Source organism: Pseudoalteromonas luteoviolacea CPMOR-1, from assembly GCF_001625685.1.
Lineage (GTDB): Bacteria > Pseudomonadota > Gammaproteobacteria > Enterobacterales > Alteromonadaceae > Pseudoalteromonas > Pseudoalteromonas luteoviolacea_K.
Genome location: NZ_AUYC01000015.1, coordinates 1 through 57,671 on the forward strand (window position 1 = coordinate 1; position 57,671 = coordinate 57,671).

The window sequence follows — 57,671 nt, forward strand, 5'->3', positions numbered from 1 at the left end:
GAAGCAGAGCCAGAGCTTGAAATAGAAGCTGATCCTGAATCAGGCCTTGAAAACCTCTTACATGATATTGAAAGCGTTGAGCCGCAAAATGTTGATGACATGCTTGAAGCATTGGAAGTTGAAGCTGATTTAGCTTCTCTTGATGAAGAGCTTATGGCTGAAGAGGTTGAAATTGATTTGGGGGATGATCCGCTGGGAGATGAAGTGGATCTTCTCAGTGAGGAGCCACCGTTAGAACAAGATTTTGTCACTCCCAGTGAGCAGTTAGAGAGTTATCCCGAGCTTGAGCTAGAAGAAATTGAAGAGCCTGATATTTCATTAGATGAAGCGCCACTTACCGAAGGGGTGAGTGAAGCCGAGCGTCAACTTGCTGAAAGTCTTGAAAGCCAGAGGGATCTGAACGCAGGTATTGATGGTGATCTAGAAGCTTCCTTTGATGATGAGTTGGACGACCTATTCGATGATCTAGACGATGAGCCTCTTGCCGAAGAGACGGATTTACTTGCCGTGCCGTCTTCGGATTTATCAGTTGAACATGATGAAGAGTTGGCTGTTGTAGAAGATGAATTAGATGATCTGGGTATTGATTTAGATACGCCATTTGATGAAGAAGCAGCCATGGCTGCAATGGATGAAGAGCTGCCTAGTGAGCCTGAACTGCAAGTAGGAAGTGAATCATCTGAACTACAAGATTTAGAAATTGATTTAGACACGCCATTTGACGAGTCTGCTGCGCTTGCTTCAATGGAAGCACAAGCGAGTGGATCTCTGGCAGTTGATGAAACCAGTATTTCTGAAACGGTGGAGTCAGCGCCAAATACAGGTATATCAGAAGCTGAATTAGAGCTAGATGTGAGTGCCGATCCTGATGCATTTTTGGCAGAGTTAGATGAAGTGGCTGAAGCTGAGAGTGAGGTTGAGCCCCCAGTCGATATTGATGAAAACGCCATTGAAGATGCATTCATGGCCGATTTAGAAGGGACTGATTTTGATGCCTTACTTGATGAGTATGCTGAGCCTGAAGACATAGAGAGTGCTAAGGAGCCTGAACTTGAGGTCGATTTTGATGCGTTACTCAGTGAAGATTTAGACGAACAGTTTGAAATCGAAGAAGAAGTGCCTCAAGAAACATCCTCTGCAATGCCGGAAGACTTTTTAGAAATTGAAGACTTAATTGCTGAAAGTGATGATGTATTGACTGTAGAGGAGCCTTATCAAGCACCTAATATGGATGTCGGGCTGGATGACTTTGAAGAGTTACTTGCTGGCGATAACCCCACGGATGTTGATTTAGAAGAAGGCGGGTTTTCAGCTAAGCTGGACTTAGCTCGGGCTTATCTTGAAATTGAAGATTTTGATGCAGCGGTTTCTGCACTTGATGATGTGATGGAGAATGGTCCGGCATCGGTGCAAGCGGAAGCCAGATTGCTAAAAGAACAAATAAAATAACAAAGACGACATAACAAAAGGGGGCGATATCGCCCCCTTCGCTTTAATTCCCTACGCCAATAGCATAAAATGCGCTGCTATAAATTAGTGAAGAGTTTGCAAGTGTATGCGTGTAGTACTAGGTATTGAGTATAACGGCGGCAATTACTCAGGCTGGCAACGTCAAAGTCATGTGAGTAGTGTCCAAGAAGAAATTGAAACAGCGCTTTCGCGGATCTGTAATCATCCGGTCGAAATTGTCTGTGCTGGTCGTACTGATGCTGGAGTGCATGCGACAGGGCAATTGGTTCATTTTGATACTGATGCTGAGCGTGAAATGAGTGCGTTTACACTTGGTATGAACTCTCAATTACCTGATGATATTGCCGTACGTTTTGCACAGCAAGTTGATGATGAGTTTCATGCTCGGTTCAGCGCAACGGCAAGACGATATCGTTATGTGATTTACAACCACACTTATCGCCCTGGGATCTTAAGAAATGGTGTCACCCATTATCATCATCCTCTAGATGAAAAGAGAATGCAGGCTGCATGTCACCACATGTTAGGTGAACAAGATTTTACCTCATTTAGAGCGGTACATTGCCAATCAAATACGCCATTTAGAAATATTCACCATTTACAAGTAGATAGGTTTGGTGATTATGTTGTGATTGATGTGAAGGCCAATGCATTTTTACACCACATGGTGAGAAATATCACAGGGTGTTTATTAGATATTGGTATTGGTGAGCAGTCTCCTGATTGGATGGCTGAATTATTGGCTATAAAAGATAGAACACAGGCGAGTGCGACGGCAAAGCCCAATGGTCTATATTTAGTTGATGTTGATTACCCTGAAAAATGGGGGATCCCAAAAATGTCTGTTGGTCCGCTATTCCTACCGGAAGTGGAGATTAAAAAATAATTATTACTTGGGCGCGGGTGAAACTGCATAAGCTATTTAATTATACGCAGTAACATTCCTTATACTGCGCATTAAAATCTCAGTTCCTCGTGCGTCTATTACTTGTTAAGACTACTAAGACCAGTTTTTTATACCGCTGTTGCCTTAAACATGTTTTAATTGGGAAAATCTGTCTGTGTGCACAGACTAATATACAGAATCAAGACAAGAGAGTTGCCAATGAGTTGGTTAGAAAAAATCTTGCCTAAAGCTGCTAAATCGGCAGGTAAGAAAGAGGTTCCGGAAGGTGTATGGGCGAAATGTACGGCCTGTGATTCCATCTTATACAAAGCTGAATTAGAAAAATCGCTTTATGTATGCCCTAAATGTGATCATCATATGCGAATTTCAGCGCGTGAGCGTCTAGAGCGTTTCCTTGATGACGGTGAGCTTGTGGAATTAGGCACTGAGTTTGAGCCGCAAGATGTGTTGAAGTTTAAAGACTCCAAAAAGTACTCTGAACGTATTACTGCTGCACAAAAAGTCAGTGGTGAAAAAGATGCGCTGATCGCGATGAAAGGTCGCTTGAAAGGCATGCCAGTTGCGGCAGTTGCATTTGAATTCTCATTCATGGGTGGTTCAATGGCATCTGTTGTGGGTGCACGCTTTGTTGCGGCTGTGAATGAGTGTCTTGAACACAATATGCCGTTAATTTGTTTCTCGGCTTCAGGCGGTGCACGAATGCAAGAAGCGTTATTCTCACTAATGCAAATGGCTAAAACCAGTGCTGCACTTGCAAAAATGAGCGAGCAAGGCTTGCCGTTTATTTCTGTATTAACTAACCCAACTATGGGTGGTGTATCAGCTTCATTAGCAATGCTTGGTGATATTAACGTGGGTGAGCCAAAAGCGTTAATTGGTTTTGCTGGTCCTCGTGTAATCGAGCAAACAGTACGTGAAACCCTACCTGAAGGTTTCCAGCGCAGTGAGTTCTTATTAGAGCACGGTGCGATTGATGTGATTATTGACCGTCGTGAAATGCGTGACTCTCTAGCACGTATGATTTCTAAGTTTATGGACTTGCCTTCTACAGAACAAGAGCATAGAGTAGCGTAAATTTTTCGAAATTGAGCTAGCTATGTCACACATCAAACCTAGCCAATCATCGAGCTTAGATGATTGGCTTTGTTATTTAGAGCAACTGCACCCTGCAAATATTGAAATGGGGTTAGAGCGGGTTGCTCAAGTCGCAAATAATATCCAATTACTCGATACGCGCAGTAAAATAATCCTAGTTGGTGGCACTAACGGTAAAGGTACAACCGCTCGCTGTATGGAAGCGATGTTACTTTCTCAAGGCTATTCAGTTGGTACCTACGCTTCCCCACACCTTATCCGCTACAATGAGCGCGTGCGTATTAATGGTCAAGAATTGGTAGACCAAGATCATGTGGACGCGTTTTATCAATTGGAGCAAGGCCGCGGCGAAACTCAACTGACTTATTTTGAATATGGGACGCTCGGCGCGCTGGCTCTATTCAAACGCTATGAAGTGGATTATGTGCTGCTTGAAGTGGGATTAGGTGGTCGTTATGATGCGACAAACATTGTCACGCCATATGCGAGCATTATTACTACCATAGACTTGGATCATAAAGAGTACTTAGGTGATACACGAGAGCTTGTTGGCTATGACAAAGCGGGTATCTTTAGGACTAACACTCCTGCGATCGTGGGCGATCTTAATATCCCTCATACTGTCACGGATTACGGTGATGAAATTAACGCAGATATGATTTTATCAAAGCGGGACTTTATCTTCACACCACTTGATAATGGTTTGCGCTGGCAGTATCAAGAGTATGATATGACGTTAGCACAGCCTGCTATTCCAGCTCAGAATGTGGCAACGGCGTTGACCGCGTTAGCACGGTTGAACCTGCTACCTGAACAGACCAAAATAGTTGAGATACTAGATAATTTAAAGGTTGAAGGTCGCTTTCAAAAACTCAGTGACTCCCCTCTAGTATACACAGATGTGGCTCATAACCCTGAGTCAGCACGTTATTTACGTACAAAGTTACTCGACTTAAAAAATCAGGGCTTTAAAATTAATGTCTTAGTCGCTATGCTTGCTGATAAAGACAAAGTCGCTGTCATTGATGAGTTGCGTGATGTTGTAGATCATTGGACATGTGCAGCGCTCAGTGGACCTCGTGCTGAAAGTGCAGAGAATATGCGTGCAGTGTTAGGGCAGGTACAGCAACATGATGTTGCAGCATATGAGTCTGTACACCAAGCACTTGATGCATTGTTACCGGCACAAGAAGCTAACTCAGCACTTATCATTTTTGGCTCATTCTTCACAGTTGCTGACGCCATACAGTATTGGAAAAAATAGAGAGTAAGATGTGAACTCAGGATTTGTAAATCGCCTCGTAGGTACCAGTATCATAGTGATCGCTGCCATCGTGTTTATTCCAAATATTTTGGATGGCGAAAAAGTGCATTACAAAGAGGGATTTCAACAAATTCCTGAGCGACCTGAATTTACGTCTATTGATTTGCAAGAGACGGTAGATGCACGTGCAGAATTGGCTGTGCAGCCCAAACCTGAAGTGATTGAAGATATTCCAGCTGATGACATGTCTGCGGTTGTAAGTGAGGAAGACCCATCGCCGGCGATAGAAGCCGCGGAGGAGAATCCAACCGAATCGGCTCAGACAGAGTCTACTGAGTCTGAGGCGCAACAAGTGGCAGCAGTACCCAGTGAGCCGCAAACTAAGCCTGAACCTAAGCAGCCTATTGAAGAGCAAATTACAGAGCCTAAGAAAGTGGTGGCCGCAGAGGTCAAAGCACTCAAGCTAGTGCGTCCAGAGAGTTCAAACTTTTCGAAGATGGCGTATGTAATTCAGCTTGGCAGCTTTTCTCACAAAGCCAATGTTGATGCGCTGACTGCTAAGCTTAAGCTCAATGGCTTTAAAACCTTTACCCGCCCCGTTAAAACCCCCAATGGTACGTTGACAAAAGTATTTGTTGGACCAGATTTAAATAAGCAAAAACTTGAAGCTAAGTTACCAGAATTAAAGAAGTTAACTAAGCTTAATGGCCGACTTACCCAATTTAAGGTTGCAAATTGATCTGGCAATTCTAGGGCGTGTCTTATAAAATGCGCCCAAAATTAACGACTTGTTGGTTATTATGATTTGGGTTGATTACGCCATATTTACAGTTGTCGGTATTTCTACCTTTTTTGGCCTAATACGCGGCTTTGTAAAAGAAGCTATGTCCCTTGTAGTTTGGGTTGGCGCATTCTTTATATCCAGTCTATTTTATCAATATCTATCCACTTTCCTTACCTTTGTTTCAGAACCCCTTTTAAGAAACGCAGCAGCAATAGCCATACTATTTGTCGCGACGCTGGTATTAGGTGGATTAGTTAATTTTATATTGGGTGAACTTGTACAGCGTACAGGATTATCTGGCACAGACCGTGTTGTTGGCATCTTGTTTGGTGCGATGCGTGGTGTATTAGTGGTCAGCGCCCTGTTGTTCTTTCTCGATGCTTTCACCAAAGCCCCAGATACAGATTGGTGGAAGGCGTCGGTAGTAATCCCTGAATTTGGATTTGTTATTGAGTGGTTTTTCTCTTATTTGGAGAACAATTCGAGCTTTTTAAATTCAGCAAACCGTTAATCGGCGAGGAATTTTTTAATGTGTGGTATCGTTGGGATAGTCGGAACATCTCCTGTTAATCAGGCTTTGTATGACGGCTTAACTGTTTTGCAACACCGCGGTCAAGATGCAGCGGGCATCATTACCATTGACAACAATACGTTTAGCCTTCGCAAGGCAAACGGCTTGGTAAAAGACGTGTTTCATACACGTCACATGAAACGACTACAGGGCAATATCGGTATTGGCCATGTGCGTTACCCGACAGCAGGCTCTTCAAGTTCAGCTGAAGCGCAGCCTTTCTATGTAAACTCACCATTTGGTATCTCATTAGCGCACAATGGTAATTTGACCAATGCAGCTGAGTTAAAAGAACGTTTGTTTACCAAGGCAAGACGTCATGTAAACACGACGTCAGATTCTGAGATCCTGTTGAATATCCTTGCTTATGAGCTAGGCTGCAGTGATAAAATGAAGCTGGATGCAGATGATATGTTCACTGCAATTGCGGCGGTGAATGCACAGTGTTCAGGTGGTTACGCAAGTATCGCAATGATCATTGGTCACGGCATGCTGGCATTTCGTGACCCGCATGGTATTCGCCCATTGGTATTTGGTAAGCGTGACACAGACAATGGGACTGAGTACATGTTTGCCTCTGAAAGTGTTGCTTTGGCCACTGATGGTTTTGACTTTGTACGTGATGTAGCTCCAGGTGAAGCGATTTATGTAACTGAAGATGGTCAATTCTTCTCGAAGATGTGTGCTGATAAAACCATGTTAGCGCCTTGTATTTTTGAGTTTGTTTACTTTGCTCGTCCAGATTCGACCATCGACAACATGTCAGTTTATGCGTCACGCGTGAATATGGGTACTAAGCTAGGTGAAAAGATCCAACGTGAGTGGGCTGATAAAGACATTGATGTGGTTATTCCAATTCCTGAAACATCATGTGATATCGCCCTCGAAATTGCCTCAGTATTAAACTTGCCATATCGTCAAGGGTTTGTGAAAAACCGTTATATCGGCCGTACGTTCATCATGCCAGGGCAAGAGCAGCGTAAGAAGTCTGTTCGTCGTAAGCTTAATGCCATTGACAGAGAGTTTGTTGGTAAAAATGTATTACTAGTAGATGACTCGATCGTACGTGGTACAACTTCAGCACAAATCGTTGAAATGGCGAGAGAGGCTGGTGCTAAGAATGTTTACTTTGCATCAGCAGCTCCTGAGGTACGCTTCCCGAATGTATATGGTATCGATATGCCGTCGGCAGCTGAGCTAATCGCGCATGGTCGTGAACTTGAGGATATCAATGCGAGCATTGGCTCAGATGGCTTGATTTATCAATCTCTTGAAGACTTAATTGCAGCGGTTCGTATTGAAAACCCTGAGATCAGTCAGTTCGAAACATCGGTATTTGATGGTCAGTACATCACAGGTGATGTAGATCAAGATTACCTAAACCGCATCGATGCACTGAGAAATGACTCAGCAAAATCAACGCGTGAGCAAGCGATGTCAGCGAGCTTAGAGTTACATAATCAAGAAACAGGCGAAGGCGAATAAGCAGCGCTTATACTCGAATATGTAAAAAGGGCGATGGTGAATACCATCGCCCTTTTAGTTTGATTTCGTTTTTAGGATAAAAGCAAGGCAGCGCGAATCACCACGCTACCCTAAGTAAATGTAGGGCTAATTATGCCATTCGTCCATAAAATCGCCGTTGCAGCAAGAATGATCACCAATAAAATAAGTCCACAGGTGACCATTGAGCTGGCGTAAATAAAGCCTCTCTCTTCGGGAATATGCATGAGAATGGGCACACCCGTGTAAAGTAAGTATACAGAGTAGGCGACAGAAGCGATGCCAACACTGACCACAAACCAGAGCTCTGGATAGATTGCGGCAATGGCTGACATAAAGAGCGGCGTTGAAGTATAAGCTGCCAGTTCAAGGGTTTGTGTGAATGTTGGTGCGGCGCCAAATGTCACAGCCATCCAATGTGCTAGATAAGCCAGAGCGAACACGCAGATGATCAGTGCAAAGTACATGGCGATTGCGATAAGCAAGGCACTTTCATGAGTGAGGTATACCGTATCACCCGCGCCAATTTTCCAACCTAGATGAACAGAAGAAACGTATCCCATAATACTTGGGATCAGGGCTATGACTATCATATGGGATAGGCTAAAGCTGGCATTTTCATGATGGTTGTCAATCGTCTGCCACTCCTCAATTGGGTGAGCATAGAGCCCCCACAAGTGGTTTAAAATCATACAAAGCCTCTCTTTGTTGTTGAGTGTTTTTTACACAACGTCAATTAACATATGAAATATTGGTTAAATTTTGTCAAGCTACTCGGGTTAAACGACAGGTGTAATTGATCCTAAACAATCAGCCATGTTATTTCCGCTACGCCAATTTTCGCTACGCCAAGATAGAGTGGCATGGTGAGTGTGTGATAGAATTGCGCCATTAGTTCGAAATACTTTGATGATGATGCTAGATAAATACGCAGATTTGCTCGCACCGATATACGAGTTCTTGGGCACATGTACACCCGACAGTTGGATTGAAGAGGCTAAAAAGCCTGAAAATTTGCAACGACTTCTTGTTGACCATATGCATTGTGAATTAAAAGCGGCGCAAAGCGCTGCGTTTTTAATTCGTAAATATGCAGTGGACAATCAGTCTGCAAAAACGTTGTTGGGCTGGGTAAAGCCTTATGAGGACTTTGTATATCGTAAAATAGGTGACGGCAAGTTTGCAGCGAGCAAAAACGAGTTAATTGGCAGCTTAACTGCAAAACCAGAATATGCCTATAACCAAGATATATTAGACAAAATGGTGCGTCTTATTAAAGAAGAGCTGCATCATTTTGAGCAGGTGCTTGAGATCATTCAGCAAAGAGACTTGCGTGTACAAAGCCTAAATGCTTCTCGCTATGCTGCGGGTATGATCAAGCATGTACGCACGTTTGAGCCAGCTGCGTTAATTGATAAGCTCATTATTGGCGCATTCATCGAGGCGAGATCGTGTGAGCGCTTTGCTAAGCTTGCGCCATTTTTAGATGATGAACTGGGGCGTTTTTATGTGTCACTACTGCGTTCTGAAGCCCGGCACTATCAAGATTATATTGAGCTTGCTGAGCAAGTCGCACAGGCAACAGATCCGAAACGTTTTGATGTGGCAGCGCGTATTGCCGAGTTTAAAGCCATTGAAAATGCGTTAATTGATACACCAGATGAAGATTTTAAATTCCACAGTGGTGTGCCTGTAGCGGCATAAAAACTTAATTAGCGACCCGCGCGTCTGCTCGGAAAGTGCTCTATTTGTCTGTGCTTTCTTGTTGATGCGCGATATGCCTTCTCGCCTTTAAATACAATGCCAAACCACAGCAATGCTGGCCAGTATAAAAACGATAAAATCTCTAAGTTTTCAAAAAAGCTATAACAGATAAACACCGTCATTAAACACAGTGCCGTTTGTGCTGTTTTAGAGTCTTGTGATTTCCATAAAAAGTAAATAAAGGTAAGCGCCATGGGCACGGCAAGGGCGATGGCGCCAACAATACCTTTGACAAAAAGCAGCCCATACCAGCTATGGTGAGATCCAATAGGCATACGCTCAACGAGTTTCGGCCCGCGTTCAACAATACCGTGCCCCCAAATAGGCGCTTCAGCCTCCCAGCGCTGTACAGCGATATTGGCTAACGCTTGCCTTACCCGCGTTGAACCCGGCCGCTGTTGCTTGACGGCTTCGTAAGAGTCCATCACCCATTGATACACAGGCTCACCGAGTAACAGTATCACGGGCACTAAAAAGCCGAGTAAAAATAAAAACCATGGCTCTTTGAATTTATCGCTGAACATCACCATAGGAAAAAGCATAATAAAAATGGCAATGCCCGCACGAGATTGAGAGAGTAGCAGCATGGCCCAGCATCCAGCGATGGCCCAGCGGCGAATGCGCGCGTTTTGCTCTTGCAGGCAAAATACCAGATAGATACAGGCCATAAACCCAGCCGCAGGGGCCCAAGGTGTGAAGAAGCGCCACCTTCCTGCACCGGTTTCTGGATTTATGCCATAAAAACTCACCATGAAAAAGCTTTCCCCAGGCCCGCCGATGACTTTTAATGGAGAGAGGAAAATATCGCCGGGTAAGCGACCTAAGTAAAAAATAAAAGAAACGACAGCAAAGATCAGAGTTTGTATGCCGATGATGCATACCGCGCGGATCACGACTTCTTTGCGAATTTGGATTAAATTCCCTATCAAAGGAAATAGCGCTAAAAGCGCCCATCCTTTCATCCAGCCGATGGATGATTTTATGGTTTTCCCTATGCCTAATGACCAATTAAAATGGGCAATAATGAGCGCCACCAGCATCACCAGCATGGCGATGATCCATAACCACACCATAGGGTTAACGCGGCTGTGTTTTTTATCAACCTCAACATACAGGCGGGTGATCACCATAGCAAATAAGATCCAGCCAATCACTGAACCGAGGACGTATAGTGTGCCGGTTAAAAAGGAAGGGTAGGTCAGCACTAAGCCAGCCCAGACGACGAATTCTTCTGAGCTGACAAACTCTTTTTTCTCTCCTGGCAGTGCTGACAGTAGTAGCATCCATTATCCTTTTGCTTTTGGCTTCTCTACAACGAGTGCAACGATTTCTCTGCGTTTGTTAACCATTAATATAGCAAGTGATGTGAAAATCATCGCAAAAAGCGCCGCAGCAATGGCCAACCCTTTTTTCGGACTCACTGCTTTGAAAGCCATTGAAGGTGGTGTCATAAGTTGCACAATCGGATAGGAAGCGAAGACATCGGCTTTACTTGCTTCTAAGCGCGCTGCTGCTGACGTGAATACGGCTTCTGCTAGGTCAAACTCGCGTTGAAGGCGTTCAAGCTCTGCAGCCTCACGTGCATATATTTTGATTTTTTCGTTTAACAACGTTTGTGCTTGGTTTAGTTCAACTAATTTTGCTTCTTTGCCTTTTTTAACAGCATAAGCGTTAATAAGATCTGCAAAAAGTTGCGCACGTTTTGGGTTGTTTTTTAAATCTAGTGAAGTGAATATGTGCGCTGCGTTTGGTCCCACTAAACCTTGCGAGCGGTTACGAAGTGACTGTTTTGAATATTCAAAGCGGGCAAATTCTGCTTTGACTTTCGGGTGACCTTCTCCCCAACGTGAACGATATTCGCTTAACTGAGATGCACTAGAAGTCAGCTCTGACAGATAGCCGCGAAACTCACTGTCAGATTGAAGTACAAATGCTTGGCCCGCCATAGCCGGAGACACACCCAAGTCTACACTCAACTGGCTGACATAGTCTTCACCTTGGCCGATCTCCGCTTGGATCATCACCATTTTTTCTCTAATTGAAGATAAAGTAGCGGTCTCTCTTTGCAATTGCTCAGCAGAAACAATGAGTGAGCGCTGTTGAAAATCAATAATGTTATTACGCGTTAGGTTTAGACGCTCACGATATTGGTCTAAAACAGCTTTGATGCTTTCATCGCGGCGTTTAACCTCATCAGCGCGTAAATGGTCGAGCTGTGCTTGTAGTGCGTCGTAGATAGCCCATGCTTTGTTTTGTGCAACTTGTGGTGAACTGCCGGTTGTTTCTACATTCAAAATAGAGGTTTGCTCGGTTAAGCGTACTTTTGGATTGCCAAACTCGCGACCTGTTAGATTCAATGTTTTAGCTGCGCTGTCGAGCAGGTTACGGCTCATGATCATCTCTTTGTAGTTCACGCGCGGGTTATACCCTTTGCCAAAAGGTGCACTAGTGGATGAAACCACTTGACCCACCTCGTCGATATTCACTTGGCTGTTTGCACCAGTACCCGGTAGTACAATGTCAAAATCACTTTTGAACGTAGGGGCTTTTTGCAAATAGGCAATCACCAACAAGGTAATAACAACATAACTAATCGCACACGCAGCTAAGTATGGTCTGTGCAGCCAACGATAAATCGTTGCTCTAAAGCGGCTGTATGGCGTTGTTACTTGAAGTGCTGTACCCATGATACACCTCCTAAAACACCTTGAATGGTGCGACTAAGTCTAAAACTGTTTGCGCTACGTCTCTTAAATTTGTGATATCAGAGTCGTAACAGGCGATAGCGTCATTTGGCATTACGTATGGATTGATTTTATCTCTATAAGGCATACGCATAAGCTGCTCGATTGAACGCTCGATCACTTGCGTCTGTTTTGTAATGGGGTGCGTACTAACTAACACCACACGGCGAGGCGCGTTAGTATATGATTTGCCACCCACACAGTTAGCTGAGACTGCAGCTTGTAATAAACGCGTACCATAAGGCAGACTACTTGAAAAACGACCGATGGCTGCGTTTGAATTACTCTCTGCAGAATCTATCAAGTTCGACATAAATACTCGAAAGCCTTTTGGCGTGATCTGCGACGGTCTAACCAAGTGAGGTTGAAAACACCCTGTACTTGGTACTATCACTTGATCACCAGCTATCAATGCATAGTCAGTTACCGGCTCGCCGGTTAAAATACCCGTAAGGTCAACTTCTACTTGCCAACCGGAACGAATTAAAATCACTTGATCTAACTTCGCATCAGGACGAATACCAGAGGCAGTTCTGACCGCTTCAGACAATAAACGCTTCTTACTTTGGTCGCCAGAAGCTGCAAGGCGTTCTTGCTGTACTTGCGAGGGGATCGTTGCATTAATTGTCACGCGACCTGGTTCGAACACCGCGCCTGATACAGGCACTTCTATGGATGCTAAGTTGAGTACTTTGATATTTACATCAAGCGTATGCGCTTTGAATATATTCGCTCTGATCAATGCCAGTTCAATGCGCTCACTTAAATGCTTGGTGGTCAAACCCGCGGCAAAGATAGGTTCAATCACGGGCATTTCCAGCAGGCCAGAGCTATCTAGTATATAGCGGCCATTGAAACCTTCACCAAACTCCATATTAATATCGATCAAGTCACCTGGGCTCAGTGGTAAAGAATTTGCATCTTTTCCACCAAGCACAGGTACGGGAGCTTGATTGTTTGGGTGCGTAACAATTGCTTTGTCAACGCGGTACTGTTTTGAAATGGCAAATTCGTTCGCGCCTGAGCAATCTAAACCAGCTGCGAATACTGTGCCGGGCTCTGCTGGGTTAATCACTGTGCCTTGTGCATCAGGGTGGCCATAAAAACGGTCGTCGTTATCTTCTAACTCTACTGTTCCGTCAATATGTGCACAGCCAGCAGTCAGCGCGATATTGCACACGAGTGCTAATATACTGAGCTTTTTTGTGATGCTGGTGACTGTCATAGTCTATTCCTTAATGAAAGATACTGTCTTAAATAAAGCATTAATTAGGCCAGTTGTCGAAATCATTTAAAAACAGAAGGTTATAAAGTTATTTTGCAGTTTTTATATTGATTTTTTGCAATTTGCATCGAGTGGCGTTTGCAAAATAGAAAAACCAGCCTTTGCTGGTTTTTTTATTTAAGGGTATTGAATGTGATTGGTAAACTTTAATGCGACTTTTGAATGTATGAAACACCGCGCATTGCTGCATTCTCTATGGTGTTATAAATACAGGCGGGTAATGTACTTAGATACGTACATGCCCATGTTGCTAGGGTGCGTTTTGGCTCTTCTTTTAAAATACGCCAGTTAGTTTTAAGTGCTTGATGCATCAGCTTAATTGCCTGAGAGCTGTTTCTTGACTGAATCGCACGGCGGCATAAATAACGCAGCTGATAAGCTTTTGCCAGTGAGGCATATTGATTGAAGAACGCTTCATGGCCGATACGGTTTTGGTCAACTGCATACTGCCAGCTGGTAAATTGCTTATGTAAGTTAGATGATAATCCCGATGCGTTGACGCGATAATAAGTCAGCGGCTGGGCAATGCCTTCAAATTCAAAATCAGTATCTAGTGCCATTCTCAACCACATCTCGATGTCTTCAGACTGACGCAGTTCTTCATCAAAGTATTGTGTCCATGCACGCATACCATCTTGAAATGCCACTGCATCAAATACCGCTTTTCTGATCACAGGCGCAGAGCCATTACCGACAGGGTTGCGGCAAAAGATTTGTTTTGTGGTGATGCCTGTTAAAGCGGGAAATTGACCAATGCCAAGAGGTGCACCGTCTTCATCTACAAATAGGGATGGGCAGTAGCTCACACCTACTTTAGGGCTGCTGTCTAAGTGTGCAACGTGCAACTCTAATTTTTTTGCTGACCAGAAATCGTCGGCGTCCAGTAGGGCAATGTATTTGCCTTTCGCTGCTCGAATTCCAGTGTTTCTGGCACCCGACAGGCCACGATTAAGTTGCTGAATGACTTGAATGCGTGAGTCATCAAACTGTGCGACTTTAGCCAGCGTATCGTCACTGCAACCATCATCAACACATAATATTTCAAAGTCTTGATAAGTTTGCTTCAGTACCGAGCCAATGCTTTGCTCAATATATTTACCTACATTGTACATTGGAATAACGACGCTAACAGTTGGGTTGATTAAAGTAGTCATAGCAAGCTCCTTAGGCGGCTTTGATGGCGCTGAATTTGACAAGAAGCACATTGATGGCAGGGAATACCAGCCACAAGATGCTGCTCAAAAGTAAAACTAGGGCAAATGTGTCTGGCTGCTGTGGTGCGATAGCCAATACACCGATGATGGATACGATAAGGCAGAATGCACATTGTTGTGTTTCTAACTTAAATAGGCCTTTACTGCGTAGCATCGCACTGTAGGTGTCTGACCATACTGTGGTGATTGCAATAAGGCACAATAAACTGGTTGTTGTAAAACTTGCCTGCCAATCGGCTGAGAAAAGAAAGGGTACATAGATTGGCACCAAGGCCGATTGGCATACAAAAATGGCAGATACCGCAGCGGTAACCCACATGATTTTTTGATTTAGGTTGCCCGTTTGTGCATTTTTTTGTTGCTGGCAAACATACGGGTAAAGCGCAGTGATGTAGGCTTGGCTGATTGACATGGCCAGTCCAATGCCCGCACTTTTAGCAAAGCTGTAAAGGCCAAACAATTCAGGTGAAAGTAATCTTGCACCGATGAAGATGTCCATGTTCATACGCAGTGAACGCAGACCTTCAGCAGCAGCGAGTTGTGTAGAAGAGCCAAGTAAATAAAAAAATGTATCGCGCTTGAAGCCTATTTTATGAGGCAGAGTGTCAACCATTGAAAAAGCGCCAAGCCACAATAATGCAAACGCCCATTTTGCGTAAACAATCGATAGTAGGCCCGCATCAAAGTAAAGTGCAATAGCTATCGTGGTATTTTCTAAAATGATGCAGCAGCTACTGATCATGCTAAACAGTGCCATGCGGTTATCGCGCTGTACCAAAAATGCTCGGGTGCTGACGATGGGGAATACCAAGTAGGTAAATGCCATCAAAGCTACTAAGGTTGTGATGTCATGCTCTGGGAACAGCCACTGAGTGGCGTAGGCAGCAATGAGTTGCACGATGCAAAGTGCAATGCACAGTAGCCATTGTATGCACAAGCCATTTGACAGGTAATCAGGTAAATCACCGTCTTTTGCACGGATAATTTGTGCGCCAGTACCTGAGCGTAAAAGTAAACGAATAACTTCATGTATGCTCAGTGCCAGCATAGCTGCGCCATATTCGACAGGTACCAAAAATGCAGCCATCGCCATAATGCTCAGTAAGCGCGTAGCTTTGGCTACAACTTCTGCGCCCACCAGCCAAGAGGTGTTACGCAGTAGTAGCTTCAGTGAGTGTTTACTTGATTGCATTGGCTTTACTCGGTTTTAAGTGATACCTCTATCAATCAATAATTACGCCAACTCTATTTTTGTTTTTAACCGGCTGATTTTTATGGTTATCTTGTTTTTGTTTATAAGTTAACAGTCGTTCTTTATCGCAATTTGCAATGCAGGTGTTTTCTAATTTGCAAAGGTCCAATCCTTGTTAAGGCTCCCATTTTTGTATTTTGCGATACAAAGTTGAGGGACTGACTTCCAATAGACTGGCGGCTTTGACTACATTGTCTTCACAAACAAGTAAGGCTTGCTCAATGGCAATACGTTCTACTTCTGAAAGGGGCACAATGTTGCTGGCATCGGGCGTTGCAGTGCTGATTGGTGCAGCCGAGCCATTAGCCAGCTGTGGGGCAGATGATGGCTTGTCTTTAGGTTTGAACAGCTCTTCATTGGGTTTTAAATGTAATTGTTGCATCAATGTCTCTTCACTTACCATGGGCCCGTCGGACATCACCACGGCACTGTGAATGAGATTTTCTAGCTGTCTGACGTTACCAGGCCAGGCATAATTCAAAATGAGCTGTTCTGCACGCTTTGAAAAACCGACAAAAAGCTTATTTTCCATTTCGCTAAATTTGTTGAGATAGAAGAGTGCAATTTGCAAAGGGTCTTCATCACGATCAGACAAGGCGGGCATATCTATCGCGATGACATTAAGTCGATAAAATAAGTCTTCACGCAGCAGTTGTTGCTCAATGGCTTCAAGTGGGTTGCGGTTAGTCGCACAGACGAATCTCACATCGACTTTTTCGACCTTGCCGCTACCGACGCGTTGAAAAGTTCCCGTCTGAATGAAGCGAAGAATTTTAGCCTGAAGTGCCATATCCATTTCGCCAATTTCATCCAAAAATAGCGTGCCGCCATCTGCCAAGGTTGCTGCGCCATCGCGGTTATTGGTTGCGCCAGAGAACGCACCTTTAATATGGCCAAAGATTTCGGACTCCATCAATTCAGATGGAATCGCCGCGCAGTTAATACAGACAAGCTCATTGTTGTGGCGAGGACTTAAGTTGTGTATGGCCTCGGCAGCCAGCTCTTTACCTGTACCACTGGGGCCGGTGATAAACACATTAGCACGGCTCGGTGCAGCCTTATCGATACATTTATACACAACTTGCATTGCTAAGGAGCCGCCAATAAAGCGTTGAAACTGAGATCTATGTTCTCGTTTATAGCGCTTTAGACTGGCGCGCAGCATGTTGCGCTCAGCAATGAGCATTTTAGTCTGTAGTGCCTGCTCAATGGTGATCCTGAGATTATCGTTATCCCACGGTTTTTGCATATAGCCCCAAACTTTCCCTTGGTTTATCGCGTCAATGAGTGCAGCTTGTTCGGTGAAGGCGGTAAGCATAATGCGAATGGTATCCGGGTATTGTTCGGCGATGATGGCGAGTAGTTCATTACCTGTCATCTCTGGCATATTTTTATCTGTGACAACCACATCGATGGATTCATTCGCCAAAATCTCTAGTGCGGCAGGTCCACCTTCAGCGGTATGAATATGATATTGATCGGAGCGTAATGCTCGGCTGAGTGAGCGCAAAATATGTGGCTCGTCATCAACTAGCAAAATATTAAGTCCTGTTATTTTATCCATTCAAGCGCTCCTTTATTAATTTTTGTTCTCTATTAAGATATAGCAGTGTAACTCTCAGAGTTCCAAAGACTTTTGTTAGAAAGTAGCGGATATGTAATATTTATCACGATGCGATAAATATAACCGCAACAAGCATAGACAAAGATTCTGACTAACGTATAAAGATCTGGTAATTTTGTTGTGATAGAGTGAGGGCGTGTGAAAGAGAGGGAATAAAGTGCGCTCCACATAAGCAGAGCACACTTTGGCTTGGAGAGCTTACTTAAATGTATGGACTATTGTCTCGTCTGAATCGAGCGGAAACAGCACTTGATTTGTCTCTAACATGCTATCCACGCGCACCAGCATCGTTTTTGCTGTTTGTGGCAACGTAAGGGTGTGCTGTAGCTGTCCAGACGGATTAAATCTCAAAGTGGCAACCAGCTCTCTATTACCCATCAACTCGTCTTCAACAGAAGGCACCTCGACATCAAATGAATAAATTTTAATGGTTCTTCCTGCCAAAGACTCACCAAATACATTTTCACCACTGAACTCCATTGTTACTTCATCGCTGGTTCTGAATTTAAAATCAGGCATAACATAGAGATCTGTCGAGTCTGTCGCTGCAGACTCTTTAAGCTCAGCTTGTGGCATGAAGTCTTCCATGGTTGCCGCCGGTTCCTGTGCTGGTGTTTGTGCAGGCTCTGTTTGTTGTGGTTCACTGGTCGCTGCGTTGGATGTTGCAGTCGGTTGCGTCGTTGCCTGTGTCGCTGCTGGGGCTGGCGAACTCGATTCAGAGCCGCCACCTCCTCCGCAACCTGTTATCAGAGTAGCCAGTAGGGTGATGCTGAACATTGCGGTTAAGTTAGTTACTGTTTTCATGGTGCGCTCCTAATTACTCTGATTCTGGCATGTAGTAGTGGGTGTCTCTGTCACTGGTTTTGTACCAATCCTGTGCTTGTGCACCGCTTGATTCAACCCAGGTCTCGTAGTTAGGGTATGCCCATAACACATCAATATATTCACGTGGGTAGTTAAACTCTTCACTCACTGTCAGCGCCCAAGGTAAGTTATCAGCTGTTCTGAAATAACGGTTCAGGCTTGGATCTGATGAGTCATCCACCTTACCAAAACGTGTTTGGTCGAATAAGTCTGTTGGCGGATAATCAGCCATGTGAACTTCTATGGTGCGATCCGATGTTCTGAAGATAAAGAAGTCTAAATCCGCGATGCTGAGCGAAGGCTGAGATGCCTCAAATGTGACGTCGAGTGTAAATGGTACCGGCTCAAAGTAACTACATTCTTTCACTGTGTTAAAGTGCGTACACTTGCCTGATTCACCAGTTTGCGTGAATAGCTGTGTATTGCTCCAAAGTTGTAACACGGCATTTGATTGATATTCCTCTACGTTCTTTTCAAACGTTTGACCGTCTATGGTGACAGTGGCTTTTTCAATGAGACCTGGTGCTGAGTCTAATATGCGAAGCGCATAGCCATTTTCATATGCAGCACCACGCGCCGTGATCCAGCCGTGTAAAATAAACCCGCTGACTTCGTTATTGACATCAAACGTTGTTTGTATGCGTTGTTTTACGACTAAATCATTTAAATCATAGTCGCCGCGTTGTGGCCAATTATCTTCATAAGCGAGTGTTGACACACCGGTTTGTGAAGGGAAATACTGGCTGTGTGATCGTCTGAAATCATTTGGAAATTCATCTTGCTCGTCAGGTATACCATCCGCATCGCTGTCGTTGGCTTCAGGCATGACAACAAGATTACTCGATTGAATAGCGGTGCCGGGACTACTTTGCACACTGAATACGGCATCGTTGAAGTCATTGTCACCCCATGTACGCGGTAAATCTTCGAAACCGATAACCACTTCTTGTTCTTGCTCATCATATAAGAGCACGCAATGCTGTCTTAAGTCTTCAGTCGGTTCAGGATTAAGTGACGAGATTGAGTAGTAATAAGGTATCTGCCAATTTTTCACCCCAGTGTAGTACCAAAAACCATTTGCTGCGACGAAAAAGCCGATACTGGTGCCCGCAGGGTGCGTGCCGATACTCACGCGGTGGCCGTTGGTCAAATGTGGATAGCTCAAGTTTGGAAAGACGATGGTTTCTTGTATTTGGTCCGCTGAGGTAGGCGGGTTTTCAGGATCAAAGGTGAAATAACCAAAAGAGTTTTTATATCCAGCGCCTTCATGAATAAAGGTAATAAAGACTTCCGCTTCTTCTACTAAGTGTATAGTAGAGCCGCTGTCACCAGTTATAAAGGCTTCGTTTATTTTCGCTTCGGGTAATGCATTGCTGATACGTTGGAAAAAATCACGACTATACTCGTCGCGTGCGTAAATTAAGCTGTCTGGTTTACCTGTATTTTGGTTATAACCATCTGGCCAAGCTTGCCCAGATTGAAACTGCCATACGTAGTTGCCATCGACCAGCTGTACAGCAACCGCGCTTGATGCCATGGTGCAAAGTGCAGCAGAAACGCACATCTTTGTGAAATAGCTCATAACGTGTAGACCTTGTTTTCGATTAAGTTGACAAGACAAGAGCAGCAACTGTGCCAGAAAATAAAGTTTATAAATTACAGTTGTTTGTGTTTTTTAAGTGAGTTTTTAAGGGGGCGGTTTTCGCAAATTAATACGCATATTTTTTAGATTTCTTAAAATGAAAAAATATTTCTTGTGCAAACTTATGCTGAGTTTGCTTTATTTAAAAAAGGCACGAAGTCAGATAAGGGAGCGGTAAATGACAAAGAATAAAAATGAGACTCTGGTATTTAGTGTGGCTTTGAATGGGTACCAATGGCGCTATAGCCACTGTATAAAAAGTCAAAAGCGATATGCAAAAAAAATGGGGTATGACTATGTGGTTATCACTCGGCCTCTATTTACCTCTTTAGGTGTGGAATGCTGCTGGCTTAAACTGTTACTTTTAAAAGCAGCGTTACAGGCAGGCTATATTAATGTGTTGTTTGTTGATGCGGATGCATTCATACAAGACGACTGCCCACAGATTGAATCGCTACTAGTCGCTGATAAGTTCATTTATATGGCCCATGGTTTTAGTGGCGAAATCAATTCAGGCGTTATGTTAGTGCACAACACGCTAGCTGCAGTTGCGTGGTTTGAACAAGTACTTGGCGCGATTGAAACCCCGGTTGCCGAGTCGAAAGGGATTGGCTGGGGGGAGAATGGGCATGTCGCGCATTTTGCTAAAAGCACCGATGGATTTCAGTTGATTTCGGATAAATGGAATAACACGCACTCTAAAGGCATGGCGGATTATATTCGTCACTTTAATTATGGCCCTTTGAAAAATAGCTTTTTTGATAAAATGGTCCATAAAATCATTTTTAAAGTGAGTAAGCTATTGCTTAGGTGCGATCTTAATGATGCCCAGCAACAAGGTAAAAAACTCACCGTTGTTAATAGTAAACTGCCAGCGCTATTTAACAGAGTTCGTCGTATTTATCCGCAATTTAGTAAGTAGTAAGGAAGTATAACGAATAGTTGCTCTCATATTTTTTAAATTAAAAAATACTTCTCGTTGTGCTTTGCAAATTAAGAAATTCTATTCACTCTAAAATTGCAAAGTTTAATTAAGTTATTATAATTCAACACTTTAAAGTTTTTATTTCATTTGGCACAGTCCTCGCAATTACCTCTACAACAAAGATTACGGAGGTGGTGACATGGCTGCTCAAACTAACAAACATCAGATTGCATCTACAAAAAAAACAAGTGCAACACGTAGTGTAATTAGATTTACGTTTGCAATCGTTTTGATGGTCGCTTTGCTTCCTTTATACATCTTAAACATTCTGTTTAGCATGCTAGTCTTGAAAGCCCCAATCAAAGGTGAAAACTGGATTGATATCGGTGGCGATGTGGTTGAGCTTTACAGCTGGCAAGTGGGTCCATTCAAATCGAGCGCAAACATAATTAACGTTGCAATGGGTCAAGTTCACTTTGTAGGCACACCCATTATTCGCGGCACAACGTCAATCCCCAATGTAAAGCGGTTCAAATCACCATGCGAAAAAGCAGGTTTATATGATTGCTTACAGCTGCATCGCGCTACGGGTTTAGTTGCAAGTGATGAGCTAACATTACTGGAAGCACAGGCGAAGCAAAACTGTATTCAAGACGCGATGATGGTTTTGAAGTTAGTTTTGTGTAAGGCGCTGTATAAAAAATCTGGTAGTACGCAAGGTGACAACCAGATGTTTGGCATACCATTCTCGAATACCAAAATGCATGATGCGATTAATTGGGTATGCGACAGTGACCAAGTGCAGACTAATTGCCGTGTCGGTTACTTCCTTAATGTGAATTCAATTAACTTAGCTGCGAGCAACAAAGCGTTACACCACACACTGTGTGATAGCGATAAGAACTTTGTTGACGGTTCTGGCATGCGAATAGCGGCACAGCATTCAGGTATCGATTTGGCAGACAATGTAAACGGTACTGACATGTTGCCACTGCTCTGTGAGCAGGCTGTACAAACCGAACAATCGTTATTTTTGCTAGGGGCAAAAGAAGGTGTCGCGAAAAAAGCAGGCGAAGCTCTGCAAGCTAAATACACAGGTTTAGACATTCGCGGCACGCATCACGGTTATTTTAACAGTGATGACGACATCATCGAGCAAATTAATCAAAGCGGAGCGACCATTTTGCTGGTGGCTCTAGGATCACCTCGCCAGGAACTATGGCTTGCTAAAAACAAACATCGTTTAAATTGCCAGTGTGCATTGGCAGTAGGTGGTTTATTTGACTTCTTTTCTGGGGCAATTCCAAGAGCACCGCTCTGGATGCGCGAAATGGGCTTAGAGTGGGTATGGCGTTTAATGCAGGAACCAAAAACCAAGTTCAATCGCTATGTCGTTGGCAACCCAGTGTTCTTATTCCGAGTTTTCATTTTAAAACAATCTATCAGAGGGCTTTAATCATGGATATCACAACTAAAATTGCGACAAACGTGACAGCTACATCAACTCAAACAGCAAAGAAAGTAACAAAACATCATATTGACGGTGTCCACCACGGCATTCCAGTGTGGTTCCAAAGAGCGGTTGCAGCGCTAGGCTTATTAGCTATTAGCCCTCTGTTATTACTATTGATGTTAGCGATAAAGCTAGAAAGCAAGGGGCCAGTGGTATTTCGTCAAACGAGAGTAGGTAAATTTGGTCGTCGTTTCACTATGTACAAGTTCCGTTCAATGTATATGCAGGACGATCCGCGCTTCCAAGCGCCTGACCAGAAAGACAGTGCTAGAGAGGGTGTATGTCAGAAGTATATCCACGACCCTCGTATCACTTGTATTGGTCGTTTCATTCGTAAATATTCGATTGATGAGTTACCGCAGTTATTAAATGTTGTAAGAGGCGACATGATGTTAATCGGTCCAAGACCTGCACTAGAGATGGAAGTTGCGCAATACAAACCAGCACAACTGTCACGTTTAAACTCAGAGCAGGGGTTAACAGGTCTTTGGCAAGTAACAGGCCGTGCAGATACGACGTTTGAACAGCAAGTGCAATTGGACGAGCAGTATATTGTTGAGCAGAGCATTATGAGCGACGTTAAGATTTTACTGAAAACTGTACCATGTGTAGTAGGTGCAAAAGGTGCATATTAAATTTTACTCCCTTCACTTTATCCAGCCAGTAACTTATTTACTGGCTTTTTTATTTTAAAAATCCCTGCATTTTGCATTTTCGTTCTGCAAATTCTCATAGTGAAAATCCCCAATATTTATTTTTAATATTATTTAAGGTGTTGATATTTATTAATTTAAAATTATTTTTTGTTTTGGCATAGCCCCTGCAATATCTAGGTATAGACACAGAGTTGAGGACTACACATGCAAAGCAAACATGACATATATATTGTTGGTTACTACGGCATGCGCAACAGCGGAGACGATGCGCTGATGTTAGCAAGTATAGAAGGTGCAAAAAGCACATTCGGTAGTAACAACATCGCTGTTAATGCCAGCAGTCAATATGGCTTAGTGAAACAGCTAGAGGTACAAGGCCAAGCACCGATGTTGTTTAGAGGCCACCAAAGAGTAACGCATTACAAACGTGCATTTAATGCAAAGAAAATTGTTTTTGGTGGGGGCTCTGTATTGCACTCAAGCAAAGATATTGCACAAAAGTGTCATATGATTTCTTTGTGTGGCAAGCAGTCTAGCTATGCCGTTGGTGTTGGGATTGAGGATTTTAAAACAACAGCAGATGAAAAGCAGTGTGCGAAGTTTTTAAACAAGTGTCACTTCACTGGCGTAAGAGATGCGAAAAGTTTTGACATTGCGAAAGCGATTGCACCGAATGCCAATATATCGCAGACATTTGATTTGGCACCTTCGCTGTTACATTACTTCGGTAATTCAATTCAAGCAATTGAGCGCAGAGGTGTCGCGTTTAATTTCTGTCAGCAAGCGATTAATGCGTTTGGTGAAGCAGATCAGTTGAGCGAACGTGCCAGAATCAGAAAAGCAGTGAAGTTGATGACCGCTATTTGGGAAATGACACGTGAAGACATCTATCTTGTAGATTTTAACGACCACAGCACATTAGGTGATAACAATGTGCACGAGCAAATTCTTCGTAAAATGCCAAGTTATGTACCGGTTAAACGTATTCGATATACAGTGAATCCACTGCGCTTACTACAAAGCATGGCAATGTTTAAAGCAGTGGTTGGTATGAGATTACACGCTGCAGTTTATGCCTACATGGTGAATACGCCGTTTATTAACTTGCAGTATCACAGCAAATGTAAGCAATGGTCAAAGCAAATTGGCATGGCAGACATGTATCAATTTGATGCCAATGACTATGACCCACTAGAGGTCATCAATATTACAAATCAGGTTGTATCTGGCCACTGTGTAGCACCAACACTACCAGTAGAGCAAGCGGTCGCATTATCAATGAATAATTGGAGCAATGAATATGAACAGCATCAAATTCTCAGTTGTTATCCCTCTGTACAATAAACGCGATTGCATTGAACGTGCAATTAATAGTGTGGTTGCTCAGAGCTATAAAGCAGATGAAATTATTATCATTGATGATGGCTCTACAGATGACAGTGCGGATATCGTCAGTGCTTTAAATATCAGTAACGTAAAATTAGTGAAGCAGGCAAACCAAGGTGTATCAGAAGCGCGTAATGCAGGTGCTAATCTTGCCAAGAATGAGTTTATTGCCTTTTTAGATGCCGATGATACATGGTCGCCATTTTTCTTGAATCGCATTGCAGATTTAATTAATCAATACCCAAACATGGGCTTATATGCAACGCGTTACCAGAAAGTATACGGTGATAATGATTACAAAGACGCAAAAATTGCGTTGACTCAATGGGATGCTAACGGCTATGAAATGGATAACTATTTCGCGGTCGCAGCAAGTGGTGACTTACCATTTACCATGTCGAGTATTGTTGTAAGGAAGTCGACATTTGATGAATTAGGTGGTTTCCCGCGCGGTGAGTGGATGGGAGAAGATCAGAGCTTTTATGTTAACTTTGCTTTGTACTCACGTATTGCCTACTCACCATTAATTGAAAGTTTTTACTTTCAAGGCACTCAAAACAGTGCATGTGACAAGGCTCCGCCAAAAGAGTTATGTCCATTTGCTGAGCGTTTGCTGGATGATGTGAAAGCAGGGCGTATCGCACCCAGGTTAGAGCAGATGGTATTAAAGTATGTTGGCGCACATATTTGCGATCTGGCGAAACGCCACATCAAACATGGCTCTTATGATTATGCTGCACAGTTACTGTCAAACCCAGTATCTCGCACTAAACCGGTTCATTGGAGCTTTTACAAGCTGGTATCTACGCCAATGTCTATTTTCTCTAAAGCGGCATAGACTGTGACAAGATGTTCAATACTGAGCGAGTAAAGTACTTCGGTACTTTATTCGCTAAAAGCGTGTTGTTCTAAAGATTGAGTCTGTTCCGTCACAAGTAAATATGAGCTTTGACTATACCAATCTCCTAACACTGTTCTAGTGAACTTATTTTTATGTATTTTTGGCCTATGTGTATGGCCGTGTATCATGTGCTGTACATTATATTTTTCAAACATCTCGGCGACTGCGTCGTCTGTCACATCTAATATACTGGGCGCTTTGCCCTGTTGATTAAGCTTGCTTTTTGCTCTGGCATTTTTAGCCACTCTGCGTCTGTACCATAACGGCATCGCGAGCATTAACTTCGGCCACCACCAGCCGCGACTCTTTTTTCGAAACTTTTGATACTCGATATCTTGAGTACACATTTCATCACCGTGTAAGATCAGTGTCGGCGTGCCGTATAGGTCGATCACTGCTTGCTCTGGTAATAAAGTCATGCCACATAACTTGGCATACTGTTCGCCAATTAAAAAATCACGGTTGCCGTGAATAAAGTACACGTTTGTACCTGTATGACTGATGGCTTTGAGTCGTTTAGCAACTTCAATTGCAAGTGGGTCGCCTTCATCATCGCCAATCCAAACTTCAAAAAAGTCACCCAATATGTATAACGCATCCACACTGTCATCTATAAAAGCATCCAAGAAGTTATAAAAGGCGTTGGTGATGTCTGGTCTGTGTTCGGTTAAATGAAGGTCAGAAATAAAGTAGGTCTTGCGCATGATGTCTCTTGTTATAAATAAGAGCGCCTTAGCGCTCATATTTTTAGTCAGTGTTATTCAGTGATGGTAGCACTTTCGATGATCACATCATCCAGTGGCACATCCTGATGGAAGCCTGATGAACCTGTTGCAACACCTTTGATCTTGTTCACAACGTCCATGCCTTCAACAACTTCAGCAAATACGCAATAACCCCAACCTTGAGACGTTTCGCTTGAGAAGTTTAGGAAGTCATTGTCATTCACGTTAATGAAAAACTGTGCTGTTGCAGAGTGAGGATCTGGCGTACGTGCCATGGCAAGTGTACCAACTTTGTTAGCAAGACCATTGTTTGCTTCATTTTGGATAGGCGCGTCAACTTCTTTTTGACTCATACCAGGCTCAAAACCACCGCCTTGGATCATGAAACCATCGATCACACGGTGAAAGATAGTGCCGTTGTAAAAGCCGCTTTCAACATATTTTTTGAAGTTTGCAACTGTAGTAGGTGCTTCTTTTTCAAATAGTGCGATTTTGATTTCGCCGAAGTTTGTTTGTAAAACAACCATAATGGGTCCTTGAATTACAATGATAAGATTAAAACGCTATTTTATAGTACATCTGCTGAACTACAAAGTGTTGAAATAACTTTGACAGTTTTGCTGTTTAAATTTTGTTACCTAGATAGGGTAAAATTCGCCTTTTTACGGTGGTGACGAGCTTTTTCAAGTGATATGATGCAAAGGTTTCAAACTCGAATTTAGGAAAATCACTACATGTTGCAGATATACGACACACTGACACGTCAAAAGTCACAATTTAAACCGCTTGTTGAAGGCAAAGTCGGCATGTATGTGTGTGGTATTACAATCTATGATTTCTGTCATGTAGGGCATGCACGCACATATGTATCTTTCGATGTAATCAACCGCTATTTTCGTTATTTAGGTTACGACGTCACGTATGTTCGTAATATCACTGATGTTGACGATAAAATTATTAAGCGAGCTGCAGAAAATAAAGAAGAGATCAACGATCTGACTGTGCGTATGACCAAAGCTATGCACGATGATTTTGAAGCATTAAATATCTTACCTGCTGACATTGAGCCAACAGTAACGGGTCATATGGATGAAATCATCGAAATGATTGAGCGTCTAATTGCTAAAAAGCATGCTTATGTTGGAAAAAGCGGCGATGTATTATTTGATGTTTCAACGTTCAAAGATTACGGTCAGCTATCTCAGCAAGACCTAGATATGCTTCAAGCCGGTGCCCGTGTTGAAGTGGCTGAAGGCAAAGATGATCCACTTGACTTTGTACTATGGAAAAAAGCCAAGCCGGGCGAGCCATCTTGGACATCTCCTTGGGGCGAAGGTCGACCTGGTTGGCATATTGAATGTAGTGCAATGAGCTCTAAGCACTTAGGCGATTTATTTGATATTCATGGTGGCGGCTCAGATCTACAGTTCCCACACCATGAAAATGAAATTGCACAATCTTGCTGCGCAAATAATGGCTGTTACGTAAATACTTGGATCCACACAGGTATGGTACAGGTCAACAAAGAAAAAATGTCTAAATCTTTAGGCAACTTCTTTACTGTACGTGAAGTATTAAAAGCGTATGACCGCGAGACAGTGCGTTATTTCCTGATTAATGGTCACTACCGTAGTCAGTTAAACTACTCACAAGAAAACTTGGACCAAGCTCGTTCATCTTTGGAGCGTATCTACACGGCTCTGCGCGGTGTGGAGCTGGTGGAAGTTGAGCTAAAGGGCAATGCTTACGCAGAACGTTTTGAAGCTGCAATGAATGATGACTTCAATACGCCAGAAGCTTTACCTGTTATTTTTGAGCTGGCCAAAGAAGTAAACTTATTGAAAGACACTGACGTAAAAGCAGCTGGTGAGCACGCATATATCTTGGTGAAATTGGCTGAAGTATTAGGTATTGCTCAACAGACGCCGGAGAGTTTCTTACAAGGTGAGCAAGATGAAGATGAAGTGGCGAAAATTGAAGCCTTGATCGAGCAACGTAACACTGCACGTGCCAATAAAGATTGGGCTGCAGCTGATGAGGCAAGAGATGCATTAACTGCGCTGGGCGTCGTACTGGAAGACAGTGCAGGTAAAACCACTTGGCGTAAAGCATAAGTACATCTTAATAAATACTTTAAAAGGAGCACTCAGTGCTCCTTTTTTGTTAGCAGAAATATGTATGGCTGGGCCCATTTGAGTGAAATGAGCAACTGCTCCCATGACGCCCTACTTTTGTCTGGTAGCCTTCAGCAATATAAGACATCTCAGCATAAGGGAGTGCACGGCTATCATTACTCAGCTTCTTTATTTTCTTTCTATTTTAATCTTATCACTTGTATTTTATTACAGGTGAAATTATGCAGATACAGTTTTAGGCGATGCTTTGTGCGCTTAAGTACCAACCTCATTTTTATCAAGTAAATATGGCAGTCTCTTTGATTGAAAATATTTTTGGTTTTTTTTGAACGGTGATATGTTGAGTGTATCGTGTTTGGAATGGAAATATATGATGAAGGAAATAATAATTGCTTTAACTTTTTTGACCGCAGCGGGCCATAGCATCGCTAAACCTAACAAGCAGGTTGAGCACTTAAACTCTTATGCTGTTTTACCAGCTGGCCATAATTTACCATTTTCAGAGGCTGTACGGGTAAATGATATGGTGTACTTATCTGGTCAAATTGGCATTCAACCTGGCACAACGCAGCTGGTGAAAGGCGGTATTACCGGCGAAAGTAAGCAAACCATGGAAAATATTCAAGCAAGCTTAGAAGCGCATGGCTTATCGATGCAGAATATTGTGAAGTGCACAATTATGCTTGCAGATATCAAGGAATGGCCCAAGTTCAATACGGTGTATACGAAGTATTTTTCAAAACCTTATCCAGCGCGAAGTGCTTTTGCAACCAACGGATTAGCATTAGGTGCGCGGGTAGAAGTCGAGTGTATGGCGGCAATATCGAAAAAATAATGGTAAGTATTTAATGTTTAGCTTGTTCCTTTTTTTGTTCAGCACTTTGCTCATTTCAACCGTCATGATATTTTTGCGCCTTAAGCAATAAATAAGGAGTTGAATATAATGAAGTTTGCTTGTGGTATTGGTTTACTCGCGCTGTTATTAACTGGGTGTAAGGTGAATCAAGGAGCACCTTTTGACAGAGATGCGACACCAGAAGAACGATCTGAGTACCAAGGTGTTGAGGGCGTTGTAAAGTCGCAACAAGATAAAGTTTATCTTATGGATAAAGAGCTAACAGAAAAGTGCAAAAATGCCAAAGTTGATCATGCCGTTGCTATTACAAATAACGACATAAAAGCCCAAGACGAACAATTAAAAATTATCCAGTCTACTTGCCGATAAATCAGGGTCTAGGCGCCTAATGTGACAGGCCAAAGTGTTTACTATAAGTAACTTGGTGTGTTGCTTGCTTAATCATGTGGTAGAGGAATTAATTTGCCACTTTTTAAGGATAAAGCAATGTTGTTACATAAAAGCGCCTTGAACACCGCTGCCGATTTAGAGCAATCTAAAGTACCTAAATTGAAAGAAAACACGCAGCAAGAATTTGACATTGAAATGGGCCTCCAAGGCGCAGAGTCCGATCTTTCTCAGTCATTAAAACAAAAAGATTTATCAACATCCCAATTAAACGATAGCTTTTTAGCGAGAGCCCGTCAGTCAATAATGTTTAATCGCATTGGTGTGAATGAAGATAAAATCAAGGAGATAGAGTCAAAAATGCAAGAATTGTTGGCAAGACTTGAGTCTGGTGAAATTGATCAAGAAGAATTTGAAAAGCAAATGTCTGCTTTACAAGAGATGCTTGCGAAAGAATATAGAACAGGAGGGGGTGAGGAAAGTGAAGAGGATGTAAAAGTGGAGCACTCTTAAGATTGAGCGCTCCAATAATACACTAGCTGTGGTAGTTTTCGCACGCTTCTAATGTATTTTCAATTAAGCTCGCGACTGTCATTGGACCAACACCACCAGGGACTGGTGTAATAAAGCTGGCTTTTGTTTCTGCAACATCATATTGCACGTCACCAACTAGCTTGCCTGACTCTAGGCGGTTAATGCCCACATCAATTACAATTGCCCCTTCTTTTACCCAGTCGCCAGGAATAAACTCTGGTTTACCGACTGCGACAACTAACAGATCAGCACGGCGAACATGAGATTCTAAGTCTTGTGTAAACTTATGGCATACCGTTGTTGTGCAGCCTGCGAGTAGAAGCTCAAGAGACATTGGTCTGCCAACGATGTTTGATGCTCCAACAACGACTGCGTGCATACCCTTGTAGCGGACACCGGTTGATTCCAGTAACGTAATAATGCCCTTTGGTGTGCAAGGTCTCAGTGCAGGCATTCTTTGTGCAAGTCTTCCTACATTATAAGGATGAAAACCATCAACATCTTTATGTGGATGAATTCGTTCAAGGATTTTTTCTGCATCAAGTCCTTTAGGTAAAGGCAATTGAACAAGGATCCCATCCACCTCTTGATCTTGGTTTAAATTGTCGATTAACTCTAACAGCTGTGCTTCGCTTGTATCACTAGGTAAGTCATATGATTTAGAAACAAAGCCAACTTCTTCACATGCCTTGCGCTTTGAACCAACATATACTTGGCTCGCGGGGTCTTGTCCGACAAGTACCACTGCCAGTCCTGGAGCTCTAAGTCCTTCAGATACGCGCTGCTCAACACGTGTTGCGACAGTACTGCGAACCTGCTTCGCAATTGCTTTGCCATCGATGATGTTTGCCGTCATGGGTGACCTTTATATATAGGGGTTATTTACTTGAACGATTATAGAGCTTATTTGGTGACTCTATTAATAATACTTACAGCTGCAGTCTTACTTGGCATATACAATATTGCTTTTCAGAGACAATAAAGCTGTGTTGGCTATATTTTCGCAAACTTGAGCTGATTAGCCAAGCAAGATTCCGCGTTAATGTAGTTGCATTAATATAAGTCACGGTGATTGTTGAGTGATTTTTGTCTTTTTAAGCTGCTTTTTAACCCTTTTGAGTCAAAATTAGGCAGTTGAACGAATTTATAAAAAAAATGTTTGACCTCAACAACTCAAAACCCTATTATGCACCCCGTTGCCAACGAGGGGTGTTAAACAAAAGCATTCTAAGTAAGTAACAAATTCGGCGATTAGCGCAGCTTGGTAGCGCACTTGGTTTGGGTCCAAGGGGTCGCAGGTTCAAATCCTGCATCGCCGACCACTTTCTCCTAGAGGAAGTAGGTGGATAGCACACAAGTGTTGTTTGTGTTGCGCCCGTAGCTCAGCTGGATAGAGCAACGGCCTTCTAAGCCGTGGGTCGAAGGTTCGAATCCTTCCGGGTGCGCCATTTAAACAAAGTCCACAAGTATGTAGTGGCGGCTGTAGCTCAGTTGGTAGAGCCCTGGATTGTGATTCCGGTTGTCGTGGGTTCGAGCCCCATCAGTCGCCCCATCTACACACTCAAAATTATATCGGCGATTAGCGCAGCTTGGTAGCGCACTTGGTTTGGGTCCAAGGGGTCGCAGGTTCAAATCCTGCATCGCCGACCACTTTTCAAAAAATATACTTTTATCGGCGATTAGCGCAGCTTGGTAGCGCACTTGGTTTGGGTCCAAGGGGTCGCAGGTTCAAATCCTGCATCGCCGACCATCTTCCTTCTAATTATCTCATATTCCCTTATTCATTTAATTTACAGTCTTTTTTCCTATTATTTATTTGTTCTGATTGCTCGACTCTCCCGTTTTATAGGTTATAATGCCGCGTCTAATGTTTAACATAGTGCCCTGATGGGGCAGGCAGCAAGCTCGACATGTAATTGGTTTTGAATAAATGCAGTGTTTGCATTGTTTCTGATTACACTATTATGTCGACTTGTTTGTGAAGGAAGGCGCGTTGCCGCCAAAAATGAAAATTGAGGTATATCATGCAAGTTTCTGTTGAGACGACTCAAGGCCTTGAGCGCCGTCTGACTATCACCGTTCCTGCAGAGAACGTTGAGACTGAAGTTAAAAAACGCTTACAACAACTGTCTAAAACACAGCGTATTGACGGTTTCCGTCCTGGTAAAGTACCAGTTTCTGTGATCAACAAGCGCTATGGTGCAGCAGTTCGTCAAGAAGTTGCTGGCGACCTTATGCAGCGTAACTATATTGAAGCAATCGTTTCTGAAAAAATTAATCCAGCAGGTGCACCAAGCTTTGCGCCTAAAGCACTTGAAGCTGGTAAAGATCTAGAGTTTGAAGCGACTTTTGAAGTTTACCCAGAAGTTGAAATTAAAGACTTAGATAAAGTAGCTGTTGAAAAGCCAGTTGTTGAAGTAACTGAAGACGACCTTGCTAACATGCTTGAGACACTTCGTAAGCAGCACGCAACTTGGACTGAAGTTGATGCAGCTGCAGGCGAAAATGATCGCGTAACAGTTGATTTCCTAGGTACTGTAGACGGTGAAGAGTTCGAAGGCGGTAAAGCTGAAGACTTCCCTCTAGAGCTAGGTCAAGGTCGTATGATCCCAGGTTTTGAAGATGGTATCGTAGGCAAGAAAGCGGGTGAAGAAGTAGTTGCTGACGTAACTTTCCCAGAAGAGTACCACGCTGAAAACCTAAAAGGTAAGCCAGCTCAATTCACTATCACTGTGAAGAAAGTTGAAGTTCAAGAGCTTCCTGAGCTAAGCGATGAGTTCGCAACTAAGTTCGGTGTTGCTGAAGGCGGTGTTGATGCACTTAAAGAAGAAGTTAAGAAGAACATGACTCGTGAGCTTGACCAAGCTGTTAAAGCAAAGGTAAAAGAGCAAGCAATCAAAGGTCTTCTAGACACAAATGAAGTTGAAGTGCCAAAAGCACTTATCGATCAAGAAATTGACGCGCTTCGTCAGCAAGCTGCACAGCGTTTTGGCGGCGACGCTAAAAACATGCCAGAGCTTCCTGCTGAGCTTTTCCACGAGCAAGCAGTAACTCGTGTTAAAACTGGCCTTCTTCTAGGTGAAGTGATCAAAGCAAACGACATTAAAGTTGATGATGCTAAAGTTGAATCACTAATCGAAACTGTTGCTTCTGCATACGAAGATCCTTCAGAAGTAGTTAACTACTACAAAGAAAATGATCAATTAATGCAGCAAATGCGTAATGTTGCAATGGAAGAGCAAGCTGTAGAAGCTGTACTTTCAAGCGCAACGGTAACAGATGTTGAGAAATCTTTCGACGACATCATGAACCCACAGCAAGCTGCAGAGTAAGTTTCTTACCTCGTCTTAGAGGAAAGCATTGACTTACAGCTAAGCTAACGCTTAAATGGCTCGTAATGCTCTGTTAAACGCAGCGCTGCGAGCCTTTTTTGTTAATAGTGATTAATAGTTTAAGGCATGTTCAAGTAGTGAGGCTTGAATAACGCGGCAAGCCTGCCTCGCATATAAAGGAACCAATAATATGAATGACGGTATGATAGACCCTCTAAACGCCTTAGTGCCTATGGTTGTTGAACAAACAGCGAAAGGTGAACGCTCGTACGATATTTACTCGCGTCTTTTAAAAGAAAGAATTATTTTCTTAACAGGCCAAGTTGAAGACCATATGGCCAACTTAATTGTGGCGCAGATGCTATTCCTAGAGTCAGAAAGCCCTGAAAAAGATATATTTTTATATATTAATTCTCCTGGCGGCTCTGTGACTGCGGGTATGTCAATTTATGATACGATGAATTTCATTAAGCCAGATGTGAGCACTGTTTGTGTTGGTCAAGCGGCTAGTATGGGGGCGTTTCTGTTGTCTGGCGGTGCGAAAGGTAAGCGTTATTGTCTACCTAATTCTCGTGTAATGATCCATCAACCTCTAGGGGGTTTCCAAGGGCAGGCATCTGACTTCGAAATTCACGCCAAAGAAATCCTAACTATCAAAGAAAAATTAAACAGGTTAATGGCGGAGCATACAGGTCAGCCATACGAAGTACTTGCTAATGACACTGACCGTGATAATTTTATGAATGCGCAAGAAGCAGTCGATTACGGGTTAGTTGACGCGGTGCATACGAGCCGTTAGAAATAAAAAGCTAAACAAAGGTGAAATTTTACACCTTGAAATAATAAAACTTGGATCTATATCTTAAAGATGTCCTAGTTGAGTTACTTTAGGTGTAAAACGCTATTTACGACTAAGTAGTGACACTTTGCTTTAGCTTAGTTATGCCAACTGAAAGTTTATTTGGTATAGTTAAAGCATATATTGTGTTATCCAAATAGAGATAACTCACCCAATTTAAGAGGTAGTTGAATGTCAGACACTCCTACAGACGGCGACAAGAATAGCAAACTCTTGTACTGCTCATTTTGTGGTAAGAGTCAGCACGAAGTACGCAAATTGATAGCTGGTCCTTCAGTTTATATTTGTGATGAATGCGTCGAACTGTGTAACGACATCATTAGAGAAGAGATCAAGGATATCGCGCCGCAGCATGATGCGTCTGATAAACTGCCGGTGCCTAAAGAGATCCGTAATCACTTAGATGACTATGTTATCGGCCAAGAACATGCAAAGAAAGTTTTGTCAGTGGCGGTATACAACCATTATAAGCGTCTTAAAAACCAAGGTATTAAATCTGATGTAGAACTCGGAAAAAGTAATATCTTGTTAATCGGACCAACAGGTAGTGGTAAAACGTTACTTGCAGAAACGTTAGCGCGATTGTTAGATGTGCCATTCACTATGGCTGATGCGACAACATTGACCGAAGCTGGATATGTTGGTGAAGACGTTGAAAATATCATTCAGAAGCTTTTGCAAAAGTGTGATTATGACGTTGAAAAAGCACAGCGTGGCATCGTTTATATAGATGAAATTGATAAAATTTCACGTAAGTCTGACAACCCATCTATTACCAGAGATGTGTCTGGTGAAGGTGTGCAGCAAGCGTTACTGAAACTGATTGAAGGCACTGTTGCATCGGTTCCTCCACAAGGTGGGCGTAAGCATCCTCAACAAGAGTTTTTGCAAGTTGATACATCTAAAATCTTATTCATCTGTGGTGGTGCTTTTGCGGGTCTAGATAAAGTCATCGAGCAACGTAGTCACACCAATACTGGTATTGGTTTTGGCGCAGAAGTGAAGAGTTCTGACGGTGAACGCTCATTGAGCGAGACATTTAAAGATGTTGAGCCTGAAGATTTGGTTAAGTATGGCTTAATTCCAGAGTTTATTGGTCGTTTACCAGTTGTAGCAACCTTGACTGAGCTCGATGAAGATGCGCTGATACAAATCTTAAACGAGCCAAAGAATGCGCTCACAAAGCAGTATGGTGCATTGTTTAAGATGGAAGGCGTTGAACTTGAATTCCGTGAAGACGCGTTAAGAGCCATTGCACATAAAGCGATGGAGCGTAAGACTGGTGCTCGAGGACTACGTTCAATTGTTGAAGCTGTTCTACTTGAAACCATGTATGAACTTCCTTCAGTTGAAGATGTCAGCAAAGTTGTTATTGACGAAACAGTCATTAAAGGGGAGTCAGACCCCATTTTAATTTACGAAAATAACAATCAAGATAAAGCTGCATCTGAATGATTTATCAGTTAAGTTAGAAAAGGAGCCTAGTGCTCCTTTTTTTGTCCAAGAGTTGAACTTTATAGAGGGCATCCCCATATACCTCTGTAATCTTAAAAATAAATGAAGTGCAAAGAGAACATAATGACGCTTGAGAGAACGGATCGAGTTGAAATTCCAGTGTTAGCACTGCGTGATGTTGTGGTTTACCCTCACATGGTGATCCCACTATTCGTTGGCAGAGAGAAATCTATTAGATGTCTTGAAGCGGCAATGGAAAATGACAAGCAAATTTTTTTAGTGGCTCAGAAAGAAGCCTCCATCGATGATCCTAGTACTGACGATATCTATGATGTCGGTACAGTCGCCACGGTATTACAACTTCTGAAACTACCAGACGGCACGGTTAAGGTGTTAGTTGAAGGCACACAAAGAGCGAGAATCGATGAGTTTTTGGTTACTGATGAGTATTTCTTAGCAAATGCACAGTTCATTGCTTCAGAAAACATAGCGGAGCAAGAACAAGATATATTCATTCGCAGTGCAGTGAGCCAGTTTGAAGGGTATGTAAAACTCAATAAAAAAATCCCACCTGAAGTACTGACCTCTGTTTCTGGCATCGACGAAACTGCACGTTTAGCTGATACCATGGCTGCGCATATGCCAATTAAAGTGCCTGAAAAACAAAAGGTACTTGAGCTGTATAACGTAACTGAGCGCCTTGAATACTTGATGGCATTGATGGAAGGTGAAATAGACTTACTTCAAGTTGAGAAAAAGATTCGCTCTCGCGTGAAAAAGCAAATGGAAAAATCGCAGCGTGAGTACTACCTCAATGAGCAGATGAAAGCGATTCAAAAAGAGCTTGGTGAACTAGATGATGTGCCTGATGAGTTTGAGACACTTAAAAAGCGTATCAGTGAAGCTCAGATGCCAAAAGAAGCGGAAGAAAAAGCCACTTCAGAGTTGAACAAGCTTAAAATGATGTCGCCAATGTCTGCTGAAGCCACAGTGGTTCGCTCGTATATTGATACGCTCATCAATGTGCCGTGGAAAAAGCGTTCCAAAGTGAAAAAAGACTTAGCGAATGCACAAAAGATTTTGGACTCGGATCATTATGGCTTAGATAAGGTTAAAGAGCGCATTATTGAGTATTTGGCAGTGCAGCAACGCACCAATAAGCTCAAAGGCCCTATCTTATGTTTAGTTGGTCCTCCAGGTGTTGGTAAAACCAGCCTTGGTCAGTCTATTGCGCGTTCTACTGGTCGTAAATATGTGCGTATGGCCTTGGGTGGTGTACGTGATGAAGCTGAAATTCGCGGTCACCGTCGTACTTACATTGGCTCTATGCCGGGTAAATTGATCCAGAGCATGAGTAAGGTGGGCGTTAAAAATCCATTATTCTTACTTGATGAAATCGACAAAATGTCTTCGGATATGCGCGGCGATCCAGCTTCTGCGTTATTAGAAGTATTAGACCCTGAGCAAAACAGTAGTTTTGCTGATCATTACCTTGAAGTTGAATACGACTTATCTGACGTGATGTTCGTAGCAACATCCAATAGCTTTAACATCCCAGGTCCACTATTAGACCGTATGGAAGTTATTCGTCTATCTGGTTACACCGAAGATGAAAAGCTGAATATTTCTAAGCAGCATTTAATTCCAAAGCAAATTAAACGCAATGGCTTAAAAGCAGGTGAAATTGAAATAGAAGACAGCGCTATTATCAATACTATTCGATACTACACACGTGAAGCGGGTGTACGTAACTTAGAGCGTGAAATGTCTAAGTTGTGTCGTAAAGCGGTGAAAACCATTTTGTTAGATAAGGATCAGAAGAAGGTCGTTATCAATGCAGACAATCTGGAGAGCTTTTTAGGCGTTCAGCGTTTTGATTACGGTAAAGCCGAAGATGGTGACAGAGTCGGTCAGGTGACAGGCCTTGCATGGACTGAAGTCGGTGGTGATTTGTTGACCATTGAAAGTGCGGCTGTTCCTGGCAAAGGTAAGCTGTCTTACACCGGCTCTTTGGGTGACGTCATGCAAGAATCTATTCAAGCGGCGATGACAGTGGTAAGAAATCGTGCTGAGAAACTTCGTATCAACGAAGATTTTTATGAAAAGCGTGATATTCATGTGCATGTGCCTGAAGGTGCCACTCCTAAAGATGGTCCAAGTGCTGGTATTGCGATGGTCACAGGCTTAGTGTCAAGTTTGACTGGCAATCCTGTAAAAAGTGATGTTGCTATGACTGGTGAAATCACACTGCGTGGTGAAGTATTACCAATTGGTGGTTTAAAAGAGAAGCTACTGGCTGCGCACCGAGGTGGAATTAAGACAGTGGTCATTCCGAAAAAGAATGAACGTGACTTAAAAGAGATCCCAGATAATGTATTAGATGGCCTCGAAATTCACCCTGTTACATGGATTGAGGACGTTTTATCTATTGCGCTTGCTCAACCTGTGGACAGTTTTACTGTGGAAACGCAAAAAACTGCTGTTAAAGCTTAAAAAAGTCGAGAAAAAGGGTTTTCAAATCCCGTTGGTGTGCTAAGTTAAGCACTGGATTTAGGCCTAGGACACGGGAAGCCCCGTAGTTTCTAGGCTGTAATACATTTAAGCAATAGAGAATCGAAAGATTTCTCGTAGTTAACAACAAAAGTGATGTTAGTTTTAAAACGCCATCGCTCTTGATAATAACAATGTAAGAGGATGATATTGTGAATAAATCTCAATTAATCGATCAAATCGCAGCTGATGCTGATATTTCTAAGGCCGCTGCTGGTCGTGCACTGGATTCATTCATTGAGTCAGTAACCGCTGCGCTAAAAGAAGGCGATTCAGTTGCCCTTGTAGGCTTTGGTACTTTTTCTGTTCGTGAACGCGCTGCACGTACAGGCCGTAACCCTCAAACGGGTGCTGCAATTGATATTGCTGCTGCTAACATCCCTGCTTTTAAAGCTGGTAAAGCTTTAAAAGACGCGGTTAACTAAGAAAGAGCTTATTTTTACAATCACACTATTGATATAGATGTAATTGGACGCATAAGCTTCAAGATAAAAAGCGTATCTGGTAAGATACGCTTTTTTTACATGAGCTAACTGATGCAAAGTACCTTGGTGCTTTGACTTAGATAAGAGATAGAATAAATGCTTGAAAAGATTAGAGAGGGGTCTCAGGGCCTTGCTGCCAAGATCGTTCTTGGTGCAGTTATCTTGTCTTTTGCGCTGGCAGGGATCGGTGGTTACCTAGGTCGAACCACAGAGCAACCAGTTGCAGAAGTCAATGGTATTGAAATTTCGCAATTAGAATTTGCGAGAGCGTTCGAAAATGAACGTAGTAGATTAGAGCAACAGTTTGGAGAGTATTTCGAACAAATCGCTTCTGATCCTGCTTATATGGCGCAAATCCGTGAAGGAGTTGTAGATCGTTTAGTACAACAAGAGTTGCAAAATCAGCTTGCACTAGAGCTAGGTCTACGCGTTAGTGACGAGCAGATCAAGCAAGCAATTTTTGAAATGCCATATTTTCAAATTGGTGGTCAGTTTAGTAATGACCGTTATTTGCAATTAATCAGACAAATGAATTTCCAACCAGATGAATTCCGTGAATATCTGCGTGAAGAAATGACGCGTAACCAGTTAGTTTCTGCAATTGCGGGATCCGACTTTGCGCTTGACAGTGAAGTAAAGCAAACCTTGGTTTTACAACAGCAGACGCGTGACGTTGATTACTTAGTACTTGATAAAGAAAAGTTAAAAGAACAAGTATCAGTAACAGAGTCAGAGGTTAAAGACTACTACGACTTAAACCAAGATCAGTTTATGTCTGCTGAGCAGGTGGCACTGAATTATATCGAGCTGAAAGCATCTGATGTAGAGCTACTTGACCCTGTGACAGATGAGCAAGTTAGAGCTTATTATGATGAGAATCAGGCTCAATACTTAGAAGAAGAGAGACGCCGAGTTTCGCACATTCTAGTTGAAAGCACTGAAGATGCAGAGGCTGCGCAAGCGAAAGTACAAGATTTATATGCACAGCTGCAAGGTGGTGCTGACTTCGCTGAGCTAGCTCAAACACATTCAGATGACGTGGCAAGTGGCGAGTTAGGTGGAGATCTTGACTGGATCGAGCGCGAGATGATGGATCCAGAGTTCGAAGCTGCTGCATTTGCTTTAACCAATATCGGGGATTATTCAGAGGTTGTTGAGTCTGAGTTCGGCTTCCATATTATCCAGTTAACGGATCTTCAGGCACAAGAAGTTAAATCGTTCGAAGAGTTAGCTGCTGAGCTAAGAGCAGAGCTTGAGCAAAATGCAAGAATTGATGCATTTTATGGCAAGCAAGAAGACGTACGTGAGCTAGCATTCGAAATTGCTGATACATTAGAAGATGCAGCAGCAGCGGCTAACCTTGAAGTTAAGAGCACTGAATTGGTTGCACGCAACTTGCTTCCTGCTCCTTTAAATTCACCTGCTGTTTCTCGTGTTATTTTCACTCCTGAATTGTTAGAAGATGGCGTGAACTCAGAAGTTATCGAAGTTGCGCCAGAGCACGTAGTTGTAGTAAGAGTTGTTGAGCACAAGCCTGCGGCGGTGAAGCCACTAGAGGAAGTCACTGCGCAGATCACTACACGTTTAGAAAATGATAAAGCATCTGAACTGGCTAAAGACAAAGCGCAAGAGTTGTTTGCACAACTTGAAGGTGGCAAAACGTTAGCTGAGATAGCGGCGGCAGAGTCATTGGAAGTGAAATCAGAAGTTGCGTTAGCACGTCAAAGCTATGCGGTCTCCCCAGCTCTGGTAAGTAAAGCCTTTAAGATGGCTCATCCTACAGAAGAGAGCGCATCTAAAGCGATGGTAGAGCTGAATAACGGTGATTCTGCACTATTAGTGGTTAAATCGGTTAATCTAGCTGACGTCACAGGTGAGCTTGAGCCTCAGCAAAAGCAAAGCATTACTAGAACACAAGTAAATAAAAATTATTTGGCGTTGTTAGGTGCACTTGAAGGTACGGCTGAAATTGTTAAACCTAGTACTTTTGAAGTGGCTGAAGAGAACTAATCAGCACAACTTAAAATAAATAAAAAAACCACCATTAGGTGGTTTTTTTTTGCGTTCAAGATCGGCTGCCAGGTTTATACGGCGAGCAGCTTCTTCATTACTTTAGATTGCGGACGATTAAAAATAGTTTGGCAACAGCCATACTCCACGGCTTCACCATTGTTGAGGACGAGCAGACGGTCGCTCATATGCTTTACAAGACTAAGGTGATGGGTGATAAGTACATATGTTAAATCTGTTTCTTGTTGCAACTTTAAGAGCAAGTTGACTATTTGAGCTCGCACTGACGGGTCAAGCGAAGAAAGCGCCTCATCCAATACAACGACTTTAGGATCTAAAATAAGCGCTCTGGCTAGCGCTACACGCTGTAATTGACCGCCGCTGAACATATGTGGGTAATAGTCATAATGTTCTGAGAGCAAACCAACTCGAGACAGGGTTAATTCAATCTTTTTATCTCGCTGTGCATCTGTGAGTTTGGTGTTAAACCTTAGGCAATCATCAAGCATTTCGCCAATGGTTAAACCTGGATTAAGAGAGCGGGTAGGATCTTGAAATATAAGCCTAATGTGATGGCATTCACGTTTAGATTGCCTATCGTCAACTATCATATCGCCGTTTAGTAGAATCTGACCAGAATCGGCATCTTCAGCACCAGCCAGCACTTTAGCCAAGGTACTTTTGCCTGACCCGGTTTCTCCAATGACCGCCAAGGTTTGGCCCGGTAAAACAGCAAATGAAATATCTTTTAAAACTTGTACAGTATCTCGTTTGAATAACCCTGATCGAGTTTTAAATGTTTTACTCAGGGCTTGAACTTTTAGCACGGGTTGCATTTTTTCTTCTCCCTATTTAATGGGAAGTGGCATGCATAGGAATGCCCATGTGATTTAACTTGTATAGGGGTTGCAACGCACTCTTTTTGTGCTTGTGGGCAGCGGGGACCCAATCTACAACCAATTGGCAGATGCTGTAATGGAGGAATTGTTCCTTTGAGTGCATAAAAAGGGGCTTTGTGGCCCAGCCCATGGGCATAGTCTGGTAATGATTTGACCAAGGCTTGTGTGTAAGGGTGAAAAGGGTCGGTAAATACTTTTTTAGTTGGTCCCGCTTCCACCATCTGACCACAGTACAGCACATGTATGGCATGTGACCATTGGGTTATTTCTTCCAACTCATGAGAAATCATTAAGATAGACATATTCTTTAGCTGATTTAGGCTTTTTAGCAACCTAAATACTTGAGCGCGAGTGGTGCTTTCTAGTGCAGTAGTGGGCTCGTCAGCAATCAATAACTGAGGGTTTCTTGCAATGGCCATCGCTATCATGACTTTTTGACATACTCCCTCAGAGAGCTCATGAGGGTAGCTACTCGAGATCTTCTCATCATTGCGTATGCCTACTTTGTGCAGAAGTGCTTTTACCTTGACCTTACGCTCTTTTTTTCGACCAAAAAAACCGGCTTTAAAACACTCGTCTGGCAGTGATTCAGCGACTTGTTCAAATATTTTTGCAGTGGGGTCCAAGCTTCTTCTTGGCTCTTGATAAATCATCGCCATATCTCGACCGACAATTTTACGGCGCTTCTCAGGGCTCAAACGCATTAAGTCCACCCCTCGCCAATGCATACGGTCTGCGGTCACTTTCCAGCGAGTATTGAGGACCCCAACGATGGCTTTGGCTATTAAACTTTTCCCTGAGCCCGACTCACCAACAAGTGCATGTACCTCACCTTCTTTAAGGCTCAAATTTACTTTATCCACGGCCCTAATTACACCGTCTTCAGTAGGGAGCTCAATGGTAAGGTTTTTAATATCGAGTAATTGCATCAGGTTGCCTTTCTAGCTTGCAGCGCTTTTCTCAGCCCATCACCAACAAGGTTAGTGGCTAAAACAGACAAAAACAATAGGGCGCCAGGTAAGCCAACGGTCCAAGGTGCCAAATAAATTAGGCTTAAGTTTTCAGCCAGCATGGCCCCCCATTCTGTTGTGGGCGGTTGAGCTCCTAATTTTAAAAAGCCGAGTGCAGCAATATCCAAAATTGCAGTGGACAATGCCAAAGTAAATATCACCACGATATGTTCATAAATATTGGGAAACACACCTCGGAACAGGATTTGAGCTCGGCTTGCGCCATCTAACCTATAAGCGCCAATATAGTCTTTATTAAGTTCTTCAACGACGAGGTTTCGAATTGAGTGAATATGTTGTGGTAGCAGGGCTAAGATGATAGCCCACACAGTATTTAAAAGCCCGGGCCCTAAAATAGCGATAATGATGATCGCAAGTAACAGAGAAGGAATCGCGAGTGTAATATCGAGTAAATGGTTTAGTATACTTGATTTAAACCCTCTGTTGATCCCAGCTAAAGTACCCAGTACAACGCCAAGTATCGTGGTGACTAATGCCGCTACAATGGATAAACCAAAAGTGTAAGTGGCGCCATTCATCAGCCTTGAAAGAACATCTCGCCCGAGATCATCTGTGCCCAAAATAAAGTGAACATCACCATCATCATGCCAAGATGGGGGGAGTAGCAGGGCATCGCTATGCTGTTGGTCGATCCCATAAGGCGCTAATAACGGCGCAGTCATCGCCAGCATAGTTAACCCGATGAACATCCATAGGCCAACCAAGGCAAGATGATTGGCCTTAAATGTGCGCCATAGCCGTGATAAAGGTGAACGGTTTGACTCTTCACTGTATAGTCTAAACTTTGCCATGGGACTGGTTCCTAGATACAGGGTCGAGTAGAGAGTGAGTTAAATCGGCTAACATATTGGCAAAAATAACAAACATAGAGACGGCGAGCAAACCGCCTTGAATCGCTGGGTAATCACGTTGATAAATGCTGTCGATTAACCATCGGCCAATACCTGGCCAAGAAAAAATGACTTCAGTGACCATGGCCAGTGTGATTAGGGTGCTAAATTGCAAGCCTATTTGTTTTATAACAGGTAAAAGTGCGTTACGTAGTGCATGATCTAAAATAATTTGCCTACGGTTAAGTCCCTTTGCTCTGGCGGTTTTTATGTAGTTTTGTTCTAGTACATTGAGCATGGAGTCTCTGGTGAAACGGGTCAGCACGGTTGTTGGATACATGGCTAACACAATAGTGGGTAGCGCTAAATGGTGTAGCGCATCAAGAAATGCTTGTCCACCATAAGGAAAGCCAAGCAACCAGATATCAATTAAGATGAAATTAGTGACTGCGGGGATCTCGTATAAGAGGCCAATACGACCCGACATAGGGAACCAACCAAAACCAAGACAAAAGACCATAATAAGGAGCAGCGCAAGCCAAAATACGGGGATTGAAAAGCCCAGTAAGGTAAGCGTACTGATAATTTTATCGGGCCACTTTTTATAGTAGGCACTGGTGATGATCCCCGCAGGGATCCCCAATAAAACGGCAACAACCAATGCATAAAAGCACAGTTCTAATGTTGCAGGCAGTAGGACTGCGACATGTGATGAGACGGTTTGGCCTGATGAAAGTGATAGTCCCCAATCGCCTTGGAATAAACGGCTCACAAACGCACCATATTGGACAATAACGTTATCATCGATCCGATACTTTTCCTCGAGCATTTGAGATTGATTGAAGCTAGTGTTCAATTGGCCGCTGAAATTAGTCAGTAAATCTCCAGGAAATAAGTAGTTTAAGCTAAATGTAAATGCTGTGAGCGCAAATAACATAAATAGAAGTAAGCTTAATCGTCTCAGTAGATAATCCAGCATTACTGATCACCTTTTCTTACATTGGCCAGTGATACACCGCCAAAGGGACGCAGCTCAGCACCCGCAATATTAGCACTGCGAGCTTGAAATCTAACCCCATGTGCAATGGGAACAACAGGCAGTTGCTCCACCAGCATTTTTTGTGCTTGTTGGTAGTAATGTTTACGCATTTTGAGATCGTTGGTATCTAGAGCTTGCGTTAATAACAGATCAAATTCAGGGTTGCACCAATTGGCGGGGTTTTTACCGGTAAAGGTTGCAGTGCAACTGAGTAGTGGGCTAAAAAAGTTATCTGGATCAGGCGTATCGGCAGCCCAACCAAGTAACACACTGTCATGTTCATGTCGGCCAATGCGTTCAATAAATGCATTCCATTCATACTCAACAATTCTGGTTCTTATGCCTATTTGTCGAAGGTCACTTTGGATAAGCTCAGCCATTTTTCGAGCATTAGGGTTGTAAATCCGTGACACAGGCATGGCCCACAGTGTCATTTCAAAGCCATCTGGAAATCCTGCTTCAGTTAAGTATTGTTTTGCCTTTTTAGGGTCATAATAAGGCATGACTTGTTTCGTAAAAGCCCACGATGACGGCGGGAGAATTGATTGTGCTGCAATACCGTTACCATAAAACACCGCTTGCATAATTTTGTCAAAATCAATGCTATGAGCCAGAGCTTTCCTGACTAAAACATTATCAAAAGGCGGTTTTTCAGTATTAAATGCCCAGTAGCCCACATTTAAGTTAACGGCTTTGTCGACCACAATATCCTGCCGTTGTGATAGAGCCTCTAACTGGGTTGCACTTGGGTGCGATGTAATATCGCATTCTTTAGTGAGCATTTTGGCAATTCGAGTTGTGTTGTTGGTTGTGATGTCATAGACCAATTGATCAACTGCGTAATCATGCTTCCAATAACCGCTATGCTTGTGAAAACGGACCAAATTATCTCTTAAAAAATGTTTATATTTGTAGGGGCCTGTGCCAATTGGTAAGGAATCAAAAAGATGCTTTTTATCCTGAGATTCACGCAACATTGCATATTCTTCAGATAAGATCACTGCAAAATCAGTAGCAATATTAGATAATAAGCTACTTTCAGCACTGAAAAGTTCAAATCTAACGGTATAGTCGTCGACTTTAACAATTTTTCTGATCAACTGGTCCATCCCCACACTTTGAAAGTAAGGGTAGTTGGCATCTTGAACAAAATGATAAGGGTTATAAACATCAAATAAGCGGCTAAATGAGAAAATGACGTCATCTGCATTCATCGTTCGAGTCGGCGTAAAATACTCTGTGCTGTGAAATTGCACGCCTTCTCTTAATTTGAATGTTATTTTTTTACCATCATCGCTAATTAACCACTCGGTAGCTAATTCTGGTTTAAACTCCGCGGTGATCGGGTCAATGCTAATCAAAGAGTTATACAACTGATTGGCGATAATATCGATGGTTGAGCCCGTTGTGGTGACCTGAGGGTTAAAAGAAACTGGGTTTGCTTCAGCACAATAGACGATCCCTTGGGTTTTATTTGCCGATTTTGTTTGTGGTGCTTCTCCACATGCCGAGACATATACGGCAGTGATCGTGGCAAAAACCACGGTTTTATATCGTTGGCAGGTGTTATACAGATCAGTCATTGTGGCGACCACAGCTAAGCCTCTTGTTGTGAGTCTAACAAATTGTATTTTTTCAAATATCCCCTCAGTTGATGATACGTCAATCCAAGGTTTTGTGCAGTTTTCTTTTGATTAAATTGACTGAATTCAAGTGCTTTTTTGAGTAAATCAATTTCGTAGTCACTTGAGAGGGTTTTTAAATCGCAAGGAAAGCTCTGTGATGTAATAGGCGAAGATACGTTTTCAGCAATATCCAGTGGCTCTTTTTCACCCATTTGAGGCTGTGATAAGTGAGGTTGTACTTCAGTTTTTTGCGCTTTTATTCTCTGCTGTGGCCGATAAGGGCTTTCAAAAGGGTCAAACGTAATGTGATGCACTGCAAGGTGCTCGTTGCCGTGCCGATATAAGCTTCTCTCGATAACGTTTTTTAGTTCGCGAATATTACCTGGCCAATCATACTCAAGCAACGCTTCAGTTGCTTTGCGAGTAAAACCACTAAAGAGTGACCAGCCAAGATCTCTGGCCATATTAATTGCAAAGTGTTCGGCAAGCAGCAATATATCTTCTTGACGTGCGCGTAGCGGTGGTAAGGTGATCACGTCGAACGCAAGCCTGTCTAATAAGTCATGTCTGAACTCCCCTTGCTCAGCAAGACTTGGTAAGTCTTCATTGGTCGCACAGACTAACCTAGTATCAACTTTGACGGTTTGTTTTCCCCCCACGCGTTCAAATTCGCCATACTCAATGACACGTAGCAGTTTCTCTTGCACCATGGCTGATGTATTAGCCAATTCATCCAAAAATAGCGTGCCCCCATTAGCGCGCTCAAAGCGTCCTTCATGACGTTTATTGGCGCCAGTAAAGGCGCCTGATTCATGGCCGAACAATTCACTTTCAAGTAAGTTTTCGTTTAATGCTGCACAATTTAGCTTGACGTAGTTTTGGTCCCACCTTTCAGATAAAAAGTGTAATCGTGCTGCGATGAGTTCTTTACCTGTCCCACGTTCACCTATGATGAGCACTGGTTTTTCTAATGGAGCAAGTTGAGAGACCTGATCTAATACAGCTAAAAAGCTATCAGATTGGCCGAGTAAATTATCCTGTTGACGGAACTGACTCATATTTGACTAACTCTTGGTTTTTTTGACTAACATCTAGTTTATTTGAAAAAAAACGGGATGGGTAGCTTTTTATTATAATTATAAGTTATTGAAATTTATTGTTTATTTTTCTTTTTAAAGTTGGCAAGCTTATTGATACATACTTATCAGCAATATAATTCACAACCAATGAGGTAAAAGATTATGGGAATTTTTTCACGTTTTGCTGACATCGTAAATTCTAATATTAATGCAATCTTGGATAAAGCGGAAGATCCAGAAAAAATGGTTAAACTGATCATCCAAGAAATGGAAGACACGTTAGTAGAAGTGCGCTCTACTTCTGCAAAGACACTCGCTGAGAAGAAAGAGCTAGAAAGACGCGTTGAGCAATTAAATGGTCAAGCTAATGACTGGCAGGAAAAAGCGGAGTTGGCACTGACAAAAGAGCGCGAAGACCTAGCAAGAGCGGCGCTACTTGAAAAACAAAAGGCGTCGGATGCAGCACAGAGTGTTGCTGAAGAACTTAGCCATGTAGAGTCACACATCGAGAAATTACAGCAAGAAGTGACCACACTACAAGAGAAACTGGCGGATGCAAAAGCACGTCAACAAGCGATTGTGCTTCGTCAACGTTCTGCAGAATCTCGCTTAGATGTGAAAAAAGCGTTAGACAGCACCAAAGTTGAAGATGCATTGAACCGTTTCGAGCGTTATGAAAATAAGATTGACGGTTTGGAAGCGCAGGTCGAGTCATATGATTTAGGTAAAAAATCATTAGCAGATGAAATCGCTGATCTGCAAAAGAATGAAAAAGTGGATGATGAACTTGAAGCTTTAAAGAAAAAGCTCGCAAATAAATGAACGTAATGGCACCTGCTGTTACAGTAGGTGCCACACAACAAAAATACGCTGCCAAGACTAAATAAACAGGAGAAGATTATGCTTGACACAGAGATGCTTGTTGCACCAATTATTATTTTTATGCTCGTGGTAGCGCCGCTGTGGCTCATTCTTCATTATAAAAGCAAAAAACAGGTGAGTCAGGGGTTAAGTGAGCATGAACATCGCCAGCTTATCGAGTTGGCAAATAAAGCAGAAAAGATGGCAGAGCGCGTTGAAACATTGGAGGCGCTGTTAGATCAAGAATCACCAGATTGGAGGCGCAAAGTATGAGTCACAAACGCAGAGAGTTATATCGCGACCCAAAACGAGGCAAGTTAGCGGGTGTGTGTGCAGGTCTTAGCGACTACTTTAACATGGAACTTTGGCTGGTACGTATTCTCTTTGTAACAGCGGTACTGTTATCGGGTGGTCCTCTATTTGTCGTTATTTATATTGCCTGCTGGTTTATTTTAGACCGCAAGGCGCCAGAGCTGGAAAACACTGTCAATAGTTATGAAACCGATCCTGTCTCAGTGAAATTTAAAGTATGGCAAAAAGGTGAGCCGCCACGCCAAGCGTTGTTTGATTTAAAAGATAGGTTGGGTAAGCTAGATGGTCGTATTCAGTCGATGGAGCAGTATGTTACGTCACCTGAATTTACGGTCAAAAGGGAAATAAATAAGTTGTAATGGTACGTGGCGAATAGTCGCCACGCCACTTAAATGATAGGGATTTGTAATTAGTATGAGCGTGAAACGTGTTACTCATAAGGCACTTGAAAAGCTGCAAAGTAAAGCGCAAAAAACATTACAGCGCTCATTAGATCAACATGTTAAATTAGCGGTTACTGGGTTTAGTGGCAGCGGTAAAACCGCCTTTATTACTGCCTTGGTTAAACACCTGACAACTCAGGCAAACAGTCAGAACCTGCCATTTTTTGATGTGATTAGAGAGCAGCGCCTTATTGCTTGTAAACAGGTGCCACAAAAAGCGCTCGATATCCCCACATTTGATTATGCCACAGCGTCCGCACATCTCATGCAGACACCACCTAGTTGGCCACCTTCGACAGAACGTATCAACACACTGACGTTAGCTTTAAAGTTTCAAAGCCGGAGTGGTCTGCGTCAACATATTGCAAACGATCATACCTTACATTTAGAGCTGATTGACTATCCTGGTGAGTGGTTGATGGATCTACCGCTATTAAATATGACTTATGAGCAGTGGAGTAGAGCACAACTAGATATATTATCTACCCCCGCCTATGACACATATTGCGCTGCGTTTTTATCAGCACTCAATCAGTTTGATGCCAGCGTTGCGATTAATATGGCTGAATTAGACGAGCTCTCAGCGCTTTATCAAAGCACCCTTATTCAACTTAAAAAACACACAAAAGTCGCTCAGTTGCAACCTGGCAGAATGTTGATCCCTGGTGATTTAGCTGGCGCGCCCATTATTCAGTTTTTTCCTTTATTGACGCATGGTCAGTACCTTGATGAGAGTCAATATAAGCAATTAGAAAGCCGCTTTGAAGCTTATAAAAAGCAGGTGGTCATGCCATTCTACAAAGATCATTTTTGCGCATTTGACCGACAATTAGTATTGGTTGATATTTTGGGAGCGTTAAATGATGGGCCAGCGACGCTTGCACAGACTAAACTCGCGTTAAAAGAGACTGTGGGTATGTTCCAACATGGTAAAAGCGGCCTATTACAGCGATTGTTTAAACCTAAGATAGATAAAGTACTATTTGCGGTCAATAAGTGTGACGCTGTTGCGTTACCAGAACAAGATAATCTGACACGCCTGTTACATGAACTTTTATGTGAGCAAGAAAATGAGCTCAAATTTTCGGGCGTGACAGTGGATACGATGACCATTTCATCGGTTAAAAGTTGCCAATCTAAACAAGTCAATGAGTCGGGGAAGACGTTACATTGTGTGTATGGCCGACCATTGAGTGAGCCTGAATATATAACCTATTTACCACCAGAGCCACCAGAGCATGTGCTTTCAGCTTCTCAGTGGCCCCAAGAAGGCTTTAATTTTCTATCTTTTTACCCACTTCCAGCTTATCAAGGGCAGCTTGAACATATACGCCTAGACCACACTTTACAGTTTTTGATTGGAGATAAGCTCACATGACGGACTCACAAAAAAGATTTGCAGGTAGGCGCATAGAAACGGAACAACCCGAGGAGCATTTGTCTACAGGCCCAAGAATGGGTGAGCGTATAGAGTGTGATGCCATGCCAGTGAGCACCGAGCAAACGTTCGAACCATTCTCAGGTGATGAGTCAGTTGAGCACGGCTTACAACCAAGTAAATCAAAGCTTGGTTGGAGACATGGCTTGGTGTTTAGTTTGGCGATTTTAATACCTATAGAGTTGGTGTTAACCGTTTATGGTGCGATACAGCAAAGCGTTATTCTAGCAAGTGCGTACTTACTTTTTATGGTTTCATTGATTGCCTGGAGTGGTAAGTTTCTGCTTAGAGAAGCGAAGGCTTTACGCACATTAAAGCAATTAGAGCAACGTCGAGAACACGCATTGAGACTGTTAAATAGTAATCAAATTGGTGAGGCACAGGCTTGGCTTAAGCCGGTGCTAGCGAAGTTGCCTAAAAGTGAGGTTACGACGTTTCAACAAAGCGTGAAGAGCCATTATACAGATCAGGAAGTATTGCAACTGTATGAAGTGACGGTGTTGAAAACGCAAGATGAGCAAGCGAGAAAAATGATTGCTGACTATGCAACGACATCGGCGCTGATGGTGGCACTCAGCCCAATGGCCATTACTGATATGCTAGCCGTATTGTGGCGTGGTGTTAGTTTGATTGAAAAGCTGAGTCTGCATTATGGGATCACATTGGGTTATCGTAGTCGTATAAAATTATACAAGTTGCTAGCCAAGCAAATCGTGTTTGTGGGGGCATCTGAGTTGCTCAGCGATCTTGCTGCGACGAGTTTAGGCGCAGAACTGCTTGGTAAACTCTCAGCCAGATCGGCTCAAGGACTCAGTGCGGGCGTCTTTACTGCTAGATTGGGTTACAAAGCAATGGTGCTATGCAGGCCAATTCCACGCATGAAAAATAAAACAAACTTCTTATCTGATTTTGCAAAAAAACTGACAAACCAATTAATTAAGCAAAACTAACTGAGCTGGTGCGCATAGGTGGTTGCGGTTTAAGTGACAACATATGTGTACAGGCTAAACAGATTAATCTTTCTTACTTAGACTTCTGAACTTCCAGCATGCTTGTACATTTATCCATCATGGAATATCTAATTACATAAGATATAAACATTTTGAATAATAACAACAGGCAAGCAATGAAGAAGTTACATGATCATACCAACTGTATACACGGTCCACACCACACAAATGATCCACATGGTGCATTAACAGCACCTTTGTACCAAACATCAACATTTAAATTTGAGAGCGCAGCGCAGGGGGCTGCACGATTTGCAGGAGAAGAAGCGGGTTACATTTATACACGTTTGGGGAACCCCACAACACGAGAGTTAGAAGAAAAGCTCGCACAATTAGAAGAAATGGAAGATGCAGCCGCAACCGCTACTGGCATGGGAGCCGTATCTGCATCGGTGCTCAGCTTTTTAGAGCACGGTGATCATTTGATTGCCTCGAGTGCGTTGTATGGATGTAGTTTTGCACTATTTGCTCACATGCTACCTAAATTTGGCATTGAGGTCAGTTTTGTCGATATGACAGATGAAGCCGCGCTCGTAAATGCCATTCAGCCAAATAGTAAAATGTTATTTGCAGAAACACCGATCAATCCAAATATGACAGTATTGGATTTAGCTATGTTGGGCCAGTTTGCGAAAAGGCATAATTTAATTAGCGTGGTTGATAATACCTTTATGACGCCTTTGCTGCAAAAGCCAAAGCGTTATGGCATTGATATTGTGATCCACAGCGCTACTAAATATTTAAATGGTCATGGTGACGTCGTGGCGGGGATCGTATGTGGTAGTAAAGAGCATATAGAAACCATTAAGTTAACGGTATTGAAAGACATTGGAGCGACGATAAGTCCACACGATGCTTGGTTGATCAATCGTGGTTTAAAAACGCTGCATGTTCGTATAGAACGCCACTGCCAAAGTGCTCAAAAAGTTGCGGAGTTCTTAGAAGGCCACGCAAAAGTAGAGAGAGTCTATTACCCTGGGTTGGCATCTCATCCTGGACATAAATACTTAGGTGAGCAAATGAATGGCGCAGGTGGTGTAATCGCCTTTGAAATTAAAGGTACACTGGCTGATGGTGAAGCTTTTATTAATGCCACTTCACTGTGTACTTTAGCGGTTAGTCTTGGTGATCCTGAAACGTTAATTCAACACCCTGCATCGATGACGCATTCACCTTATACTCAAGAAGAGCGTTTAGCCGCCGGGATCTCTGATGGGCTCATTCGTATCTCTGTTGGTCTTGAAGCGGTTGAAGATATCATCTTGGACCTAAAAAGTGCATTTGAGTGTATATAAAAATTTACACAAGGTGTCTTTAAGTGCCTTTTAAATAAGGGGTGTATTATTTTGCGTTCAATGTTGTAATCTTTTATTTACGGTTTTGAGGTTCTTTAGGTAGGCCATTTTGAGCCTGCCTATTAATATTTTGCTCACTTTTACTTAGTATCGAAATAACAGGTTTGAATGCTCCACCACAAGAAGTGGAGATCGAGATAAAGAAGGTTACTATGGCTAAATCTAGTAAATACACTTCCAAGCAGCCTAATGAGCAAGGCGTCATTGAGTGGAGTGAAGAAGAGAATAAAATTTGGTCTGAGCTAGTTGCAAGACAGCTTAAATGCATTGAGGGTAAAGCGTGTGACGAATATATGGAAGGTCTAAAGAAGATCAACCTACCTCATGACCGCATTCCTCAACTACACGAAATTAACGCTGTACTCGAAAGAGAAACTGGTTGGCAAGTGGCACCAGTACCGGCACTGATCGACTTTGATGAATTCTTTAGATTGCTTGCCAATAAACAATTCCCAGTAGCCACGTTTATTCGTTCTCGTGAAGAGTTTGACTACCTTCAAGAACCTGATATTTTTCATGAAATATTTGGTCACTGTGCCATGTTAACAAACCCAGCATTTGCTGAGTTTACGCACAAATATGGCCAATTGGGTTACGCAGCAGAGAAAAAAGACCGCGTTTATCTTGCTCGTTTGTATTGGTTTACAGTCGAGTTTGGTTTGATGCAAACTGATGATGGTTTGCGTATCTACGGCGGCGGTGTTTTATCAAGCCCAGGCGAAACTCAGTATGTATATTCTGATACTCCTGAGATCAATAAACTTGAAGTTTTAGATGTACTACGTACACCATATCGTATTGATATCATGCAGCCTTTGTACTACACCATTAATTCGATAGATGATCTGTTTGATATTTCACAGATGGATATCATGGCTTTAGTTGAGAAAGCAAAAGAATTAGGGCTGTTTGAGCCAAAATTTCCACCTAAAAATAAATTAGCAAGTTAAGGAACCCCCCATGTCTGATTTAAGTGCACAAAAATGTGAAGCGTGTCGTGCGGATGCGCCAAAAGTGTCAGATGAAGAGTTAGCAGTACTAATTAAACAGATCCCTGATTGGGTACCTGAAGTACGCGACGGTATCATGCAATTAGAAAGAGTGTATAAGTTTAAAAACTTCAAACTAGCTCTAGAGTTCACAAATAAAGTAGGTGATATGGCAGAAGATGAAGGCCACCATCCTGGTTTGTTAACTGAATGGGGTAAAGTAACAGTAACATGGTGGAGCCATTCAATTAAGGGCCTTCACAAGAATGACTTTATCTGTGCAGCAAAAACTGACGAAGTTTTCGCAGCACTATAAGATTTTATTTCGGAATGTTAAGGGCGCCATGTGCGCCTTTTTTATTGCTTATAGGAAATTAACAGCGCTAATTTCCTACCGCGTGATGCATTACAAGCTAGATGTGGCGGTAATTTCGGCATCATTATTGAGGTTAGTGAGTTCATCAATGAGATCTAAAACCTCGGGCTCAACATAGTCAAAACCTTTGTCTTGTTTCAACGCCGTTTCGATGGTTTCCGCTAAAGCTTTTAACTTAGGTACGCCCGTGTAGCAACATGCGCCGTGAAATTTATGAATTACTTTTAATAATAATTCAGGGTCTTCTTGCTCACTGGCCTCATTGAGGTGGTCTATGGTTTCAGGCACACTCTGTAATAACATATTGAGCATTTCGAGTGCTAAATGAGGTTTATTACCAGAGCGCTGTAAAGCAAGATTCCAATCTAACAAGTGACTTTCAAAAGGCGCTACACTGCTGACCATCTGTTCTTCTTTTTGCGCTCGCTCGACAGGTGAAGTTGCACTGTGGTCACAGATGATCTGTTTGAGCATATCTTCATCAATGGGTTTGGTCATATATCCGCTAAATCCATCTTTGACCAATTGTTCCTTTTCTCCTGCGAGTGCGTGGGCAGTGACAGCAATGATGGGGGTATCATCATTCATCGATGATTCTTTAATACTTATACAGGCTGTTATGCCGTCCATAATTGGCATCTGAATATCCATAAATATCAAGTCATATTTATGTGTTTTGCAAAGCCCAACCGCCTGCGCACCGTTGTGAGCCGTTTCAATGGTTTCAACTTGCTCTTCTAACAAGGTGTAGAGCAACTTTAAGTTAGCGTCATTGTCGTCTGCAATGAGTACTTTAAGCGGCAAGTGAGTAGCGCTGTCTGTTTCGATGGAAAGATCTGGGTGATCCAAGCGATAAGGGGCTGCAAGCATTTCACACAGCTTCCTGTGATGAAGTGGCTTGCTAATACATGCATCAGCCCCGCTACCAATTAAAGATTCCCGCATGTTGTGAGAGATGGTGTTCACCATCAAATATAAGTAATCGGCTTTCTCTCGTGCTTGGCTAATATAGCCTTTCACCGTTTGCATATCGTCAACGGTCGCCATATTACCGACTAGGCAAATGTCATAACTAAACTCTTGCGCCAGTGCGTTATAAAAGGCTTCGTCGCTGTCACATACAGTTACTTGCATATGCCAGGTTTCAATTTGTGCGATGACTGCATTACGTGTGTGTTCTTGAGGCTCGAAATAAAGCACACGCTTGTTTTCGAGTGGTTTGCACGGCAAATCATCATTAAAGAGTCGATTTGGTAAGTTAAAAATGGCATTGAATGTAAAGCAAGAGCCGCTGCCAAGTGCTGAGTTTAACGTGATCCGCCCTTGCATGACCTCTACAATATGTTTGGTGATGATGAGACCTAGTCCTGTTCCTCCAAACTTGCGTGTGATACTGGTATCAGCCTGTGCAAAAGGAGTAAATAACGTGTCCTGCTTTTCTTGCGCTATCCCCAAGCCAGTGTCACTGACAGAGACCAATAATGAGGTTTGAGAGTCACCTTTTAAGCGGTGGCTGATATCAACTTTTACCGAGCCTTTTTCAGTAAATTTAATAGCATTACTAATCAAGTTAATTAGTACTTGTTTAAAGCGCGTAGGATCTCCGACTAGGTTGTCAGGCACTTGCCTGTTGACAGCAATGGACAATTCTAGTTGTTTTTCATATGCGCTAGGGGCAAGTAAAGTCATGACTTCATTCACGGCATCGCGCAGTTGGAACTGGATATTTTCCAGCTCCATGGCACCCGCTTCTAATTTTGAGAAATCAAGAATGTCACTGATGATGGTAAGTAGACTATTTGCTGAAAGCTCTATGGTATCTAAATAATCTTTTTGGTGTTTGTTTAAAGGTGTTTTGTAAAGCTGTCGGGTAAATCCAATGACCCCGTTGAGTGGTGTTCTGAGTTCATGACTCATCTTAGCTAAGAAATCAGATTTAACACGGTTGGCAACTTGGGCTTCTTTTTTTGCAATATTCAGCTGAATATTCTGCGTTTCGTACTGCTCTAAGGTTTCTCGGTAGTCGCTGGTCGCTTGATCGATGTGCTTTTGCATTTCATCTCTCTGTCCGACCATTTTTTCACTGATAGTGATTAATCCTTGGCGCATCATGTCAAACTCGCCTTGCATTTGCTCATTGACGCCAATGTCGGTTTTACCTTCTATGAGTTTGTCAGTCGCCAGTTGTAATTGAGAAAGTGGAGTAGAAAAAGTCCGGCTTAGACGGGTTGAGAGAAAGATACTTAAAAACAATGCGGCAAGAATGATTGTACCGCTTAATAGCAGGGCCTTTTGTTGGCCAATGATGGCTTGATCTTGACTTATCTCCACCATTAAAACGGCAATTGTTTGTGCATGGGCATCCGTCCATGCTTCACCAATTCCATAGTGTTTAACCGGTGCGAAAATGATGTAGTTATTACGTAACTTCTGGGCTTCGGTAGCATGAAGTGCGGCTACGTTTCCACGGTAATGCAAATCATTAAATTCACTGTGGTAATTACTCGTCATAATGAGCTGGTTGTGCAAATCAAAAACCGCAATACTGTTGACTAAAGCAGCATGTTGGTTATGGGCTTTGGTAATAATACTGTGTAGCTTGGCTTTATCCTTAGAATCGAGTGGTTGCTCAACGGTCATGGCCAGTGAGTTTGCAATACTGGTACCTTGTTGTTTTAGGATTTGTTCAAGCTCTACGTAGCGATTTATAGTAAAATATCCACCAAGTATTAAACCGATTAACACCGTCGGGATCAGGGTAAGCAATAAAACGCTATCGCGTAAGCTTAATTTAGACATATTGAGCGATATAAAACTTTGATAATTATGAACTCTAGAGTAGCGAGTTCATAGGTGTTTAGCAATGTATAAGGGGCGGTACATGGCACAAATTTTTCGTGCTAAAAAAACATCTGGCAAGGGTCAGGTGATTGAAGTAGAAATTGAGTCGCTTGATCACCAAGGGCGAGGTGTTGCGAAGCACAATGGCAAAGTTGGTTTTATTGAGGGGGCGTTACCGAGTGAACGCGTGAAAGTACGTGTCTCTCAACAAAAAGCGAAGCTATTTGAGGGGACAGTTGAAAAAGTGATCACAGCAAGTATGCAGCGCGTTGATGCATTTTGTCCGCATTATCAACAGTGTGGTGGTTGTTCATTGCAGCACTTAGAGAAGCCAGCTCAACTGCACCATAAACAAGCTGCAGTAGAAAAGTTGTTTGCTAAGTTTTCAGGCACCGACACATTACCATGGACACATCCAATAGAAAGTAACGGTAAACACTATCGTCGAGCCGCGCGTATTGCGACTTACTTTGATAAAAAAGAGAAATTACTGAACTTGGGCTTTCGCGCAGCAAAATCAAAGAAATTGGTCGATGTGGTCGAGTGTGGCGTGTTAAGTCAGGTATATCAATCCGTTTTTGTCGATTTGAGAAAAATACTAAATAGTCACACACAACTAAGAAGTGTCAGCCATATTCAATTATGTGAAGCTGATAACGCCCCATACGTCCTTTTACGTCACACCAAAGCAATTGAAGATGAAGTGAAGCAAGGCGTACATACTGAATTCGAACAAAAAGGGTGGCGAACTGTTTGGGATGATGGCAATGAGGAGCCATATTATTCTGTATTACCAGAGTATCAAGTTGGTGGCACGGAGTTTCAGTTTAGTTTGAATAACTTTATTCAAG

The 57,671-nt window shown here is 42.7% G+C and carries 51 protein-coding genes and 5 tRNA genes (1 of these 56 running past the window's edge); 37 read left to right on the forward strand and 19 right to left on the reverse strand.

Features of this window, described 5'->3' with window-relative positions:
* From N473_RS04655 to purF, 7 genes are all read left to right on the forward strand, one after another.
* On the forward strand, positions 1–1,449 hold a 1,449-nt coding region (locus tag N473_RS04655; protein WP_331247994.1), incomplete at its 5' end, for a FimV/HubP family polar landmark protein.
* 106 nt (positions 1,450–1,555) lie between these two features.
* Entirely contained in the window at positions 1,556–2,356 is an 801-nt protein-coding gene (gene truA, locus N473_RS04660) for a tRNA pseudouridine(38-40) synthase TruA (RefSeq protein ID WP_039608471.1), read from the forward strand.
* Positions 2,357–2,575: 219 nt separating this feature from the next.
* Positions 2,576–3,451 carry an acetyl-CoA carboxylase, carboxyltransferase subunit beta gene (accD, locus tag N473_RS04665; protein ID WP_063366935.1) on the forward strand — a complete coding sequence of 292 codons (876 nt, stop codon included), beginning with the start codon at positions 2,576–2,578 and terminating at the stop codon, positions 3,449–3,451.
* Positions 3,452–3,473: 22 nt separating this feature from the next.
* Positions 3,474–4,736 carry a bifunctional tetrahydrofolate synthase/dihydrofolate synthase gene (folC, locus tag N473_RS04670; RefSeq protein ID WP_063366936.1) on the forward strand — a complete coding sequence of 421 codons (1,263 nt, stop codon included), beginning with the start codon at positions 3,474–3,476 and terminating at the stop codon, positions 4,734–4,736.
* 10 nt (positions 4,737–4,746) lie between these two features.
* On the forward strand, positions 4,747–5,475 hold the full coding sequence (locus tag N473_RS04675) for an SPOR domain-containing protein (RefSeq protein ID WP_063366937.1): 729 nt from the start codon (positions 4,747–4,749) through the stop codon (positions 5,473–5,475).
* Positions 5,476–5,536: 61 nt separating this feature from the next.
* The gene (locus N473_RS04680; protein ID WP_039608475.1) at positions 5,537–6,031 is read left to right on the forward strand and encodes a CvpA family protein; all 495 of its coding nucleotides are present in this window, start codon (positions 5,537–5,539) and stop codon (positions 6,029–6,031) included.
* Between the two features lie 18 nt (positions 6,032–6,049).
* Positions 6,050–7,576, forward strand: coding sequence for an amidophosphoribosyltransferase (purF, locus tag N473_RS04685; RefSeq protein ID WP_039608476.1), 1,527 nt, complete (start codon positions 6,050–6,052; stop codon positions 7,574–7,576).
* A gap of 110 nt (positions 7,577–7,686) precedes the next feature.
* Here purF and N473_RS04690 read toward each other — a convergent pair whose 3' ends face one another.
* Complete coding sequence (locus N473_RS04690) at positions 7,687–8,286, reverse strand: Yip1 family protein (protein ID WP_063366938.1); 600 nt, start codon at positions 8,284–8,286, stop codon at positions 7,687–7,689.
* 223 nt (positions 8,287–8,509) lie between these two features.
* On the opposite strand from N473_RS04690, the gene miaE reads away from it, so the two are divergent.
* The gene (miaE, locus tag N473_RS04695; protein WP_063367053.1) at positions 8,510–9,298 is read left to right on the forward strand and encodes a tRNA isopentenyl-2-thiomethyl-A-37 hydroxylase MiaE; all 789 of its coding nucleotides are present in this window, start codon (positions 8,510–8,512) and stop codon (positions 9,296–9,298) included.
* 8 nt (positions 9,299–9,306) lie between these two features.
* Here the strand turns inward: miaE and N473_RS04700 are convergent, their stop codons facing one another.
* The 8 genes from N473_RS04700 to N473_RS04735 form a co-directional block, all read right to left on the reverse strand.
* Complete coding sequence (locus N473_RS04700) at positions 9,307–10,641, reverse strand: O-antigen ligase family protein (protein ID WP_046357912.1); 1,335 nt, start codon at positions 10,639–10,641, stop codon at positions 9,307–9,309.
* A gap of 3 nt (positions 10,642–10,644) precedes the next feature.
* Positions 10,645–12,045 (reverse strand): GumC family protein, encoded by a 1,401-nt coding sequence (locus N473_RS04705; RefSeq protein ID WP_063366939.1) that lies wholly within the window; start codon positions 12,043–12,045, stop codon positions 10,645–10,647.
* A gap of 10 nt (positions 12,046–12,055) precedes the next feature.
* Entirely contained in the window at positions 12,056–13,327 is a 1,272-nt protein-coding gene (locus N473_RS04710) for a polysaccharide biosynthesis/export family protein (RefSeq protein ID WP_063366940.1), read from the reverse strand.
* Positions 13,328–13,533: 206 nt separating this feature from the next.
* Complete coding sequence (locus tag N473_RS04715; protein WP_063366941.1) at positions 13,534–14,541, reverse strand: glycosyltransferase family 2 protein; 1,008 nt, start codon at positions 14,539–14,541, stop codon at positions 13,534–13,536.
* Between the two features lie 10 nt (positions 14,542–14,551).
* Positions 14,552–15,793: an oligosaccharide flippase family protein gene (locus N473_RS04720; protein ID WP_063366942.1), complete on the reverse strand. Its 1,242-nt coding sequence runs from the start codon at positions 15,791–15,793 to the stop codon at positions 14,552–14,554.
* A gap of 175 nt (positions 15,794–15,968) precedes the next feature.
* Complete coding sequence (locus N473_RS04725) at positions 15,969–17,417, reverse strand: sigma-54-dependent transcriptional regulator (protein WP_063366943.1); 1,449 nt, start codon at positions 17,415–17,417, stop codon at positions 15,969–15,971.
* 258 nt (positions 17,418–17,675) lie between these two features.
* A complete protein-coding gene (locus tag N473_RS04730) occupies positions 17,676–18,281 on the reverse strand; it encodes a hypothetical protein (protein WP_063366944.1) in 606 nt (201 codons plus the stop codon).
* Between the two features lie 13 nt (positions 18,282–18,294).
* Positions 18,295–19,923, reverse strand: a complete 1,629-nt coding sequence (locus N473_RS04735) for an LruC domain-containing protein (RefSeq protein ID WP_063366945.1) — start codon at positions 19,921–19,923, stop codon at positions 18,295–18,297.
* 238 nt (positions 19,924–20,161) lie between these two features.
* Between N473_RS04735 and N473_RS04740 the strand changes: the two genes are divergently transcribed.
* The 5 genes from N473_RS04740 (at position 20,162) to N473_RS04760 (ending at position 25,301) form a co-directional block, all read left to right on the forward strand.
* Entirely contained in the window at positions 20,162–20,905 is a 744-nt protein-coding gene (locus N473_RS04740; protein WP_063366946.1) for a hypothetical protein, read from the forward strand.
* Positions 20,906–21,107: 202 nt separating this feature from the next.
* Complete coding sequence (locus tag N473_RS04745; RefSeq protein ID WP_063366947.1) at positions 21,108–22,364, forward strand: WecB/TagA/CpsF family glycosyltransferase; 1,257 nt, start codon at positions 21,108–21,110, stop codon at positions 22,362–22,364.
* A 2-nt stretch (positions 22,365–22,366) separates the two neighbouring features.
* Positions 22,367–23,056, forward strand: coding sequence for a sugar transferase (locus tag N473_RS04750; protein ID WP_052262146.1), 690 nt, complete (start codon positions 22,367–22,369; stop codon positions 23,054–23,056).
* Between the two features lie 225 nt (positions 23,057–23,281).
* Positions 23,282–24,421 (forward strand): polysaccharide pyruvyl transferase family protein, encoded by a 1,140-nt coding sequence (locus N473_RS04755; RefSeq protein WP_063366948.1) that lies wholly within the window; start codon positions 23,282–23,284, stop codon positions 24,419–24,421.
* Positions 24,378–25,301, forward strand: coding sequence for a glycosyltransferase family 2 protein (locus N473_RS04760; RefSeq protein ID WP_063366949.1), 924 nt, complete (start codon positions 24,378–24,380; stop codon positions 25,299–25,301). Before N473_RS04755 ends, N473_RS04760 begins: the two co-directional genes overlap by 44 nt.
* A 47-nt stretch (positions 25,302–25,348) precedes the next feature.
* On the opposite strand, the gene N473_RS04765 is transcribed toward N473_RS04760, so the two are convergent.
* Entirely contained in the window at positions 25,349–26,068 is a 720-nt protein-coding gene (locus tag N473_RS04765) for a UDP-2,3-diacylglucosamine diphosphatase (protein ID WP_063366950.1), read from the reverse strand.
* Between the two features lie 53 nt (positions 26,069–26,121).
* A complete protein-coding gene (locus N473_RS04770; protein WP_063366951.1) occupies positions 26,122–26,616 on the reverse strand; it encodes a peptidylprolyl isomerase in 495 nt (164 codons plus the stop codon).
* A 207-nt stretch (positions 26,617–26,823) separates the two neighbouring features.
* On the opposite strand from N473_RS04770, the gene cysS reads away from it, so the two are divergent.
* The 4 genes from cysS (at position 26,824) to N473_RS04790 (ending at position 29,980) form a co-directional block, all read left to right on the forward strand.
* Positions 26,824–28,203, forward strand: coding sequence for a cysteine--tRNA ligase (gene cysS, locus N473_RS04775; protein WP_039608486.1), 1,380 nt, complete (start codon positions 26,824–26,826; stop codon positions 28,201–28,203).
* A 391-nt stretch (positions 28,204–28,594) separates the two neighbouring features.
* Positions 28,595–29,059 (forward strand): RidA family protein, encoded by a 465-nt coding sequence (locus N473_RS04780; RefSeq protein WP_155735527.1) that lies wholly within the window; start codon positions 28,595–28,597, stop codon positions 29,057–29,059.
* Positions 29,060–29,167: 108 nt separating this feature from the next.
* On the forward strand, positions 29,168–29,449 hold the full coding sequence (locus N473_RS04785; RefSeq protein WP_063366953.1) for a hypothetical protein: 282 nt from the start codon (positions 29,168–29,170) through the stop codon (positions 29,447–29,449).
* Positions 29,450–29,566: 117 nt separating this feature from the next.
* Complete coding sequence (locus tag N473_RS04790) at positions 29,567–29,980, forward strand: hypothetical protein (RefSeq protein WP_063366954.1); 414 nt, start codon at positions 29,567–29,569, stop codon at positions 29,978–29,980.
* A 22-nt stretch (positions 29,981–30,002) separates the two neighbouring features.
* Here the strand turns inward: N473_RS04790 and folD are convergent, their stop codons facing one another.
* Positions 30,003–30,857 (reverse strand): bifunctional methylenetetrahydrofolate dehydrogenase/methenyltetrahydrofolate cyclohydrolase FolD, encoded by an 855-nt coding sequence (folD, locus tag N473_RS04795; RefSeq protein ID WP_063366955.1) that lies wholly within the window; start codon positions 30,855–30,857, stop codon positions 30,003–30,005.
* A gap of 389 nt (positions 30,858–31,246) precedes the next feature.
* On the opposite strand from folD, the gene N473_RS04800 reads away from it, so the two are divergent.
* From N473_RS04800 to N473_RS04850, 11 genes are all read left to right on the forward strand, one after another.
* Positions 31,247–31,323 (forward strand) — tRNA-Pro (locus tag N473_RS04800).
* Positions 31,324–31,372: 49 nt separating this feature from the next.
* A tRNA-Arg gene (locus N473_RS04805) sits at positions 31,373–31,449 on the forward strand.
* Between the two features lie 28 nt (positions 31,450–31,477).
* Positions 31,478–31,553 (forward strand) — tRNA-His (locus tag N473_RS04810).
* Between the two features lie 21 nt (positions 31,554–31,574).
* A tRNA-Pro gene (locus N473_RS04815) sits at positions 31,575–31,651 on the forward strand.
* A 23-nt stretch (positions 31,652–31,674) separates the two neighbouring features.
* Positions 31,675–31,751, forward strand: a tRNA-Pro gene (locus N473_RS04820).
* Positions 31,752–32,025: 274 nt separating this feature from the next.
* The gene (gene tig, locus N473_RS04825) at positions 32,026–33,333 is read left to right on the forward strand and encodes a trigger factor (RefSeq protein WP_063366956.1); all 1,308 of its coding nucleotides are present in this window, start codon (positions 32,026–32,028) and stop codon (positions 33,331–33,333) included.
* A gap of 190 nt (positions 33,334–33,523) precedes the next feature.
* Positions 33,524–34,132, forward strand: coding sequence for an ATP-dependent Clp endopeptidase proteolytic subunit ClpP (gene clpP, locus N473_RS04830; RefSeq protein ID WP_039608490.1), 609 nt, complete (start codon positions 33,524–33,526; stop codon positions 34,130–34,132).
* A gap of 231 nt (positions 34,133–34,363) precedes the next feature.
* Positions 34,364–35,647, forward strand: a complete 1,284-nt coding sequence (gene clpX, locus N473_RS04835) for an ATP-dependent protease ATP-binding subunit ClpX (protein ID WP_063366957.1) — start codon at positions 34,364–34,366, stop codon at positions 35,645–35,647.
* Between the two features lie 123 nt (positions 35,648–35,770).
* Positions 35,771–38,140 carry an endopeptidase La gene (gene lon / locus N473_RS04840; RefSeq protein ID WP_063366958.1) on the forward strand — a complete coding sequence of 790 codons (2,370 nt, stop codon included), beginning with the start codon at positions 35,771–35,773 and terminating at the stop codon, positions 38,138–38,140.
* Positions 38,141–38,349: 209 nt separating this feature from the next.
* Positions 38,350–38,622: a nucleoid-associated protein HU-beta gene (hupB, locus tag N473_RS04845; RefSeq protein ID WP_039608493.1), complete on the forward strand. Its 273-nt coding sequence runs from the start codon at positions 38,350–38,352 to the stop codon at positions 38,620–38,622.
* 156 nt (positions 38,623–38,778) lie between these two features.
* Positions 38,779–40,692 (forward strand): SurA N-terminal domain-containing protein, encoded by a 1,914-nt coding sequence (locus N473_RS04850; protein ID WP_063366959.1) that lies wholly within the window; start codon positions 38,779–38,781, stop codon positions 40,690–40,692.
* Between the two features lie 74 nt (positions 40,693–40,766).
* Here N473_RS04850 and N473_RS04855 read toward each other — a convergent pair whose 3' ends face one another.
* From N473_RS04855 to pspF, 6 genes are read right to left on the reverse strand one after another with little or no spacing between them, the layout of a single operon-like run.
* Positions 40,767–41,528, reverse strand: a complete 762-nt coding sequence (locus N473_RS04855) for an ATP-binding cassette domain-containing protein (protein ID WP_063366960.1) — start codon at positions 41,526–41,528, stop codon at positions 40,767–40,769.
* The gene (locus N473_RS04860; protein ID WP_063366961.1) at positions 41,513–42,520 is read right to left on the reverse strand and encodes an oligopeptide/dipeptide ABC transporter ATP-binding protein; all 1,008 of its coding nucleotides are present in this window, start codon (positions 42,518–42,520) and stop codon (positions 41,513–41,515) included. The genes N473_RS04855 and N473_RS04860 overlap by 16 nt, the downstream gene beginning before the upstream one ends.
* Entirely contained in the window at positions 42,520–43,413 is an 894-nt protein-coding gene (locus N473_RS04865) for an ABC transporter permease subunit (protein ID WP_063366962.1), read from the reverse strand. The genes N473_RS04860 and N473_RS04865 overlap by 1 nt, the downstream gene beginning before the upstream one ends.
* The gene (locus N473_RS04870) at positions 43,400–44,431 is read right to left on the reverse strand and encodes an ABC transporter permease (protein ID WP_063366963.1); all 1,032 of its coding nucleotides are present in this window, start codon (positions 44,429–44,431) and stop codon (positions 43,400–43,402) included. The genes N473_RS04865 and N473_RS04870 overlap by 14 nt, the downstream gene beginning before the upstream one ends.
* Positions 44,431–46,074 (reverse strand): ABC transporter substrate-binding protein, encoded by a 1,644-nt coding sequence (locus N473_RS04875; protein ID WP_081220972.1) that lies wholly within the window; start codon positions 46,072–46,074, stop codon positions 44,431–44,433. The genes N473_RS04870 and N473_RS04875 overlap by 1 nt, the downstream gene beginning before the upstream one ends.
* A gap of 14 nt (positions 46,075–46,088) precedes the next feature.
* Positions 46,089–47,174: a phage shock protein operon transcriptional activator gene (gene pspF, locus N473_RS04880; RefSeq protein ID WP_063366964.1), complete on the reverse strand. Its 1,086-nt coding sequence runs from the start codon at positions 47,172–47,174 to the stop codon at positions 46,089–46,091.
* A gap of 183 nt (positions 47,175–47,357) precedes the next feature.
* On the opposite strand from pspF, the gene pspA reads away from it, so the two are divergent.
* The 8 genes from pspA to N473_RS04920 all read left to right on the forward strand — a co-directional run bounded on the left by pspA (position 47,358) and on the right by N473_RS04920 (position 53,919).
* Entirely contained in the window at positions 47,358–48,017 is a 660-nt protein-coding gene (gene pspA / locus N473_RS04885; protein WP_023397153.1) for a phage shock protein PspA, read from the forward strand.
* Positions 48,018–48,095: 78 nt separating this feature from the next.
* Complete coding sequence (pspB, locus tag N473_RS04890) at positions 48,096–48,329, forward strand: envelope stress response membrane protein PspB (protein WP_063366965.1); 234 nt, start codon at positions 48,096–48,098, stop codon at positions 48,327–48,329.
* Positions 48,326–48,727, forward strand: a complete 402-nt coding sequence (gene pspC / locus N473_RS04895; RefSeq protein ID WP_063366966.1) for an envelope stress response membrane protein PspC — start codon at positions 48,326–48,328, stop codon at positions 48,725–48,727. The genes pspB and pspC overlap by 4 nt, the downstream gene beginning before the upstream one ends.
* A gap of 55 nt (positions 48,728–48,782) precedes the next feature.
* On the forward strand, positions 48,783–50,189 hold the full coding sequence (locus tag N473_RS04900; RefSeq protein ID WP_063366967.1) for a YcjX family protein: 1,407 nt from the start codon (positions 48,783–48,785) through the stop codon (positions 50,187–50,189).
* Complete coding sequence (locus N473_RS04905) at positions 50,186–51,199, forward strand: TIGR01620 family protein (protein WP_063366968.1); 1,014 nt, start codon at positions 50,186–50,188, stop codon at positions 51,197–51,199. The genes N473_RS04900 and N473_RS04905 overlap by 4 nt, the downstream gene beginning before the upstream one ends.
* A 176-nt stretch (positions 51,200–51,375) precedes the next feature.
* Positions 51,376–52,554 carry a trans-sulfuration enzyme family protein gene (locus N473_RS04910; protein ID WP_063366969.1) on the forward strand — a complete coding sequence of 393 codons (1,179 nt, stop codon included), beginning with the start codon at positions 51,376–51,378 and terminating at the stop codon, positions 52,552–52,554.
* Between the two features lie 212 nt (positions 52,555–52,766).
* Positions 52,767–53,564 carry a phenylalanine 4-monooxygenase gene (gene phhA / locus N473_RS04915; RefSeq protein ID WP_063366970.1) on the forward strand — a complete coding sequence of 266 codons (798 nt, stop codon included), beginning with the start codon at positions 52,767–52,769 and terminating at the stop codon, positions 53,562–53,564.
* A gap of 10 nt (positions 53,565–53,574) precedes the next feature.
* Positions 53,575–53,919 (forward strand): 4a-hydroxytetrahydrobiopterin dehydratase, encoded by a 345-nt coding sequence (locus N473_RS04920; RefSeq protein WP_039608506.1) that lies wholly within the window; start codon positions 53,575–53,577, stop codon positions 53,917–53,919.
* Positions 53,920–54,009: 90 nt separating this feature from the next.
* Here N473_RS04920 and barA read toward each other — a convergent pair whose 3' ends face one another.
* Entirely contained in the window at positions 54,010–56,778 is a 2,769-nt protein-coding gene (gene barA, locus N473_RS04925; protein ID WP_063366971.1) for a two-component sensor histidine kinase BarA, read from the reverse strand.
* An 82-nt stretch (positions 56,779–56,860) separates the two neighbouring features.
* Between barA and rlmD the strand changes: the two genes are divergently transcribed.
* On the forward strand, positions 56,861–57,671 hold the 5' portion of the coding sequence (rlmD, locus tag N473_RS04930; RefSeq protein WP_063366972.1) for a 23S rRNA (uracil(1939)-C(5))-methyltransferase RlmD. 503 nt of this gene lie beyond the right edge of the window; 811 of the gene's 1,314 nt are visible here — the first part of the coding sequence; its start codon is at positions 56,861–56,863; the stop codon falls past the right edge of the window.

Bases quoted from the DNA above. Each gene is read 5' to 3' on its own strand.
- truA (WP_039608471.1), top strand. From the start codon at position 1,556: ATGCGTGTAGTACTAGGTATTGAGTATAACGGCGGCAATTACTCAGGC.
- accD (WP_063366935.1), top strand. From the start codon at position 2,576: ATGAGTTGGTTAGAAAAAATCTTGCCTAAAGCTGCTAAATCGGCAGGT.
- folC (WP_063366936.1), top strand. From the start codon at position 3,474: ATGTCACACATCAAACCTAGCCAATCATCGAGCTTAGATGATTGGCTT.
- N473_RS04680 (WP_039608475.1), top strand. From the start codon at position 5,537: ATGATTTGGGTTGATTACGCCATATTTACAGTTGTCGGTATTTCTACC.
- purF (WP_039608476.1), top strand. From the start codon at position 6,050: ATGTGTGGTATCGTTGGGATAGTCGGAACATCTCCTGTTAATCAGGCT.
- N473_RS04690 (WP_063366938.1), bottom strand. From the start codon at position 8,286: ATGATTTTAAACCACTTGTGGGGGCTCTATGCTCACCCAATTGAGGAG.
- miaE (WP_063367053.1), top strand. From the start codon at position 8,510: ATGCTAGATAAATACGCAGATTTGCTCGCACCGATATACGAGTTCTTG.
- N473_RS04700 (WP_046357912.1), bottom strand. From the start codon at position 10,641: ATGCTACTACTGTCAGCACTGCCAGGAGAGAAAAAAGAGTTTGTCAGC.
- N473_RS04705 (WP_063366939.1), bottom strand. From the start codon at position 12,045: ATGGGTACAGCACTTCAAGTAACAACGCCATACAGCCGCTTTAGAGCA.
- N473_RS04710 (WP_063366940.1), bottom strand. From the start codon at position 13,327: ATGACAGTCACCAGCATCACAAAAAAGCTCAGTATATTAGCACTCGTG.
- N473_RS04715 (WP_063366941.1), bottom strand. From the start codon at position 14,541: ATGACTACTTTAATCAACCCAACTGTTAGCGTCGTTATTCCAATGTAC.
- N473_RS04720 (WP_063366942.1), bottom strand. From the start codon at position 15,793: ATGCAATCAAGTAAACACTCACTGAAGCTACTACTGCGTAACACCTCT.
- N473_RS04725 (WP_063366943.1), bottom strand. From the start codon at position 17,417: ATGGATAAAATAACAGGACTTAATATTTTGCTAGTTGATGACGAGCCA.
- N473_RS04730 (WP_063366944.1), bottom strand. From the start codon at position 18,281: ATGAAAACAGTAACTAACTTAACCGCAATGTTCAGCATCACCCTACTG.
- N473_RS04735 (WP_063366945.1), bottom strand. From the start codon at position 19,923: ATGAGCTATTTCACAAAGATGTGCGTTTCTGCTGCACTTTGCACCATG.
- N473_RS04740 (WP_063366946.1), top strand. From the start codon at position 20,162: ATGACAAAGAATAAAAATGAGACTCTGGTATTTAGTGTGGCTTTGAAT.
- N473_RS04745 (WP_063366947.1), top strand. From the start codon at position 21,108: ATGGCTGCTCAAACTAACAAACATCAGATTGCATCTACAAAAAAAACA.
- N473_RS04750 (WP_052262146.1), top strand. From the start codon at position 22,367: ATGGATATCACAACTAAAATTGCGACAAACGTGACAGCTACATCAACT.
- N473_RS04755 (WP_063366948.1), top strand. From the start codon at position 23,282: ATGCAAAGCAAACATGACATATATATTGTTGGTTACTACGGCATGCGC.
- N473_RS04760 (WP_063366949.1), top strand. From the start codon at position 24,378: ATGAACAGCATCAAATTCTCAGTTGTTATCCCTCTGTACAATAAACGC.
- N473_RS04765 (WP_063366950.1), bottom strand. From the start codon at position 26,068: ATGCGCAAGACCTACTTTATTTCTGACCTTCATTTAACCGAACACAGA.
- N473_RS04770 (WP_063366951.1), bottom strand. From the start codon at position 26,616: ATGGTTGTTTTACAAACAAACTTCGGCGAAATCAAAATCGCACTATTT.
- cysS (WP_039608486.1), top strand. From the start codon at position 26,824: ATGTTGCAGATATACGACACACTGACACGTCAAAAGTCACAATTTAAA.
- N473_RS04780 (WP_155735527.1), top strand. From the start codon at position 28,595: ATGATGAAGGAAATAATAATTGCTTTAACTTTTTTGACCGCAGCGGGC.
- N473_RS04785 (WP_063366953.1), top strand. From the start codon at position 29,168: ATGAAGTTTGCTTGTGGTATTGGTTTACTCGCGCTGTTATTAACTGGG.
- N473_RS04790 (WP_063366954.1), top strand. From the start codon at position 29,567: ATGTTGTTACATAAAAGCGCCTTGAACACCGCTGCCGATTTAGAGCAA.
- folD (WP_063366955.1), bottom strand. From the start codon at position 30,857: ATGACGGCAAACATCATCGATGGCAAAGCAATTGCGAAGCAGGTTCGC.
- tig (WP_063366956.1), top strand. From the start codon at position 32,026: ATGCAAGTTTCTGTTGAGACGACTCAAGGCCTTGAGCGCCGTCTGACT.
- clpP (WP_039608490.1), top strand. From the start codon at position 33,524: ATGAATGACGGTATGATAGACCCTCTAAACGCCTTAGTGCCTATGGTT.
- clpX (WP_063366957.1), top strand. From the start codon at position 34,364: ATGTCAGACACTCCTACAGACGGCGACAAGAATAGCAAACTCTTGTAC.
- lon (WP_063366958.1), top strand. From the start codon at position 35,771: ATGACGCTTGAGAGAACGGATCGAGTTGAAATTCCAGTGTTAGCACTG.
- N473_RS04850 (WP_063366959.1), top strand. From the start codon at position 38,779: ATGCTTGAAAAGATTAGAGAGGGGTCTCAGGGCCTTGCTGCCAAGATC.
- N473_RS04855 (WP_063366960.1), bottom strand. From the start codon at position 41,528: ATGCAACCCGTGCTAAAAGTTCAAGCCCTGAGTAAAACATTTAAAACT.
- N473_RS04860 (WP_063366961.1), bottom strand. From the start codon at position 42,520: ATGCAATTACTCGATATTAAAAACCTTACCATTGAGCTCCCTACTGAA.
- N473_RS04865 (WP_063366962.1), bottom strand. From the start codon at position 43,413: ATGGCAAAGTTTAGACTATACAGTGAAGAGTCAAACCGTTCACCTTTA.
- N473_RS04870 (WP_063366963.1), bottom strand. From the start codon at position 44,431: ATGCTGGATTATCTACTGAGACGATTAAGCTTACTTCTATTTATGTTA.
- N473_RS04875 (WP_081220972.1), bottom strand. From the start codon at position 46,074: ATGACTGATCTGTATAACACCTGCCAACGATATAAAACCGTGGTTTTT.
- pspF (WP_063366964.1), bottom strand. From the start codon at position 47,174: ATGAGTCAGTTCCGTCAACAGGATAATTTACTCGGCCAATCTGATAGC.
- pspA (WP_023397153.1), top strand. From the start codon at position 47,358: ATGGGAATTTTTTCACGTTTTGCTGACATCGTAAATTCTAATATTAAT.
- pspB (WP_063366965.1), top strand. From the start codon at position 48,096: ATGCTTGACACAGAGATGCTTGTTGCACCAATTATTATTTTTATGCTC.
- pspC (WP_063366966.1), top strand. From the start codon at position 48,326: ATGAGTCACAAACGCAGAGAGTTATATCGCGACCCAAAACGAGGCAAG.
- N473_RS04900 (WP_063366967.1), top strand. From the start codon at position 48,783: ATGAGCGTGAAACGTGTTACTCATAAGGCACTTGAAAAGCTGCAAAGT.
- N473_RS04905 (WP_063366968.1), top strand. From the start codon at position 50,186: ATGACGGACTCACAAAAAAGATTTGCAGGTAGGCGCATAGAAACGGAA.
- N473_RS04910 (WP_063366969.1), top strand. From the start codon at position 51,376: ATGAAGAAGTTACATGATCATACCAACTGTATACACGGTCCACACCAC.
- phhA (WP_063366970.1), top strand. From the start codon at position 52,767: ATGGCTAAATCTAGTAAATACACTTCCAAGCAGCCTAATGAGCAAGGC.
- N473_RS04920 (WP_039608506.1), top strand. From the start codon at position 53,575: ATGTCTGATTTAAGTGCACAAAAATGTGAAGCGTGTCGTGCGGATGCG.
- barA (WP_063366971.1), bottom strand. From the start codon at position 56,778: ATGTCTAAATTAAGCTTACGCGATAGCGTTTTATTGCTTACCCTGATC.